48 protein-coding genes, 2 tRNA genes and 1 pseudogene (2 of these 51 cut by a window edge) are annotated in these 57671 nt (G+C 68.6%); 22 read left to right on the forward strand and 29 right to left on the reverse strand.

Annotated features, from left to right (window positions below):
• From nuoF to BKA16_RS12310, 8 genes are all read right to left on the reverse strand, one after another.
• A protein-coding gene (gene nuoF / locus BKA16_RS12275) for an NADH-quinone oxidoreductase subunit NuoF (protein ID WP_183370916.1) crosses the window boundary here: on the reverse strand, positions 1-421 show its 5' end (the start). The gene continues 914 nt to the left of window position 1, outside the view; the window shows 421 of its 1335 coding nt (coding positions 1-421); it begins with the start codon at positions 419-421; its stop codon lies off the left edge, out of view.
• On the reverse strand, positions 418-1080 hold the full coding sequence (gene nuoE / locus BKA16_RS12280; RefSeq protein WP_183370917.1) for an NADH-quinone oxidoreductase subunit NuoE: 663 nt from the start codon (positions 1078-1080) through the stop codon (positions 418-420). Before nuoE ends, nuoF begins: the two co-directional genes overlap by 4 nt.
• Positions 1077-2396: an NADH-quinone oxidoreductase subunit D gene (locus BKA16_RS12285; RefSeq protein WP_183370918.1), complete on the reverse strand. Its 1320-nt coding sequence runs from the start codon at positions 2394-2396 to the stop codon at positions 1077-1079. The genes nuoE and BKA16_RS12285 overlap by 4 nt, the downstream gene beginning before the upstream one ends.
• Complete coding sequence (locus BKA16_RS12290; protein ID WP_183370919.1) at positions 2396-3088, reverse strand: NADH-quinone oxidoreductase subunit C; 693 nt, start codon at positions 3086-3088, stop codon at positions 2396-2398. Before BKA16_RS12290 ends, BKA16_RS12285 begins: the two co-directional genes overlap by 1 nt.
• Complete coding sequence (locus tag BKA16_RS12295) at positions 3085-3639, reverse strand: NADH-quinone oxidoreductase subunit NuoB (RefSeq protein WP_183370920.1); 555 nt, start codon at positions 3637-3639, stop codon at positions 3085-3087. Before BKA16_RS12295 ends, BKA16_RS12290 begins: the two co-directional genes overlap by 4 nt.
• 2 nt (positions 3640-3641) lie before the next feature.
• Positions 3642-4004: an NADH-quinone oxidoreductase subunit A gene (locus BKA16_RS12300; protein ID WP_183370921.1), complete on the reverse strand. Its 363-nt coding sequence runs from the start codon at positions 4002-4004 to the stop codon at positions 3642-3644.
• Between the two features lie 260 nt (positions 4005-4264).
• Positions 4265-4669, reverse strand: coding sequence for a hypothetical protein (locus tag BKA16_RS12305; protein ID WP_183370922.1), 405 nt, complete (start codon positions 4667-4669; stop codon positions 4265-4267).
• Between the two features lie 27 nt (positions 4670-4696).
• Positions 4697-5311 carry a histone deacetylase gene (locus BKA16_RS12310; RefSeq protein WP_183370923.1) on the reverse strand — a complete coding sequence of 205 codons (615 nt, stop codon included), beginning with the start codon at positions 5309-5311 and terminating at the stop codon, positions 4697-4699.
• Between the two features lie 130 nt (positions 5312-5441).
• Here BKA16_RS12310 and BKA16_RS12315 point away from each other — a divergent pair, with 130 nt between their 5' ends.
• Positions 5442-6503: a 2,3-butanediol dehydrogenase gene (locus BKA16_RS12315; protein WP_183370924.1), complete on the forward strand. Its 1062-nt coding sequence runs from the start codon at positions 5442-5444 to the stop codon at positions 6501-6503.
• Between the two features lie 73 nt (positions 6504-6576).
• Here the strand turns inward: BKA16_RS12315 and BKA16_RS12320 are convergent, their stop codons facing one another.
• Positions 6577-7827 (reverse strand): DUF6596 domain-containing protein, encoded by a 1251-nt coding sequence (locus BKA16_RS12320; protein WP_183370925.1) that lies wholly within the window; start codon positions 7825-7827, stop codon positions 6577-6579.
• A gap of 4 nt (positions 7828-7831) precedes the next feature.
• Positions 7832-8176, reverse strand: coding sequence for a YciI family protein (locus BKA16_RS12325; RefSeq protein WP_183370926.1), 345 nt, complete (start codon positions 8174-8176; stop codon positions 7832-7834).
• A 231-nt stretch (positions 8177-8407) separates the two neighbouring features.
• On the opposite strand from BKA16_RS12325, the gene BKA16_RS12330 reads away from it, so the two are divergent.
• Entirely contained in the window at positions 8408-11266 is a 2859-nt protein-coding gene (locus BKA16_RS12330) for an FAD-binding and (Fe-S)-binding domain-containing protein (protein ID WP_183370927.1), read from the forward strand.
• A gap of 1 nt (position 11267) precedes the next feature.
• Here BKA16_RS12330 and BKA16_RS12335 read toward each other — a convergent pair whose 3' ends face one another.
• Positions 11268-12185, reverse strand: a complete 918-nt coding sequence (locus BKA16_RS12335; protein ID WP_183370928.1) for a LysR family transcriptional regulator — start codon at positions 12183-12185, stop codon at positions 11268-11270.
• Positions 12186-12257: 72 nt separating this feature from the next.
• On the opposite strand from BKA16_RS12335, the gene BKA16_RS12340 reads away from it, so the two are divergent.
• Positions 12258-13484, forward strand: a complete 1227-nt coding sequence (locus BKA16_RS12340) for an MFS transporter (protein WP_183370929.1) — start codon at positions 12258-12260, stop codon at positions 13482-13484.
• A gap of 4 nt (positions 13485-13488) precedes the next feature.
• On the opposite strand, the gene BKA16_RS12345 is transcribed toward BKA16_RS12340, so the two are convergent.
• Entirely contained in the window at positions 13489-14442 is a 954-nt protein-coding gene (locus BKA16_RS12345; protein WP_183370930.1) for an aldo/keto reductase, read from the reverse strand.
• 211 nt (positions 14443-14653) lie between these two features.
• Here BKA16_RS12345 and BKA16_RS12350 point away from each other — a divergent pair, with 211 nt between their 5' ends.
• On the forward strand, positions 14654-15025 hold the full coding sequence (locus tag BKA16_RS12350) for a VOC family protein (protein WP_183370931.1): 372 nt from the start codon (positions 14654-14656) through the stop codon (positions 15023-15025).
• Positions 15026-15092: 67 nt separating this feature from the next.
• Here BKA16_RS12350 and BKA16_RS12355 read toward each other — a convergent pair whose 3' ends face one another.
• Positions 15093-15725, reverse strand: a complete 633-nt coding sequence (locus tag BKA16_RS12355; RefSeq protein ID WP_183370932.1) for a TetR/AcrR family transcriptional regulator — start codon at positions 15723-15725, stop codon at positions 15093-15095.
• 90 nt (positions 15726-15815) lie between these two features.
• On the opposite strand from BKA16_RS12355, the gene BKA16_RS12360 reads away from it, so the two are divergent.
• The 4 genes from BKA16_RS12360 (at position 15816) to BKA16_RS12375 (ending at position 20786) form a co-directional block, all read left to right on the forward strand.
• Positions 15816-16289 (forward strand): hypothetical protein, encoded by a 474-nt coding sequence (locus BKA16_RS12360; protein ID WP_183370933.1) that lies wholly within the window; start codon positions 15816-15818, stop codon positions 16287-16289.
• Between the two features lie 90 nt (positions 16290-16379).
• Complete coding sequence (locus BKA16_RS12365) at positions 16380-17378, forward strand: alpha/beta hydrolase (protein WP_183370934.1); 999 nt, start codon at positions 16380-16382, stop codon at positions 17376-17378.
• A 31-nt stretch (positions 17379-17409) separates the two neighbouring features.
• Positions 17410-19080 (forward strand): ABC transporter ATP-binding protein, encoded by a 1671-nt coding sequence (locus BKA16_RS12370; protein ID WP_246371749.1) that lies wholly within the window; start codon positions 17410-17412, stop codon positions 19078-19080.
• On the forward strand, positions 19077-20786 hold the full coding sequence (locus tag BKA16_RS12375) for an ABC transporter ATP-binding protein (RefSeq protein ID WP_183370936.1): 1710 nt from the start codon (positions 19077-19079) through the stop codon (positions 20784-20786). The genes BKA16_RS12370 and BKA16_RS12375 overlap by 4 nt, the downstream gene beginning before the upstream one ends.
• 81 nt (positions 20787-20867) lie before the next feature.
• On the opposite strand, the gene BKA16_RS12380 is transcribed toward BKA16_RS12375, so the two are convergent.
• The 5 genes from BKA16_RS12380 to BKA16_RS12400 all read right to left on the reverse strand — a co-directional run bounded on the left by BKA16_RS12380 (position 20868) and on the right by BKA16_RS12400 (position 25347).
• Positions 20868-20940: transfer RNA gene (locus tag BKA16_RS12380), tRNA-His, on the reverse strand.
• A gap of 213 nt (positions 20941-21153) precedes the next feature.
• Positions 21154-21753 (reverse strand): oligoribonuclease, encoded by a 600-nt coding sequence (orn, locus tag BKA16_RS12385; protein ID WP_183370937.1) that lies wholly within the window; start codon positions 21751-21753, stop codon positions 21154-21156.
• A 35-nt stretch (positions 21754-21788) separates the two neighbouring features.
• Positions 21789-22595 (reverse strand): mycolate reductase, encoded by an 807-nt coding sequence (cmrA, locus tag BKA16_RS12390; RefSeq protein ID WP_183370938.1) that lies wholly within the window; start codon positions 22593-22595, stop codon positions 21789-21791.
• Positions 22596-22687: 92 nt separating this feature from the next.
• The gene (locus BKA16_RS12395) at positions 22688-24751 is read right to left on the reverse strand and encodes an NADPH-dependent 2,4-dienoyl-CoA reductase (RefSeq protein WP_183370939.1); all 2064 of its coding nucleotides are present in this window, start codon (positions 24749-24751) and stop codon (positions 22688-22690) included.
• A 26-nt stretch (positions 24752-24777) separates the two neighbouring features.
• The gene (locus tag BKA16_RS12400; RefSeq protein ID WP_183370940.1) at positions 24778-25347 is read right to left on the reverse strand and encodes a PadR family transcriptional regulator; all 570 of its coding nucleotides are present in this window, start codon (positions 25345-25347) and stop codon (positions 24778-24780) included.
• 110 nt (positions 25348-25457) lie between these two features.
• Between BKA16_RS12400 and BKA16_RS12405 the strand changes: the two genes are divergently transcribed.
• Positions 25458-26375, forward strand: coding sequence for an SMP-30/gluconolactonase/LRE family protein (locus tag BKA16_RS12405; RefSeq protein WP_343067404.1), 918 nt, complete (start codon positions 25458-25460; stop codon positions 26373-26375).
• Here the strand turns inward: BKA16_RS12405 and BKA16_RS12410 are convergent.
• A complete protein-coding gene (locus BKA16_RS12410; RefSeq protein ID WP_183370942.1) occupies positions 26324-28009 on the reverse strand; it encodes an ABC transporter ATP-binding protein in 1686 nt (561 codons plus the stop codon). The genes BKA16_RS12405 and BKA16_RS12410 overlap by 52 nt on opposite strands.
• A 460-nt stretch (positions 28010-28469) precedes the next feature.
• Here BKA16_RS12410 and BKA16_RS12415 point away from each other — a divergent pair, with 460 nt between their 5' ends.
• A complete protein-coding gene (locus BKA16_RS12415) occupies positions 28470-29792 on the forward strand; it encodes an MFS transporter (protein ID WP_183370943.1) in 1323 nt (440 codons plus the stop codon).
• Positions 29789-30925 carry a uroporphyrinogen-III synthase gene (locus BKA16_RS12420; protein ID WP_183370944.1) on the forward strand — a complete coding sequence of 379 codons (1137 nt, stop codon included), beginning with the start codon at positions 29789-29791 and terminating at the stop codon, positions 30923-30925. The genes BKA16_RS12415 and BKA16_RS12420 overlap by 4 nt, the downstream gene beginning before the upstream one ends.
• 2 nt (positions 30926-30927) lie before the next feature.
• On the opposite strand, the gene BKA16_RS12425 is transcribed toward BKA16_RS12420, so the two are convergent.
• From BKA16_RS12425 to BKA16_RS12440, 4 genes are read right to left on the reverse strand one after another with little or no spacing between them, the layout of a single operon-like run.
• On the reverse strand, positions 30928-31665 hold the full coding sequence (locus BKA16_RS12425; protein WP_183370945.1) for a CbiX/SirB N-terminal domain-containing protein: 738 nt from the start codon (positions 31663-31665) through the stop codon (positions 30928-30930).
• Entirely contained in the window at positions 31662-32078 is a 417-nt protein-coding gene (gene nirD / locus BKA16_RS12430) for a nitrite reductase small subunit NirD (RefSeq protein ID WP_183370946.1), read from the reverse strand. The genes BKA16_RS12425 and nirD overlap by 4 nt, the downstream gene beginning before the upstream one ends.
• Positions 32075-34666, reverse strand: coding sequence for a nitrite reductase large subunit NirB (gene nirB, locus BKA16_RS12435; RefSeq protein WP_387996203.1), 2592 nt, complete (start codon positions 34664-34666; stop codon positions 32075-32077). The genes nirD and nirB overlap by 4 nt, the downstream gene beginning before the upstream one ends.
• A gap of 46 nt (positions 34667-34712) precedes the next feature.
• The gene (locus tag BKA16_RS12440) at positions 34713-38600 is read right to left on the reverse strand and encodes a bifunctional nitrate reductase/sulfite reductase flavoprotein subunit alpha (RefSeq protein WP_183370948.1); all 3888 of its coding nucleotides are present in this window, start codon (positions 38598-38600) and stop codon (positions 34713-34715) included.
• A 164-nt stretch (positions 38601-38764) separates the two neighbouring features.
• On the opposite strand from BKA16_RS12440, the gene BKA16_RS12445 reads away from it, so the two are divergent.
• The 3 genes from BKA16_RS12445 (at position 38765) to BKA16_RS12455 (ending at position 40952) form a co-directional block, all read left to right on the forward strand.
• A complete protein-coding gene (locus tag BKA16_RS12445; RefSeq protein ID WP_183370949.1) occupies positions 38765-39895 on the forward strand; it encodes a thiolase family protein in 1131 nt (376 codons plus the stop codon).
• A 65-nt stretch (positions 39896-39960) separates the two neighbouring features.
• Positions 39961-40608: an HAD-IA family hydrolase gene (locus tag BKA16_RS12450; protein ID WP_183370950.1), complete on the forward strand. Its 648-nt coding sequence runs from the start codon at positions 39961-39963 to the stop codon at positions 40606-40608.
• 38 nt (positions 40609-40646) lie between these two features.
• A complete protein-coding gene (locus BKA16_RS12455) occupies positions 40647-40952 on the forward strand; it encodes a GlsB/YeaQ/YmgE family stress response membrane protein (protein ID WP_183370951.1) in 306 nt (101 codons plus the stop codon).
• Positions 40953-40962: 10 nt separating this feature from the next.
• On the opposite strand, the gene BKA16_RS12460 is transcribed toward BKA16_RS12455, so the two are convergent.
• Together BKA16_RS12460 and BKA16_RS12465 are read right to left on the reverse strand one after the other, a co-directional pair.
• Positions 40963-41454 carry a hypothetical protein gene (locus BKA16_RS12460; RefSeq protein WP_183370952.1) on the reverse strand — a complete coding sequence of 164 codons (492 nt, stop codon included), beginning with the start codon at positions 41452-41454 and terminating at the stop codon, positions 40963-40965.
• A gap of 158 nt (positions 41455-41612) precedes the next feature.
• Entirely contained in the window at positions 41613-42521 is a 909-nt protein-coding gene (locus BKA16_RS12465; RefSeq protein ID WP_183370953.1) for an oxygenase MpaB family protein, read from the reverse strand.
• Positions 42522-42792: 271 nt separating this feature from the next.
• Between BKA16_RS12465 and BKA16_RS12470 the strand changes: the two genes are divergently transcribed.
• Both BKA16_RS12470 and BKA16_RS12475 read left to right on the forward strand, forming a co-directional pair.
• Positions 42793-44232 carry a basic amino acid/polyamine antiporter gene (locus tag BKA16_RS12470; protein ID WP_183370954.1) on the forward strand — a complete coding sequence of 480 codons (1440 nt, stop codon included), beginning with the start codon at positions 42793-42795 and terminating at the stop codon, positions 44230-44232.
• A 169-nt stretch (positions 44233-44401) separates the two neighbouring features.
• A pseudogene (locus tag BKA16_RS12475) lies at positions 44402-45516 on the forward strand (arginine deiminase).
• 154 nt (positions 45517-45670) lie between these two features.
• On the opposite strand, the gene BKA16_RS12480 reads toward BKA16_RS12475, so the two are convergent.
• Positions 45671-45747, reverse strand: a tRNA-Arg gene (locus tag BKA16_RS12480).
• A 65-nt stretch (positions 45748-45812) separates the two neighbouring features.
• Between BKA16_RS12480 and BKA16_RS12485 the strand changes: the two genes are divergently transcribed.
• Positions 45813-47927, forward strand: a complete 2115-nt coding sequence (locus BKA16_RS12485) for a bifunctional copper resistance protein CopD/cytochrome c oxidase assembly protein (protein ID WP_183373043.1) — start codon at positions 45813-45815, stop codon at positions 47925-47927.
• 61 nt (positions 47928-47988) lie between these two features.
• On the opposite strand, the gene BKA16_RS12490 is transcribed toward BKA16_RS12485, so the two are convergent.
• Entirely contained in the window at positions 47989-48387 is a 399-nt protein-coding gene (locus tag BKA16_RS12490; RefSeq protein WP_246371753.1) for a PGPGW domain-containing protein, read from the reverse strand.
• Positions 48388-48526: 139 nt separating this feature from the next.
• Positions 48527-48976, reverse strand: a complete 450-nt coding sequence (locus BKA16_RS12495; protein ID WP_183370956.1) for a MarR family winged helix-turn-helix transcriptional regulator — start codon at positions 48974-48976, stop codon at positions 48527-48529.
• Between the two features lie 76 nt (positions 48977-49052).
• On the opposite strand from BKA16_RS12495, the gene BKA16_RS12500 reads away from it, so the two are divergent.
• The 4 genes from BKA16_RS12500 (at position 49053) to BKA16_RS12515 (ending at position 53365) form a co-directional block, all read left to right on the forward strand.
• Positions 49053-50096, forward strand: coding sequence for a hypothetical protein (locus tag BKA16_RS12500; protein WP_183370957.1), 1044 nt, complete (start codon positions 49053-49055; stop codon positions 50094-50096).
• Between the two features lie 167 nt (positions 50097-50263).
• The gene (ettA, locus tag BKA16_RS12505; protein WP_343067405.1) at positions 50264-51940 is read left to right on the forward strand and encodes an energy-dependent translational throttle protein EttA; all 1677 of its coding nucleotides are present in this window, start codon (positions 50264-50266) and stop codon (positions 51938-51940) included.
• 162 nt (positions 51941-52102) lie between these two features.
• The gene (locus BKA16_RS12510; protein WP_183370958.1) at positions 52103-53071 is read left to right on the forward strand and encodes an oxygenase MpaB family protein; all 969 of its coding nucleotides are present in this window, start codon (positions 52103-52105) and stop codon (positions 53069-53071) included.
• 102 nt (positions 53072-53173) lie between these two features.
• A complete protein-coding gene (locus BKA16_RS12515) occupies positions 53174-53365 on the forward strand; it encodes a hypothetical protein (protein WP_221247328.1) in 192 nt (63 codons plus the stop codon).
• Between the two features lie 58 nt (positions 53366-53423).
• On the opposite strand, the gene BKA16_RS12520 is transcribed toward BKA16_RS12515, so the two are convergent.
• Positions 53424-53906, reverse strand: coding sequence for a TIGR02611 family protein (locus tag BKA16_RS12520; protein WP_343067406.1), 483 nt, complete (start codon positions 53904-53906; stop codon positions 53424-53426).
• 226 nt (positions 53907-54132) lie between these two features.
• Between BKA16_RS12520 and BKA16_RS12525 the strand changes: the two genes are divergently transcribed.
• Positions 54133-57671, forward strand: the 5' portion of a protein-coding gene (locus BKA16_RS12525; protein WP_183370960.1) for an NAD-glutamate dehydrogenase. It continues 1006 nt past the right edge of the window; the window shows 3539 of its 4545 coding nt (coding positions 1-3539); the start codon lies at positions 54133-54135; its stop codon lies off the right edge, out of view.

The following is a 57671-nucleotide window of genomic DNA, read 5'->3' on the forward strand; positions in this document are numbered from 1 at the left end:
AGGCGACTTCGCCGCGCACATAGATGAACGCGTGCCGTGCACGGATCGCGTACGCGGCGATGATCACTCCCTCGACCAGCGTGTGCGGCGTCGCCAGCATGAGCGGCATGTCCTTGCAGGTGCCGGGCTCGGACTCGTCGGCGTTCACCACCAGGTAGTGGGGTTTGCCGTCGCCCTGCGGGATGAACGACCATTTCATGCCGACCGGGAAGCCCGCGCCGCCGCGTCCGCGCAGCCCCGACGACTTGATCAGGTCGATCACCGCGTCGGGTTCCATCTGCAGGGCCGCCTTGAGTCCCTGATATCCGGTGCCGTCCACATAGTTGCGCAGGAGCCACGGCTCGTCGTCGGACCAATGACGGGACAGGACCGGAGTCCGCGCGGGTTCGGCGCCGGGGGTCGGGAGATCGATGGCGATCACGGCAGCTCCTCGGTCAGTCCGGCCAGGAGCCGCGCGGTCTGGCGGAAGGTGCACAACGACGGCGTGCCGCGGCTCGGCGCGGGCGGTGCGCCCGCGCGCAGGTCGTCGACCAGTCGCGCCGCCGACTCGGGCGTCTGCGCGTCGTAGAACTCCCAGTTCACCATCACGACCGGGGCGTGATCGCACGCCGCGTTGCACTCGATCCGCTCGTAGGTGATCGCGCCGTCGTCGGTGGTACCGCCGTCGTCGACGCCCAGCTTCTCGGTCAGGCTCGCCGCGATCGCATCGCCGCCCATCACCGCGCACAGCGTGTTGGTGCATACCCCGACCAGGTAGTCGCCGGTCGGTTCGCGGCGATACATCGTGTAGAAGGTGGCGACCGATGCGACCTGCGCGGTGGTCAGCGACAGACGGTCCGCGCAGAACGTGATGCCCGCACGGGTCAGGTACCCGTCGACGCTCTGCACCAGATGCAGCAGGGGGAGCAGCGCCGACCTCGACTGCGGATAGCGGGCGACGATCTCGTCGGCTTCGGTGCGGAGCCGCTCGCGGACGTCGCTCGGGTACGCGTCGGGACCGGCGAACTCGATCGGCGGTGTCGGCGCTGAGGTGGAGAACACGAGCGGGATCGGCTCGTGGGGAATCGGTTCCGCACTCATCGGTCGACGCCTCCCATCACCGGATCGATACTGGCGACGGAGGTGATCACATCGGCGATCAGACCGCCCTCGCACATGGCCGCGACCGCCTGCAGATTGGTGAACGACGGGTCGCGGAAGTGGACCCGGTACGGCCGGGTCCCGCCGTCGGACACCATGTGGACGCCGAGCTCCCCGCGCGGCGATTCGATGCAGACGTAACACTGGCCCGCCGGAACGCGCATCCCCTCGGTGACGAGTTTGAAGTGGTGGATCAGCGATTCCATCGACATGCCCATGATCTCGGCGATGTGCTCGGGGGAGTTGCCGTAGCCATCCGGTCCGACGGCGAGGTCGGCGGGCCAGGCGAGTTTGCGGTCGGCGATCATGACCGGCCCCGGTTCGAGCTTGTCCAACGCCTGCCGCACGATGGCGATGGACTGCTTCATCTCCTCGATGCGGATCGCGTACCGCGCGTAGGAGTCGCAGGCGGTGTCGGTCACGACGTCGAAGTCGTAGTCCTCGTATCCGCAGTAGGGCGCGCTCTTGCGCAGATCGTAGGGCAGGCCCGTCGACCGCAGCACCGGACCGGTGACGCCCAGCGCCATGGCGCCGGTCAAGTCGAGGTAGCCGACGCCTTTGGTGCGGGCCTTCCAGATGTAGTTCTCGCTCAGCAGCGCCTCGACGTCGCCGATGTCCTCGGGCAGCTCGTCGAGCAGTGTCGCGATTCTGGGGACGATGCCCTCGGGCAGATCGGCGGCCACTCCGCCGGGGCGGACGAACGCGTGATTCATGCGCAGGCCGCTGATCTCCTCGAAGACGTCGAGGATCTTCTCGCGGGCCCCGAAGCCGAGGAACATCGGGGTCACCGCACCGAGCTCCATGCCGCCGGTCGCCAGCGCGACCAGATGCGAGGCGATGCGGTTGAGCTCCATGAGGATCACGCGGATGACGCTCGCGCGGGGCGGTATGTCGTCGGTGACGCCCAGCAGCTTCTCGACCGCCAGACAGTAGGCGACCTCGTTGAACATCGGCGACAGGTAGTCCATCCGAGTCACGAACGCGACTCCCTGCGTCCACGTTCGGAACTCGAGGTTCTTCTCGATTCCGGTGTGCAGGAAGCCGATTCCGCAGCGGGCTTCGGTGACGGTCTCGCCTTCGATCTCCAGGATGAGACGCAGGACGCCGTGCGTCGACGGATGCTGCGGCCCCATGTTGACCACGATCCGCTCGTCGGCGGAGGTCTCGGCGGCGCGGTCGGCGACGGCGGAGACGATGTCCGCCCAATCGGTACCGGACACGGTGAAGGTGGATTCGGTGCTGGTGGATTCGGACATCAGTGGTACGACCTCCGTTGATCCGGCGGCGGCACGGTGGCGCCCTTGTATTCGACCGGGATGCCGCCGAGCGGGTAGTCCTTGCGCTGCGGGTGTCCCTCCCAGTCGTCGGGCATCTCGATGCGCGTCAGCGACGGGTGGCCGTCGAAGATCAGACCGAAGAAGTCGTAGGTCTCGCGTTCGTGCCAGTCGGTGGTCGGATAGATCGCGAACAGGCTCGGAAGGTGCCTGTCGTCGTCGGGGGCGCAGGTCTCGAGCATCACCGCGCGGCCGTGGGTGATCGACCGCAGCGGGTACACCGCGTGCAGTTCGCGGCCGACGTCGTCGGGATAGTGCACGCCCGAGACGCCGAGACACAGTTCGAAGCGCAGCGACGGTTCGTCCCGCAGCGTCGCGGCCACCGGCTGCAGATGTGTTCGGGCCACGTGGATCGTCATCTCGTCGCGGTAGATCACGACCTTCTCGACGGCGTCGTCGTAGGAGACACCGCGGGCCTCGAGCGCCCGTGCGAGCAGATCGGCTACCTCGTCGAAGTAGCCCCCGAACGGTCGGGTGGTGCTGCCGGGCATGGTGACCGGGGCGACGAGGCCGCCGTATCCGGAGGTGTCGCCGCTGCCCGAGGCGCCGAACAGGCCGTGGCGGACACCGATGGTCTCCGGGCGCTCGCGCCCGGTCGAGATCTCCCCGCTCACCGGAGGAGTCCTGTGAACTCGATGGTCGGCTTGGTCTCGAGGGCGGCCTGCTCGGCGGCACGGACGGCGTCCTCCCGGTGCACGCCGAGCGGCATCCGGCCGATCTGCTCGTGCAGCGTGAGGATCGCGTTGAGGAGCATCTCCGGGCGCGGCGGGCAGCCCGGCAGGTAGATGTCGACGGGCACCACGTGGTCGACGCCCTGCACTATCGCGTAGTTGTTGAACATGCCGCCCGACGATGCGCAGACACCCATCGCCAGCACCCATTTCGGTTCGGCCATCTGGTCGTAGATCTGCCGCAGCACCGGCGCCATCTTCTGGCTCACCCGACCGGCGACGATCATCAGATCCGCTTGGCGCGGCGACGCGCGGAAGGCTTCCATGCCGAAACGGGCGATGTCGTAGCGGCCGGAGGTCGAGGCCATCATCTCGATGGCACAGCACGCCAAGCCGAACGTCGCGGGCCACAGGGAGCCCTTGCGAATGAATCCGGCGAGCTTCTCGACCGTCGTCAGCAGCACCCCGCCGGGGAGTTTCTCTTCGATTCCCACAATCAATCCCACCTGAGTCCGCCGCGACGCCACTCGTAGGCGTAGGCGACGGACACGTTGACGATGAACAGGGCCACCGCGACGAGTCCGAACCAGCCGAGACTCTCCGAGGCGACGGCCCACGGGTAGAGGAAGACGATCTCGATGTCGAAGATGATGAACAGCATCGCGGTCAGGTAGTACTTCACCGGGAAACGCTGGACGAGATCGGCGGCTGGCGGCAACGGTTCGATGCCGCACTCGTAGGCGGCGAGTTTGGCGGCGTTGCGGCGGCGCGGTCCGACGATCGAGGCGATGACCACGGAGACGATCGCGAAGACTGCAGCGATGGCCGCCAGCACCAGTATCGGTCCGTATGCGTTCATGCCTCGAAGCCCTCCACTACCATTCGGCGTTGTGTGACTCTGACCACACCCTACTCACGGAAAGGTGTGCGGGGTGGGAGGTTTCGGCTAACCGCAGGGGAACATCGTCCTGCGCTGGGACTATGCGATCCGGCGGCGACGCGGCACCGGAGCCGTGTGCGCTTCCGGCGACCGGGACCGGGGTCTGTTCGCACTCGGGCACTCGAAACGACCGTCGAGGTCGTTTCGAGTGCCCGAGTGGATGCGGGCCGAGGCGAGTGTCAGCGCAGAAGGTCGACGAGGGTGCGCGAGAGCTCCAGAGGATCGACCGGAACCCGAGCTGTCGCGTCGGCGCGCGACCAGTCGGCGAGCCACCGGTCGTCCCGGCGGGCGATCAGCACCACCATCGGCGGGCACGGATCGTATTCGTCGCGGATCTGCTTGGCCATGCCCATACCGCCCGCGGGAGCGGCCTCCCCGTCGAGGATCGCGACGTCGACGGTCCCCGAGTCGAGGTGCGAGAGCAGCATCGGGGCCGTCGCGACCTCGACGAAGGCCAGCTCCGGAAGGTCGGGGTGCAGGGTGGTGCCCAGCGCACCGATGACTTCGCGGCGCGTCCCCGCATTGTCGGAGTACACCAGGACTCGGAGGGTGACGCGGTCGGCGGAATCGGTGGAGGAGGTCACGGACCCGACCCTAACGCCCCGTGTCGGTCAGCGGGCTGAGTTCGCAAGCGTTCGAGCGGCGAAGTACGCGGCGATCCGGTCGTCGGTCCACCCGTGCGTCTCGCGCAGGCCGCGGCCGATCATCGCGAGATACGCCGTGCTCGGCGCGGTGTGGTCGACGGAGTCGGTGCCGTGGACCGAGGTGAACGTCAGCGCCGGGACGCCGTCGACGGTCGCGACGCGCAGGAGGCGTCCGTAGAGGCCGTCGTCGACGACGTGCGTGTCGCCGTCGTCGCGCAGCAGCCGGGGATCGCGTACGGCCGCCTCGACGGGACCGTCGGCGACGGGCTCGCGGTCGGACTCCTGCGCGGCCACGTCCGCGAACTGTTCGACGGTGATCAGATACGCGGCGGCGGGAGCGGGGCCCGCGACGGTGTGATCGTAGAAGGCCATGCCGCCGCGCCAGGTCCGAGACTCGCCGGCGAAGAAGATCCCGCCTGGAAGCGTCACGGCGCGGGAGTCGACCGGCGGCGCCGGGTCGCGGGCGCCCGGATAGTCGCGCAGTCCGCCGTCGGGGCGGCCGCCGCGCAGATAGCAGGCGAGCCGATCGGCGCACAGGTTGGAGCCGTAGCTGACATACCAGAGGCGGTCGGGGGCGGACATGATCCTCTAATCACTGCTCGATGCGGACGGTCGACGGGACTCGGTGGTCGATTCAAGCACCGTGTCGGCCCGGGGGTTGCAAGGGGTTGCAGTCTGGTGTGACGCCTCTCACGGGTCCTACCGTGGCCTCATGAGAGCAGCACGCTACTACGCCCGCAACGACATCCGTATCGAAGACGTCGCCGAACCGCAGCTCATGCCGGGCAGCGTGGCCATCGACGTCGCCTGGTGCGGCATCTGCGGCACCGATCTGCACGAGTTCCTCGAAGGCCCCATCTTCATTCCGCCGACCGGCTGTCCGCACCCGATCTCCGGGGAGGACGCCCCCGTGGTGATCGGCCACGAGTTCTCCGGCACCGTCACCGCTCTCGGCGAGGGTGTCGCCGACCTCGAGGTCGGCCAGAGCGTCGTGGTGGAGCCGTACATCATCGCCGACGACGTCGACACCGGTCCGGGCCAGGACTACCAGCTGTCCAAGGACATGAACTTCATCGGATTGGGCGGCCGCGGCGGCGGGCTCGCGGAGAAGATCGTCGTGCAGCGACGGTGGGTGCATCCGGTCGGCGACATCCCACTCGACCAGGCAGCCCTCATCGAGCCGTTGTCGGTGGGCCATCACGCCTACGTCCGATCCGGTGCGCGCGCCGGACAGACGGCCGTCGTCGGCGGCGCGGGTCCGATCGGTCTGCTGACCGCGGCGGTGCTCAAGGCCGAGGGGCTCACCGTGTTCGTCTCCGAGCTGTCCGAGGCGCGTAAGGAGATGGCGCGTACGACGGGCGTCGCCGACGAGGTGCTCGATCCGCGCGACGGCGACGTCGCCGAGCGGGTCCGCGAACTGACCGGCGGCGCGGGCGCCGACGTGGGGTTCGAGTGCTCGTCCGTCCCCGTGGTGCTCGACATGCTGCTCGATGCGGTACGTCCCGGCGCGGTGATCGTCAACGTCTCCATCTGGGGCCACAAGCCGGAGGTCGACATGCCGACACTGGTGCTCAAGGAGATCGACCTGCGCGGCACCATCGGCTACTCCAACGATCATCCCGCGACCATCGCTCTGGTCCAGAGCGGGAAGATCGACCTCGCTCCGTTCATCACCGGTCGCATCTCGCTGGACACCCTGGTGTCCGAGGGGTACGACCAGCTGATCCACCACAACGAGGAGCACGTCAAGATCATCGTCGATCCGCGGGCCTGAGCGGGCGCCCGAACCGCCCTCGCCTGCGAGCGCGCCGCCGAGGAGCCCACCGATCCGTTTCCGATCCGACTCGTCAACTGTCCGGAGACCGGTCGCCGAACTCGTCGAGCGCGTCGGCGAGGAAGTCGTCCTCGGCCGTGTTCCCGGGGAGCTCCAGCGCACGGCGATAGGCCGCCGCGGCGCCGTCGGAGTCGCCGACCTCGGCCAGAGTGATGGCCCGCGCGATGTGGAACGGGCGATAGCGGGCGAGTGCGGGCTCCTCGCGCAGCGCGTCGAGCAGATCGAGTCCTCGGTGCGGGCCGAACGCGCGACCCACCGCGACGGCGCGGCCGACGCGGACCACCGGGCCGGGATCGTGGTCCTGCAGCAGTCTGTAGAGGACGGCGATCTGCGACCAGTCGGTGTCGTCGGCGGTCCGGGCCTCGGCGTGAACCGCGGCGATCGACGCCTGAATCGCGTACGGCCCCGCGCCGCGGGATCCGGCCGCCGACTCGGCGAGGGCGAGCCCCTCGACGATCAGGTCGCCGATCCACCGACTGCGGTCCTGGTCGGCGAGGGGAACCGGGATGCCGTCCGCGGTGGTGCGAGCGGGTCGTCGCGCCTGCGTCAGCAACAGCAGAGCGAGGAGCCCGGTGGTCTCCGCGGTCGGCAGGAGTCGATGCAGCAGCCGTGCGAGCCGGACGGCCTCGGCCGTCAGATCGTCGTCGACGTGCGCCCGGCCGGTCGAGCGCGCGAAACCCTCCGAGAACAGCAGGTAGACCACTCGGAGGACGCCGTCGATCCGGTCGGGCAGATCGTCGGTCCGCGGCGGTGTGAAGGGGACGCCCAGTGCGCGGATCCGCTTCTTGGCGCGCACGATCCGCTGCTGGACCGTCGCGGTCGGGGTCAGGAGGGCGTGAGCCACCTCGACCGTCGAGAGGCCGCCCACGAATCGCAGCATCAGGGCGATGCGATCCTCCGGTCGCAGCACCGGGTGCGTGCACGCGAAGAACATGCCGAGTCGATCGTCGGGGACCGCCTCCTCGCCACCGGACGGATTCGGCGCCCGCGACGCCTCATCGCGAAGCCGCGCGAGCTTGGTCGCCAGAACCGCGTCGCGGCGGACGACGTCGAGCGCCTTGCGGCGCGCGGTCGTCGTCAGCCACGCGACAGGAGATCGCGGGACTCCGGACTCGGGCCAGGACACCAGCGCCTGGGCCAGGGCGTCCTGGAGCGCGTCCTCGGCGAGATCGAGATCACCGAACTGCCTGGTCAATGTCGCCAGCAAGCGGGAGCGACCGTCGTGGTCGACGGCCGCCAGCGCCCGCTGCGTCGCATCGGACACGGACTCAGTACGGGGCCAGCGGACGGATCTCCACGTGTCCGCCGGCCGCGGAGCCCGGACTGCGTCTGGCCCACGCGATCGCCTCGTCGACGTCGTCGACGTCGATGATGTAGCCGCCGCCGACGAACTCCTGGACCTCCGCGAACGGACCCGACGACGCCACGACCCGCTCGCCCGCGTCGTCGGTGTGCACGACGACTCGCTCGTCTTCGAGCGCGAATGAGCTGACGACCACGCCGGCCGCGGTGATCTCCTGGTCGAAGGCGAAGAAGTCCTCCGGCTTCGCGCAGCCGTCCTCGCCGCACGCGGGATCGTCGACGTGTCCCATGAGAAGCAGTGCGTACTTCATGATTCCTCCAGTGTGTCTCGCCGAACCCGAGCGGCCCGACACCATGGTGACGGACGGACGGCGGCGATATCGACAGATGCGGGTACGGCGGCTCCGTCGACGACGACCCGATCTCGGTCCGACAGCGCCGAGGGGCGACCCCCGGGGCCGCTGCGCGGCGCGCTGAGATCCCGCGCACACTGGTACTCCAGTGACCACACCGACCCATGTCGAGAACCAGGACTTCACCGCATGACCGCGACCTCCGCTCATCCACAGCGCGGCCAGGCGACCGAGGCGCTCGTCGCCGACCTCGTCGCCGCGCTGCCGGGCGCCGTCGACGATTCGCGGCTGAGCCGATCGATCTACTCGACCGACGCGTCCAACTACCGGGTGACACCGGAGGTGATCGTCACCCCGCGCACTCGCGATCAGGTGGTCACAGCGGTGCGGATCGCGATCGGCCACGGCGTCGCGGTGACCGCGCGCGGCGGCGGAACGTCGTGCGCGGGCAACGCGGTCGGTCCCGGTGTGGTGATCGACTTCTCACGGCACCTGGACCGGGTGATCTCGATCGATCCGAAGACGGCCACCGCCGTCGTCGAACCGGGGGTGATCCTGAGCAGGCTGCAGGGAACCGCGCGGCCGCACGGTCTGCGGTTCGGCCCCGATCCGTCGACGGCCACCCGCTGCACGATCGGCGGGATGATCGGCAACAACGCGTGCGGTCCGCACGGTCTCTCGTACGGGCGCACCGCCGACAACGTGGTCTCGCTGACCTGGCTCACCGGGCGCGGCGAGATCCTCACCGTCGGCTCCGGCGCCGACGCCTTCGACGCGGTACCCGGACTCGACGAGCTCGTCACGGGCGACCTCGCGGTGCTGCGTCGCGAGTTCGGTCGCTTCGGTCGCCAGATATCCGGGTACTCGCTCGAGCATCTCCTGCCGGAGAACGGCCGGAACCTGGCCGCCGCGCTCACCGGCACGGAGGGCACCTGCGGCATCCTCCTCGAGGCGACGGTCCGCCTGGTGCCACGGGCGCCCGCTCCCGCACTGGCCGTCCTCGGATATCCGGACATGCCGACGGCGGCCGACGACGTGCCGAATCTGCTGCCCGCGGAGCCGCTGGCGTTGGAGGGCCTCGACGCCCAACTGGTCGACGTGGTGCGACGGGCCGCCGGCGGGGGTGTGCCGACCCTGCCCGCGGGCGGCGGCTGGCTGATGGTGGAGGTCGGCGGCGCGACATCGGAGGAGGCGATTGCCGCCGCCGAGACGTTGGTCGCGGCCTCGGCGGCCGTCGACGCCGTCGTTCTTCCGGCGGGCCCGGACGCGACGCGACTGTGGCAGATCCGTGCCGACGGTGCGGGTCTGGCCGGGCGGACGGCCACGGGGGAGCAGGCGTGGCCGGGGTGGGAGGATTCGGCGGTGCCGCCCGAGCGGCTGGGCGACTACCTGCGCGGCCTCGAAGCGCTGATGGCCGCCGAGGGCGTGTCCGGTCTGGCGTACGGTCACTTCGGCGACGGCTGCGTCCACGTCCGCATCGACTTCCCGCTCGATCACGACGGTCGGGGCATGCGCCGGTTCCTGGAACGGGCCGCGGCCCTGGCCGCCGACCACGGCGGGTCGCTGTCGGGCGAACACGGTGACGGCCGCGCACGGTCGGAGCTGTTGCCGGTCATGTACAGCCCGGACGCGCTCGCGCTGATGGCGGCGTTCAAGAACCTGTTCGATCCCGACGACGTGTTGAACCCGGGTGTCGTCGTGCGTCCCGCGTCGCTCGACGCCGATCTCCGTCGACCGCAGGCGCTGCCGCTGATCGCGGGCGACGGCTTCTCGTTCTCTCGCGACGGCGGCGACATCACCACGGCCGTGCACCGGTGCGTCGGCGTCGGCAAATGCCGTGCCGACATGCGCGAGCAGGGCGGATTCATGTGCCCCTCCTACACGGCGACGCGTGATGAGAAGGACTCGACGCGTGGTCGCGCGCGGGCGCTGCAGGAGATGGCCAACGGGTCGACGATCACCCGGGGGTGGGCCTCACCTGACGTGCACCGGGCGCTGGACCTGTGCCTGAGTTGCAAAGCGTGCGCCACCGACTGCCCGACCGGCATCGACATGGCCATGTTCAAGTCTGAGACCCTGCACCGCACCTACCAGGGGCGACGTCGCCCGCGAAGTCATTACACGTTGGGCAGGCTCCCGCAGTGGCTGCGCCTGGTCGGCCCGATGGGGCCGGCCCTGAACCGTATCGGCCGGGTGCCGTTCATGCGGCGGGCGATGATGACGACGATCGGTGCGGACACCAGGCGCTCACTGCCGGAGCTGCCCGCCGTGCCGTTCCGCCGGACGCGGGCGGCTCGGCGGCCGGTGCCGCCGACGGCGGGACCGAAAGCGGTGCTGTGGGTCGACTCGTTCTCCGACGCGTTGGCGCCGGACATCCCGCGGGCGGCGCTGCGGGTGCTGACCGCCGCGGGATGCGACGTCGAGATCGCCGCCCCCGGCGCGTGCTGCGGCCTCACCCTGATCTCCACCGGCCAGCTGACGGCGGCCAAGGCGAGACTGCGGAAGACGGTCGACCTGCTCCTGCCGCATGTGCGGGCCGGTCGCACGGTGATCGGTCTGGAACCGAGCTGCACGGCCACGCTGCGGTCGGACCTCGTCGAACTCCTCGGCGACGATCCGCGCGCCGCCGAACTGGCACAGGCGGTGCGAACGGTCGCCGAGTTCCTGGTCGACATCGGCTGGACGCCGCCCCGCGCCGACGAGAAGCTGCTGGCGCAGCCGCACTGCCACCACTACGCGATCATGGGCTACGAGGCCGACCGGACGATCCTCGCCGCGATGGGCTGCGACGTCGAGGTCTCCGCGGGCTGCTGTGGTCTGGCGGGCAACTTCGGCATGGAGAAGGGCCACTACGAGATCTCCGAGAAGATCGCACGGGAGGGGATCCTCGCGAAGGCCGCTGCGAGTCCGGACCGGCAGATCCTCGCCGACGGCTTCTCGTGCCGCACGCAGGTCGCCGACCTCGCCGATCTGCCCGCGCAGCATCTCGTCCAGGTGATCGCCGCCGCGCTGGACCGCGGGACGGGGACTCGACCGGCGGGCCGGTGAGTCACGGAAGCCAGCTCGACGTCCGTGCGGCGACGTCGATGGTGGTCTGAGCGGCGGGGGAGAACACCGCATCGCGCGGCCACGAGACACCGATCTCGCGGTGCGCCGCGGTGTCGGCGATCGCGACCTCGACGATGCCCGCGGGCGTCGGCGCGGCCGGCGGAAGGATCGCCACGCCCAGACCCACCGCGACGAGTCCGCGGAGAGTGTGCAGATCCTCGCCTTCGAAACCGCGGACCGGTGTCGCACCGGCCGCGGCGAGCAGCCGGTCGACATGGCCGCGCAGACCGAACTCCGGCCGCAACTGCAGCATGTGCTCGTCGGTCAGCTCGTCGAGTCGGATGCGGGTTCGATGGGCGAAACGATGCCCGGCGGGCACCGCGAGCACCAGCGGCTCGGCGAACAACCGCGCGGTCTCGACGTCGAGGTCGCCGTCGTACGGCGGCGACACGATCGCCGCGTCGATCCCGCCGGACTCCAGCGCGTCGGTGCACAGCGTGCGTGATCCCTGTCGCAGATCGAAGTCCGTGCCCGGACGCCGGGCGAGGACCGCCCGCAGCAGTGCCGGGATCACCACCCGGCCCATGTCGTTCTGGAACGCCAACGACACCGTGTTCGCGCGCTGGTCGGCTCGCGCGCCGGTGGCCTCGATACCGGACCGGACGGTGTCGACCGCACGCTGGGCGTACGGCAGGAACTCGACCGCCTCCGGCGAGAGTTCGACGCCGCGGCCGCTGCGCACGATCATCGGCGCGTCCAGACGATCGGCGAGCCGTTGAAGTCCGCGGCTGACGGTCGGCTGCGGCACACCCAGTTCGTCGGCGGCCGCCGTGACCCCGCCGGTCTCGGCGACCGCCACGAGGTACGGAAGGTCCGCGAGCACCTCCCGCAGCGCGGATGTCACCACCTCGCTATTCATGTCGATATCGTATTTCATTACGTCAATCGATGCATTGGTGCTATACGGTCGCTGCTCGTAGCGTTGCGGTACGTGACACAGACGTTCAGTGGAGTGGAGAGTCGGGACTGGGGCGGCCACGCGAAGGGGTCGCCGGAGTATCGCCGTGTCCTGCTGGCGCTGGCCTGTGCGGGTGTCGCGACGTTCGCGCAGCTGTACTCGCCGCAGGGGATCCTCCCGGAGATCTCCGATTCCCTGCGGGTCGGTGCCGATCAGTCCGCTCTGCTCATCTCGGTGGCGACGCTCGGGCTGGCCGCGGCGGTCCTGCCGTGGTCGGTGGTGGCCGATCGGATCGGGCGTCTGCCCGCCATGCGGTACTCGCTGATCGCCGCGACGGTCTTCGGTCTCGCGGTCACCCTCTGCCCGAACTTCACCGGCCTTCTCGTGCTGCGTGCGCTGGAGGGCGCCGCGCTCGGCGGGCTGCCCGCGATCGCGATGACCTATCTGCAGGAGGAGATCGCACCGTCGCACACGGCGGTCGCGGCAGGCACCTACATCTCCGGCACGACGGTCGGCGGGCTGCTCGGTCGGCTCGTCGCCGCGCCCGTCACGGGGTGGATCGACTGGCGCTGGGGTGTCGGTGTGGTGGTCGCGTTGTCGGCGTCGGCCGCCGCCGCGTTCATGGTCCTGACACCGCGACCGCGTGGGTTCGTGCGCACGGCACGCGCCGATCGTCGACCCCTGTCGCGTGTGCTGTGGCTGAACCTGCGCTCTCCGGCGATGCTCGCGCTCTATCTGCAGGGCTTCCTGCTCATGGGAGGTTTCGTCACCGTCTACAACTACCTGTCGTTCCGGCTGAAGGCTCCGCCGTTCCTGCTGCCCAGCTCGCTGATCGCCTTCCTCTTCCTGGCCTATCTCGCCGGAACGTGGTCGTCGCGCCGAGCGGGAGCGATCGCGGGCACGCGCGGACGGCTGCCGGTGCTGCTGACGGCCATCGTGATCATGATCGTCGGTGTGCTCATCACCCTCGTCGACTCGCTGCCGGTCATCATCGTCGGTCTCGTGATACTGACCGTCGGCTTCTTCGGAGCGCACTCGATCGCATCCGGATGGTCGGCCGCCCGCGCGACGGTGGGGCGCGCCCAGGCGGCGTCGATGTACAACCTCTTCTACTACGGGGGATCGAGCGTCGTCGGGTGGGCCGCCGGTCTGGTGTTCACCCGATACGGCTGGGACGCGACCGCGCTGGTCGTCGTCGCGCTGGCCGTGGTCGCGGGTGCGTGCGCGGCGACCGCGCTGAGGTCGCCGCGCCGGAGCTGAGACCTCACACGGGCTGCTCCCAGCCTCCCCGGGTGTCGACGCCGGTGGCGGCGGCGAGCCGTTCGATCTCGGTGATCTCGTCGTCGGCCAGTTCGACGGCGACGGCGCGCACCAGCGAATCGATGTAGCGCGGTCTGGTGACGCCGACGATCGGGGTGGTGCCCTTGGCGATCGCCCATGCGGTCGCGACGTCGGCGGCGCTCGCGTCGTGGCGGGCCCCGATCGCGGCGAGGGTGTCGGTCAGCTCGGTGAGCTCGGCCAGCGCCGGATTGTAGGCGTCCGCGCGGGCACTGCCGGCGGGCATCGGGTTCTCGACGGTGAAACGCCCGGTCAGCGCACCCTGTTCGAGGACCATGTACGAGTAGAACTGGATGTCGTTGGCGGCACAGTAGTCGAGGATGCCCGCGTTCTCGGAGGCGCGGTACAGCAGGCTGTAGTGGTTCTGCACGGCGTCGACGCGGAAACCGGCGTCGCCGAGGATCCGCTGTGCCAGCTTCAGGTCCTCGAGATCGTGATTCGAGACGCCGACCCTGCGCACGCGGCCGCTCTCGAGCAGCGGGATCAGATGCGGGGTCCAGCGAGCGACGTCGTCGCGGTTGTGGATCCAGTACAGATCGATGTAGTCGGTGTTCAGACGCTCCATGCTCTGCGCGAGCATGTCGGCCACCGGGTCGTCGCCGTCGCCGGCGATCCGCGGAGTGAACTTGGTGGACAGCTGATAGTCGGCGCGATCGTACTTCGCGAGCGTGCGTGCCAGGACCGACTCCGATCGGCCCATCCCGTAGACCGCGGCGGTGTCCCACAGGGTGAACCCGTTGCGGTGCGCGCTGTCGACGACGTCCTGCAATTCGCTCTCGTCGAGTGCGGTGCCGAAGTAGCCGTCGCCGACCGCTCCGCTGTCGCCCCACGCCCAGGTCCCCAGTGCGACGGTGTGTGCGGTCGGATCGGTCTGTGCCATCGGGCGCCTCCATGCGTTGAACGGTCGTCCTCCAGACTGCCGAATCGCACCGTTCGACGCCACTCGAACAGTCCCACCGATACGAGGTCCGCCGGGCCGATGACCGGAATGGACCGCCGTTCGACCCCCGGGCATGCGGACCCGTTCTGACCGGAACACCTTCTATCGTCGGCGAGGTGGCAGAGAGCCACCACACACCGACAGGAGCATCATGGACTTCGCTGCGACCCGCATCATCACCGACGACGTCGACCGGCTCGTCGCCTTCTACGAGCGCGTCACCGGCGTCACCGCGAACCGGCTGCACGAGATGTTCGCCGAACTGCGCACCCCGTCGGGCACCCTGGCCGTCTCGAGTTCGGCTACGGTGCCGCTCCTGGGTGACGACGCCGCGCAGGCGTCGGCGAACCGGTCGGCGATCCTCGACTTCCGGGTGGACGACGTCGACGCGCTCTACCCGACGCTGCGCGGCGTGGTCGACGAATTCGTGAACGAGCCGACGACCATGCCCTGGGGCAACCGGTCGCTGCTGTTCCGTGATCCCGACGGCAACCTGGTCAACTTCTTCACGCCGGTCGGATAGAGATCCGGCGGAACCGCGTGCGCCGGGGAAGTGCACCCGGCGCACGCGTCCCGTCGTACGACCGCGGTCAGGTCTGTGGTGCGGCCGTGAGGTCCGGGTCGGTTCTCCGCTCTCCCCAGATCTCACGCAACGGGCGCAGGCCCTCTTCTACGTACCATGCGATAGGTCGGGTGCGGTCGTCGAGATACCACTGCTCGAGGCAGGCGAAATAGCCGAAGGCCAACGAGTTCGCCGCCACGCGAGCCTGGGTCGGACTGAGTGCGCCCGAGGAGACGAGCAGCGGCGCGATGAGTAGGCTCGCCCGATCGAGAGAGGCCTGTGCGGCCAATCGCACCGACGGTTCAGCGAAGAAGTAGCGCACGCGCCGCCACGGTATGTCCGCTGACGGGACGACACCGTCTCCCCCTGAGGTCCGAGGCGCTTCATAGGCGACCACCGCTTCGATCAAGCTGCCGACCGGATCCCGGGGGTCGAGAACCGCTTCGATGGTCTCCTTTCCCCAGGTGTCGAACTCATCGGCCACGATGAGACCTTCTTTGGTGCCGAAGTACCGATAGATCGACGACGGCGACACTCCCGCGGCTTCGGCGACATCTTCAATCTTCACCGCTGCGAATCCACGTTCGTCGAACAGATCCAACGCACACTCTTGAATCGTCTGCATCGCGGCTACGCGCCAGCTCTCTCGAAGTCCCGCCATATCGGCACGCTAACACCGAGGCCGACGTTCGGCAAGTGACTTTCAGTTAGGTGTTGACTCCCTCGGATGCCGTACCTAGAGTCACTCTCTATGAGACAGTCACTTTCTGAAATGTCGAGTGAGCCCACTCTCCGAACAGGTCGTGGTCACCGCTTCGCCGCGATCATGATCTGGGCTGCGGTGTTCGTGTCAGTGATCGTGGCGGCCGCCACGGTGATCGATCAGACGGGTGCACAGTCGCTCTACGGGTTCACAGACGCTGCGTACGCTTCGCACGGAGCGACCCCGGATCCAGGCCTGGTCTACGGGATTCTGTACGCCGTCGCGTTCACGGTCGCGCTGATCTGGGCGCTGATGCTCGTGGTCGTGAAGGCGCGAGGGTGGTGGCCTCCGGTGCTGTCGGCAGCGGCGACGCTGGTGACCGGTGCGGTCGCGATTCTGCTGTCGGCGACGACTGAGTACGGCGAGCGGATCTTCGCTCCGGTATGCGGGCTGGTGATGCTCGTTCCGACGATCTTCGGCATCGCCTCGACTGTCCAGTTGGTGCGCGATGCTCGGCACTGAGCATCGCGCTCCGGTCGACCGACAGGTGCACGCGCGCGCCGCATTCGAGGTCGAGGGAACCGATCGCACTACTACTGCAAGGAAGATGCCATGACCGACGTCGACGCCGATCGACCTCCACTGCGACTTCGGCTCTACGCCGCCCTCGGAAAAGAGCCCGAGTGGTCGCAGATGACAGCTGACGAACTACGCGCCCTGCAACTGGCGGTGAATCGCAAGCGCGCGTCACCTCTGGCTCGCGTCATCACCGGTCGCATGGACTCCGGTGCGGACGCGGAGTGGCAGGACCTCGCCTTGCCGGGGCGTCTGCTTCCGGTGCGGGTGTACCGCCCGATTCGGCGTCGCCTCGAACAAACCGACCGTGTGTTTCCGCTCGTGCTGCACGTGCACGGCGGGGGGTTCGTGGGAACGGCGGCACAGAGCGACTGGGTCAACAGTCACCTCGCCGCTCGCCTGCCCGCAGTGGTGATCTCTGTCGAGCATCGCTTGCTCGCCCCGGACACACCGCTCTCGGAGGCGGTCGACGACGGCTGGGAAGCCCTCGAACACGTGCTCGGGGCGGCCGAGCAGTGGGGAATCGATGCCGACCGTGTCGCCGTGTTCGGCGAGAGCACGGGAGGGCTGATCGCGGCACTCAGCGCGATTCGCGCCCGGGACGCCGGCCACGCCGTTCGCGCGCAGGTGCTGGCGAATCCCTGTCTGGACGTCGCTTCTGCGATGAGCGAGTGGCCGTCGTACTCCCGGTACGCCGACAACCCCACACTGACCACCGGGCAGATGGAGATGTTCCTGCGGCTCGCCGTCCCTCCCGGAGCCGACGCTGCGGCACTGTCTCCTCTCCGCCTGGAGGATCTCAGCGGGCTCGCCGCCGCACTGATCATTGTTCCGACGTACGATCCGATCTCCGACCAGGGGAGACGCTATGCCGAGCGCCTTCAGGCGGCCGGGACCGCCGTGCAGCTCGGGGAGTATCCGGGGGCGACGCACGCATTTCTCAGCATGCCCACGCTCGTGCCCCAGGCGATGAGGGCGCGGACGGATGTCACCGAGTTCCTGCGGCGACGCCTGAACGAACGACCGACGCCATGACACGCGCGAACGCGGCGACGGGGAGATGATCATGCGAACCAAGGAACTGGTGCGGCCCTATCGAGGTCGATTCGCGCTCATCGTCCTCCTCTATGCGCTGGGCTCGGTCATGGGGCTCGCCCCGCTTATGGCAGCGATGGAGATCGGCCGGGCGTTCCTCTCCGACGGGCCGACGGACGGCCACCATGTCTGGCGGGCCGTGATGTTCGGAGCCGGCGGGCTTGTCCTCGGCGTCGTACTCATCGCCGCGGCGGCCACCTCGGGGCATGTGCTCGACGGGACTGTACAGCTAGACCTCCGCAGGCGTCTCGCGATGAAACTGAGCCGGGTGCAACTCGGACGGCTCGTTGAGCGCCGGACCGGAGACCTCACGAAAGCGATCGGCGACGACGTGAGCACCGTCCACCCGTTCATCGCCCACGCGCCCGGCGAACTCGTCTCCGCATTCGTCGTCCCCATCGGCGTGGCCGTGTATCTCTTCACCGTCGACTGGCGGATGACGCTGATCACGCTGATTCCCGTCGCCCTGGCGATCGTGTTCGTGCCTGCGATGATGACGCCGCCTCGATTGCGCGAACAGGAAGAGTTCGACGAAGCCATGGGGCACGTCACCAGCGCCGTCATCGAGTTCGTCGAGGGAATCGCCGTCGTCAAGACCTTCGGTGCTCCCGGACGGGCACACCAGCGTTTCCGGACCGCGACGGACGCATTCGTCACGGTCTTCACTCGATGGGTGCGGGGGATCTCCCGCCCGGCCGCGGCGATGCAGTTCGTCCTCTCCCCGGCATTCGTACTCCTCGTCGTGTTCATCGGTGGGGCGACGCTGATCGTGACGGAGAGCATCGACGCCGTCGACCTTCTCCCGTTCCTCTTCCTCGGGATGGGGCTCACCGCCCCCGTCGCCGCACTCGGCCACGGATTCGACGACCTGGTCGCAGCGCGGCGTGCGCTCGGGCGCATCGAAGAGGTGCTCGCCATCCCGTCGATGGACGTACGACGAGCACCCGAGACTCCCGTGGGGCATCGGGTGGAGTTCCGTGGTGTTCATGCGGGATACGGAGACCACGAGGTGCTCACCGGAATCGACCTGGTTCTCGAACCCGGTACGACGACAGCACTGACCGGGCCCTCGGGCAGTGGCAAATCCACGCTGATCGAGTTGCTTCCCAGGTTCGCGGATCCGACCGCGGGCGCCATCCTGCTCGGCGGAGTCGACATACGCGAACTCAGTAGCGGTGACCTCTACCGCACCATCTCCTTCGTCTTCCAAGACGTCCGAGTGCTTCGCGCGACGATCGCCGAGAACATCTCGCTCGCTGTGCCACACGCCGCCCACGGTGACATCGTCCGAGCGGCCGTACGGGCGAACATCCACGATCGGATTCTCCAGATGCCGCGTGGGTACGAATCGGTGATCGGCGAGGATGTGGAGCTCTCCGGTGGCGAACGACAGCGAATCTCCCTCGCGCGCGCACTGCTCGCTGATACGCCCGTGCTCGTTCTCGACGAGGCCACGTCGTTCGCCGACCCGCAGACCGAACGCGCCATCCGTCAGATGCTCGCGTCTCAAGACAAGACCGTTCTGATGATCGCTCATCGGTCGGAGTCCACGTCGAACGCCGACACCGTGCTCGCACTCGATCAGGGACGCATCGAAGAAGTGCGCCATCAGTCGCCGCGAAAGGACAATCGATCCCGATGATCCGCCTGCTCCTGCGTGTGCTGGGACAGCAGTACGCTTCACCGCTCAGACGCGCCGTCGCGCTCATGGTCGCCGCAGCAGTTCTCGAAGGCATCTCTTATGCGCTCGTCCTTCCTGTTCTGCGCGGCCTGCTCGGGCCGACCCCCGACTCCGCCTGGCCCTGGATCGCGGTCTTCGCCGGCACCGTCGTCGCGTACGCCGTCCTCCGCTACGTGGCAGATCTCACGGGCTTCCGAGTCGGTGCGGCACTGTTGCGCGGCACGTACCGTCGTCTCGGAGACCATCTCACCGCGCTTCCCATCGGCTGGTTCACGCCTTCGCGAGTCGGCGAGGTCTCGGTCCTCGCCGGACGGGGTGTCCTCCAAGCGATGAGCGCAGTCGCGCATCTGCTCGGCCCGCTCATCTCGGCGACGTTAACTCCTGCGACCGTCGCCGTGGTCATCACCTTCGTCGACTGGCGCATCGGTGTCGCCGCGATCGTGGCCGCACCTCTGATCGGCGCGGTCCACGTGTGGACGGAGAGGAGCACTGCTGCGGGTGACACGGAACGGATCGCACGAGAACAGGAGGCCACGGCACGAGTCGTGGAGTTCCTGCACGCACAGCCCGTACTTCGCGCCGGTGACCGGAACGCGGAACGCTTTGAGATCCTGGATCGATCGTTACGAGACCTGGAGACCGCGTCTCGGCGCACAACGCTCAGGACGATCCCCGGTGCGATAGCACTGACGACCATCGTGCAGACAGCGTTCGTCTGCACGATGGTCCTCGCCGTCCACGTCGCCCTGAGCGGAGACCTCCGCGTTCCCGACGTGCTGGCCGTTCTGCTCCTCGCCACGCTCGGCGCCGATCCGCTTCTGTCGCTGAACGAGATCGGCGGGAGGATCCGCGGCGCGCGGACGGTGCTCATCGGCATCGACGACGTTCTCGAGACGAGGCCGTTGCCGGTAGCACCATGTCCCAGGACTCCGGTGCGCCACGACCTGGAACTCAACGCCGTGACTCTGCGAGCGGGCGGGCGCACCATCATCGACGACCTCTCGCTGACCGTGCCGGACGGACACCGACTCGCACTGGTCGGGCCGTCGGGTGCGGGCAAGAGCACGATACTGAAACTCCTCGCTCGCTTCTCCGACGTCGACGGCGGTGCGGTTCACATCGGGGGAACAGACCTCAGAGACATCGACCCCGTCACTCTGATGGCCCAGTTCTCGATCGTCTTCCAAGACGTCTATCTCTTCGACGGAACGATCGAACAGAACATCCACCTCGCCAGACCTGACGCCACACACGCCGAAGTACGCGCCGCCGCTACCGCCGCACAACTCGACGACGTGATCGAACGTCTCCCCGACGGCTGGTCGACCGTGGTCGGAGAAGGCGGAGCGTTCCTCTCCGGCGGAGAACGACAACGCGTGTCCATCGCGCGCGCACTGCTCAAGAACGCGCCGGTCGTTCTCCTCGACGAAGTGACGTCCGCGCTCGACCCGCTGAGCGATGCCGCCGTGCATCACGGGATCGACCGGCTGTGCAACGGACGAACTGTCGTGATGGCGGCGCACCGAGTGCACTCGGTGCGGGACGCGGATCAGATCGCCTTCATCGATCACGGCCACGTCGTTGAGCAGGGCACGCACGCAGAACTCATGCTGCTGAACGGTCGCTACGCCGAGTACTGGGCGATGTCGGATCCGATCGACGTGTGACGAGGAGGGGCACGTCGTACGAGGGTTGACTGCCGAATGCAGAAGGTGGGAGACCCGTGAAAAGGGTCTCCCACCTGCGGGGGTGGCTGACGGGACTCGAACCCGCGACAGCCAGGATCACAACCTGGTGCTCTACCAACTGAACTACAGCCACCATCGGCGCCGGATTCCCACTGTTCACACAGTGTTGTCCGAGCCAGGGTCATACTCTAGCCGGTTTCCGACCGAAAACTCCAATCGGATTCTGACCAGCGACTTTCCATACGATCCCGCGGCAGTAGATCCTGCCACGGCATCCGTCGGCTCCCACGGTCGGCGTGGAGCGGATGGGGACCGACCACCGTGGGAGGTGTTGGGGCGCAGGCGGTCACACCGGCGGGAGATCGGCGACGATCTGCTGCAGAGCCTTCGAGTCGGGACCCGGCGCGGGCACGAAGGCGGCGGCCCGGTAGTAGCGAAGCTCTTGAATCGACTCGCGGATGTCCGCGAGGGCGCGGTGCGCGAGCCCCTTCGGCGGCTGACCGAAGTAGACCGACGGGAACCACCGGCGGCACAGCTCCTTGATCGAGCTGACGTCCACCATCCGGTAGTGGAGGAACGAGTCGAGGGCGGGCATGTCCCGCGCGATGAAGCCGCGATCGGTCGCGATCGAGTTGCCGGCCAGGGGAGTCGAGCCGGTGCCCTTGATGTGCTGCCGCAGATAGTCGAGCACCATCTTCTCGGCTTCGGCGAGAGTCACCGTCGACGCACGCACCTCCTCGGTCAGTCCCGAGTCGGCGTGCATCTTCACGACCACGTCGGGCATGTTCGCGAGCGCGTCGTCGTCGGCGTGGATCACCACGTCGACACCCTCGCCCAGAATGTTCAAGTCGCTGTCGGTGACGAGCGCCGCGATCTCGATCAGTTTGTCGGAGCCCACGTCGAGGCCGGTCATCTCACAGTCGATCCACACGAGTTTGTCCTGCACTCGATCGACTCTATGCCCGACGGAGCCGCCGTGTGTCAGTCGCCCTCGCCGAGCTTGCCGTAGAAGCGTCCGACGATCGGCGCGACCACCGCACGCGGAGAGTAGCCGCCCGCCACCGACATCGCCTTCGAGAGGGCGCCGGGCACCACGCGCATCTTGTTGCGCCCCAATGCGTCCAGGCTCATCGCGGCGACCTTGTCGGACGAATGCCACAGGAAGTCGGGAACCATCCGATCGACCACCGACTGGTCCTCCGGTGCGGGTGTCTCGGTGCGGACCGGGCCCGGTGCGAGGAGGGTCACGTGAACACCGGTGCCCTTGAGCTCGCCCCGCAGCGACTCGCTGAAGGTGTTCACGAACGCCTTCGTCGCCGCGTACGTGGCGTTGTTCGGGATCGCCATGTTGCCCGCGGCCGAGCCGACCATGAGGATTCCGCCGTCGCCTCGCTCGATCATCTGCGGCAGCACCGCCAATGTCAGATCGTGGACGGCGTTCGCGTTCAACCGCACCTGGGCGCGCTCGTACTCCCGATCGAGATCGGCGACGGCGCCGAAGGTGGCGATGCCCGCGTTGTTGCACAGCACCGAGATCTCGCGCGCGCTCAACTCGTCGCACAGTCGTGCGGTCGCCTCGGAATCGGACAGGTCGACGGCGCGGACCTCGGCCGCCACGTGGTGTCGGCTGCGCAACTCGGTGGCCAACTCGTCGAGGATCTCGCCGCGTCGTGCGACGAGGATCACCGAGTGGCCGCGTCGGGCCAACTCACGCGCCAACGCCATGCCGATGCCGGACGAGGCCCCGGTGACGACGGCGCGGGCGGTGGTACGGGCGGTGACAGGCATGGGGCGATGGTACCGGCCCGGCAACCGACTGTTCCGCCGGCTCGAACCGAGTATCGGCTCGAGTCGGCGGAACAGGGACGGTCGTGAGCCCGTCAGTCGATGCCCGCGGCGGCCTCGGTGCCCTGGCGAATGGCGCGTTTGGCGTCGAGTTCGCCCGCGAAGTCGGCGCCGCCGATCACATGGGTGATCACGCCGGCCTCGGTGAGCGGATCGACGAGCTCGCGGACCGACTCCTGGCCCGCGCAGACGACGACGTTGTCGACTTCGAGGACTCGGGAACCGGTGACATTGCCCTCACGGTCGTGCAGGGTGATGTGCAGACCCCGATCGTCGATCTTGTCGTACGTCGCGGCCGAGATCTGCTCGACGCCCTTCATCTTGACGGTCGCGCGGTGCACCCAGCCGGAGGTCTTGCCGAGGGTCTTGCCCTGGCTGCCGGGCTTGCGCTGCACCATGTACACCTGGCGGGCGGCGGGCAGCGGACGCATCTTGGTGACGAAGCCCGGGGTGTCGAGATCCTCGGTGACGCCCCACTCCTGCTCCCACTCCTTCAGGTTCAGAGTGGGCGACTCGTCGGTGGTGAGGAACTCGGTGACGTCGAAGCCGATGCCGCCGGCGCCCATCACGGCCACCCGCTTGCCGATCTCGCGGCGGCCCAGCACGGCGTCGGCGTACGACATGACCATCGGGTGATCGATGCCCTCGATGTCGGGTATACGCGGGGTGACGCCGGTCGCGACGATCACCTCGTCGAACCCGCCGTCGAGGATCTCCTGCGCCGAGACGCGGGTGTTCAGGTGGACGCCCACGTGGTTCACTTCGAGCTGGCGCGTGTAGTAGCGGATCGTCTCGTTGAACTCCTCCTTGCCGGGGATCTTCGCGGCGATGGAGAACTGCCCGCCGATGGCGTCGCCGCCCTCGAAGAGTTCGACGCGATGCCCCTTCTGCGCGGCCGACACAGCGGCCGACAGTCCGGCGGGACCGGCGCCGACGACGGCGACGCGCTTGGCGCGGCGAGTCTGTCCCAGCGTCAGTGTGGTCTCGCGACCGGCACGCGGGTTCAGCAGGCAGGAGACCTTCTTGCCGACGAACGCGTGGTCCAGGCAGGCCTGATTGCAGCCGATGCACGTGTTGATCTCGTCGGCACGGCCGGAGGCGGCCTTGTTCGCGAAGTCGGGGTCGGCCAGGAGCGGTCGCGCCATCGAGATCGCGTCGACCTTGCCGCCCTCCAGGATCTCCTCGGCGAACTCGGGTGTGTTGATGCGGTTCGAGGCGATCAGCGGGATCGACACCACGTCGCGCAGACGCTCGGTGAATTTGACGAACGCGCCGCGTGGGACCGAGGTGACGATCGTCGGGACCTGCGCCTCGTGCCAACCGATGTCGGTGTTGATCGCGTCGACGCCGAGCTCTTCGGCGCGGCGGGCGAGCTGGGCGATCTCGTCGAAGGTCTGACCGCCCTTGACGAAGTCGGCGACGGACTGACGGAGGATGATCGGGAAGTCGCGCGGGACCTGCTTGCGGATCTCGGTGATGATCTCGATCAGGAACCGCTGCCGGTTCTCCGTCGACCCGCCCCAGCGATCGGTGCGGTCGTTGGTGTGCGGGCACAGGAACTGGTTGATCAGGTAGCCCTCGCCGCCCATGATCTCGATCGCGTCGTAGCCCGCGCGACGAGCGAGCTTGGCGCTCTGCCCGAACGAGCGGATCACGTGCCGGATGATCGCCTCGGTCATCTGGACGTGCTTGAACGGGTGGATCGGCGACGGCGCGCTGCCCGCGGCCACCTTGAACGGCGTGTACCCGTAGCGGCCCGCGTGGATGATCTGCAGGGCGATCTTGCCGCCCTCGCCGTGCACCGCCTTGGTGAACTCGCGGTGGCGAAGCACGTCGGCCTGGTTGGTCATCTTTCCGGCGAACGGCAGCAGCAGACCGGTGCGCGACGGCGAGAAGCCGCCGGTGATGATCAGGCCGACGCCGCCGCGGGCGCGCTCGGCGTAGTACGCGGCGAGCTTCGGGGTGTCCCACAGGCGGTCTTCGAGACCGGTGTGCATCGAGCCCATGACCAGTCGGTTCTTCAGCGTCGTGCCGCCGATCCGCAGAGGCTCGAACAGGCGCGGGTAATGAGTGTTGGGTTCGGCCGTCGGGGCTGACATGGCTGGACCTTTCTAATCGGGGCTGTTCACTTCTCCGGTGACAGCGAGATCTGATAGTCGAGTTCGCGGCGGAGGCCGTCGATCACCTCGTCGCACCATTCGACGGTTCCCTCGGTGACGCGCACTCCGCCGCGCAGAACCAGGTACTGGTTCAGCTTGCGGCCGTGCAGAGCGGTCGGGTCCGGGTAGTAGTCGCGTTCGAAACCGCGGTAGAGCTCCAGTGACACCGCGGCCTCGGCCCGGTGCTCCTCGAGCTGTTTGATGACCTCGGAGAGGTCGCCGAACTCGGCGGCTCGTAGTTTGACGCCGAGATCGCTGCGCAACGGAGGCAGCGGGGTGGGGCTGACCACCCATGTCGCCAGGACCTCGCGCCCGGCGTCGGAGATCGAGTACACCTTCTTGTCCGGCCGACCGTCCTGGGTGACGGCCTCGAAGCTGACGAGTCCGTCGTCGTGCAGCTTCTTGAGCGTTCGATAGATCTGCTGGTGGGTGGCCGACCAGAAGTATCCGATGGACCGCACGAACTGCTGCCCGATCTCGTAGCCGGTTCCCGGCCGTTCGGACAGCGACACCAGGATGGCGTGTTCCAAAGCCATGCCGTCACGGTAGCAGTGCAACAAAGTGCTATGCAACAACGTTCATATAGATGTTGCATATGCGACGTGGTCGACAGCACACGCGCGTCAATCCTGCTATGAAGAGTTCCGTGAGCACTCTGCGCCTGATCCCGGTTCCCGGTTCCGCTCCCGAAGACGTCGTCGTGCTGCCCGACGGCCGGATCGCCACCGGACTGGCCGACGGGCGACTCGTGGCGATCGACGTCGGTTCCGGCGAGGCAGAGGTCCTCGCCGACACCGCGGGCCATCTGCTCGGACTCGATGCGCGCGCCGACGGCTCCATCGTCATCTGCGACCACGACCGCGGGCTCCTGCTCCTGGAAGCGGGCCGACGGCGTGCGACGGTTCTCGCCGACACCGTCGACGGCCGTCCGCTGCACTTCGCGAGCAACGCCGCGACCGCATCGGACGGCTCGGTGTACTTCACCACCTCGTCGCAACGCTTCACCATCGACCGGTGGCGCGCCGACCTGATCGAGCACTCGGGCACCGGTCGGCTGTGCCGCAGGCTCCCGGACGGCGGAGTCGAGGTGCTGCTCGGCGGCCTCCAGTTCGCGAACGGTGTGGTCCTGGCGCCGGACGAGACGTACGCCCTCGTCGCCGAGACCGGCGGCGCGCGGATCACGCGGTACTGGCTGACGGGGGAGCGTGCGGGCTCGTCGGAGGTGTTCGTCTACGACCTGCCCGGCTATCCGGACAACATGGCCGTCGGGTCGGACGGACTGGTGTGGGTCGCGCTGGCCTCACCGCGCAACAGCGTGCTGGAGTCGATGTTCAAGCTCCCGCTTCGTGCTCGCAAGATCCTGGCGCGTGCGCCGGAGCGGATCGGTCCCGCACCGGAGGAGACCGTGCGGGTACTCGGGATCGGCTTCGACGGGACGATCGTCCACGACGTCCGCCGGGACCACCCGGAGTTCTCCTTCGTCACCGGCGTCGCCGAACGCGACGGCGTGCTCTACCTCGGGACGATCCTGCATGACGCGATCGGCGTGCTGCCGGTCGACTGACCCAGCGTGACGACCGAGTCGGCGAGTGCCAGTACGCGGGCGTCGTGGGTGATCAGCAGCGTGGTGCGATCGGCGCAGAGCGTGCGCAGCGGTGTCAGCAGATCGCCGACGGAGCCGTCGTCGAGGGCCGCGGTCGGCTCGTCGAGGATCAGGATCGGAGTGTCGCGCAGCAGCGCTCGCGCGATGGACAGTCGCTGTCGTTGGCCGCCGGAGAGTTCGAGCCCGTCGGCGGCCAGAGCGGTGTCGTAGCCGTCGGGGAGCGCCATGATGAACTCGTCGGCGCCCGCCGCGACGGCGGCGGCGACGATGTCGACGCGCGTCGTGGCGTCGCATCCGTAGGCGATGTTGTCGGCGACGGTTCCGGCCTTGACGACCGGCGTCTGCGGCAGCAACGTGACCGTCGCCCGCACCGATCGAGCGGTCACCGTCGCCACGTCGGCGCCGTCGACCAGCACCCGCCCGGAGGTGGGCGTCTCCATGCGCGTCGCGATGGCCGCGAGAGTCGACTTGCCGATGCCGCTGGGGCCGATGAGTGCGGTCACCCGGCCGGGGTGGAGGGTGAGGTCGACGCCGTCGAAGACGGTGCGCTCGCCGCGCCGCATGCCGACGCCGCGGAACTCGACCAGCCCGTCGCCGACGACCAGATCCGTCGCGTCGTGGACGTCGGGTGCGTGCGGCGGCTCGTCGAGCAGCTCGCAGATCCGTTCGGCACTGACCGCGGTGGCCGCCACCGAGAGCCGCACGTCGGCGATCTCCTGCAGTTTCGGGTAGAGCATCGACAGATACCCGGTCAGCGCCATCAACTCGCCGACCGACAGCGCGCCGCGTCGGACCTGCCAGACGCCGGCCACGGCGACGACGAGGGCGACCAGGATCTGCGCGAATCCCAGTACCGCGCCGAAACCCGCTTCGACGCGGGCCAGCGCGATGCGCGAGGCCATCGCCTCCCGGCCGTACGCGTGGACGGCGGCCTGCTCGGCGTGCTCCCGGTTGTACGCGAGCGTCGTCTCGTGACCGGTGAATCCGGACTGGAGGCCTTCGGCCAAGTCGCTCGTCGCGTCGCGCTCCCGACGCGTGTGCTCGGTCTGCCGTCGTCCGTACCAGGCGGACAACGCCCAGATCGGCGGCACCGCGCACAGTGCGACGAGGGTGACGATCGGACTCATCCAGCACGCGGCGGCCAACAGGGCGACCGTGTTGACCACGGCGACCACGGCCGACAGCAGACCCGAGGAGACGAGGTGTTCGACGGCCTCGAGATCCTCGGAGTGACGGACCACGAGGTCGCCGATGCCGCGGCGCCGATGGGCGGTGGGTGAGAGTCGTTGGACGTGCGCGAACACGCGGTCACGCAGTGCGAGCACGATCGTCTCCGATTCGCGTGCGGCGAGCACCTGACCGCCGTAGTCGGTGAGCGACGACACCGCTGTGACGCCGATCCACACGAGTGCCAGCGGCGCGAGCGCCCAGAGCGTCGGCGCGTCGAGCGCGGCGTCGACGACGTCGGCGAGGACGAACACGCCTGCCGCGTCGAATCCGGCCGCGACGACGAAGGCGACGGCGGCCACGGACAGTGCGCGTCGATGCCCGCGCAGCATCGGCGCGAACCGGGCGACGGCCTGGCGAAGAGTCATGGGAGTCCTGTGCGACGGCCGTGCGCCGGGCTCGTCGACGAGCCCGGCGCACGCGGGGGTTGGATGCGGGATGCGGGTCAGCGCCAGGTCCAGGTCCACCGACGGTTACGGCGGTCCCACTGGCGGACGCGGCGACGTCGCGGGGCCGCGTGCTGCTGCTGCGGGGCGGGCTGACGGTTCGGGGTGGGGTGTGCCATGGGGCGCTCCTTCTTCTGATTCGGTTTCAATTCGGATGTGGCACCGGGCTTCTCGGCGCCACACGAATCAAGGTATGGACGATTCCTGGACGCACACGGGGTGATCTCCTGTCGGTTTCCTGGTGGCCCTCACACGCGTGGTCGACGCGGTGCGAGGTCTTTGTGACGTCTCCGTGACGGCCGTGGCCGCCGTCGGCAACATCGGCTCCTTAGCGTCGTGTCCAGTCGGCGAGATCCGCCGACGACGCACGAGAGGGGCGCGCATGCGGCGACGTCGGACGATCGAACACTGGGATCCAGAGGACACGGCGGCGTGGGAGAACGGCGGCGCGGCCGTCGCCCGCCGCAACCTGATCTGGTCCGTCGTGGCCGAGCACGTCGGATTCTCCGTCTGGTCGTTGTGGTCGGTGATGGTGCTCTTCATGCCGTCGGACGTGTACGGGATCTCGACCGGCGACAAGTTCCTGATCGGCGCGGTGGCCACGCTGACCGGCGCACTGCTGCGGTTCCCGTACACGATGGCGACCACGCGGTTCGGCGGCCGCACCTGGACGGTGTTCTCCGCGGCGGTCCTGCTGATTCCGGTGTCGGCGACCATCGTGCTGCTCGCGAATCCGGGACAGCCGCTGTGGGCGTACCTGGTGTGCGCGGCGCTGACGGGGCTCGGCGGCGGCAACTTCGCGTCGTCGATGACGAACATCAACGCGTTCTACCCCCAACGACTCAAGGGATGGGCCCTCGGACTCAACGCGGGCGGCGGGAATCTCGGCGTCCCGGCCGTCCAACTGCTCGGCCTGCTGGTACTGGCCTGGGCCGGTGCGGGCGAGCCGTACTGGGTGTGTGCGTTCTATCTGGTGGCACTGGTCGTCGCCGGTATCGGTGCGGCGGTCTTCATGGACGATCTCGACGGTCCGGGAGTCGATGTGAGTGCCATGCGCGGCGCGTTGCGCGATCGGAACACGTGGTGCGTCTCGCTGCTGTACATCGGCACCTTCGGCTCGTTCATCGGCTTCTCGTTCGCGTTCGCCCAGGTGCTGGCCATCGACTTCCGGGAGGGCGGACAGTCGGCGTCCGACGCGGCGTTGCACGCGGCGTCGATCGCCTTCGTCGGCCCGCTGCTCGGCTCGATCAGCCGGGTGTACGGCGGTCGTCTCGCCGACCGGTTCGGCGGTGCGCCGGTGACGCTCGCGGTGTTCGTCGGCATGATCGCCGCCGCCGGGCTGCTGGTCGCGGGCGAAGGATCGCTGACCGTCATGACCGTCGCGTTCATCGTGCTGTTCGTGTTGTCCGGGATGGGCAACGGCTCGGTGTACAAGATCATCCCGACCGTGTTCCCCGATCGTGCGGCGTCCGGGGCGGTCATCGGCATCGCGGGAGCACTCGGCGGGCTGGGCGGCGTCGGCATCAACCTCGTGCTGCGGCAGGCGTACCAGTCCGGCGACGGCGGGTCGCCGGTGTGGGCGTTCGCGGTGTTCGCCGCGTTCTACGCCGTCGCCGCCGTCATCACCTGGCGGGCGTACGTCGGTGCGGCGCGCGGAGTTCCGGCCGAGGACGTCGTCGCGGCGTCTGGAACGATGAGGTCATGACGTCGAACGCGGATACGAGAACCCCGCCCACACTGGCGGGGTTCTCCGTCGCGATCACGGCGGCGCGTCGGGCCGAGGAGTTCGAGGCGCTGTTGACCCGGCGCGGTGCGCGCGTGGTGTCGGCGGCCGCCATCTCGATGGTGCCGTTGTCCGACGACGCCGGACTGTCGGAGGCCACGCGCGCGCTGATCGCCGAGCCGCCGGACCTGCTGATCGCGACCACCGGCATCGGCTTCCGAGGCTGGATCGAGGCCGCCGACGAGTGGGGGCTGGCCGACGATCTGCTCGGCGCGCTCGGTTCGGCGCGGATCATCTCCCGCGGCCCCAAGGCGACGGGTGCGCTCCGTGCGGCGGGTCTGCGCGAGGAGTGGTCGCCGGCGTCGGAGTCGTCCGCGGAGGTGCTCGACCATCTGACGGCCGACGATCTCGACGGACGTCGTGTCGCGGTCCAACTGCACGGGGCCACCGACGCGTGGGACCCGAATCCTGGCTTCCTCTCCGGACTCGAGGACCGGGGCGCGCGCATCGTCGGTGTGCCCGTCTATCGATGGGAGGGGCCGAGCGACGTCGACGCGTTCGACGCGTTGATCGACGACGTCGCGCACGCCCGGGTCGACGCGGTGGCGTTCACGTCGGCGCCGGCCGCCGCATCGATGCTGCTGCGCGCGGGCGAGCTCGGCGTGCGCGACCGGCTCGTGCGGGTCCTCGAAACCGATGTGACGGCCTACAGCGTCGGGCCGGTGACCTCGGTTCCCCTCGACCAGGCCGCGATCCCCAGCGTGGCGCCTGATCGGATGCGGCTCGGTGCGCTGGCCAGGCTGATCGGTGAGGACCTGCCGGTCCGGTCGCCGGACCTGGACGTCGCCGGTCACCGGCTCGGTGTGCATGCGGCGTCGGCCGTCGTCGACGGTGAGGTCCGCGAGGTGTCGGCGACCGGTCTGGCCGTGCTCAGAGTGCTGGCGTCGACACCCGGCGAGGTCGTCTCCCGACAGGACCTGCTCGAGGTGCTGCCGGTCGCGGGCGACGATCCGCACGCCGTCGAGGTCGCCGTCGCACGTCTGCGGACCGCGCTCGGCGTCCGCGAGATGATCGGGACCGTGGTCAAGCGCGGGTATCGACTGGCGGTGGACTGAGATCAGCCGGTCGCGGCACCGCCCGCCGACACCTCCGCGTCGTCGAACGCCCCGGGCGCGTGGCCGAGCGAGGCGAGCCGACACACCCGGTCGAGGACCGACGGATGCAGACCGAGCGGCCGCGCGACGACATCGGCGCCCGCGGCGTCGAGCCGCGACTGGAACAGTCCGGGCGCCAGCAGGTGCGACGCGACGGCGACGCGATCGTGGCGGCGCCGCATCGCCGTGACGACGGCCTCGACCGAACGATAGTGCGGCGCGGCGGCGGTCGGCGCCGCGAACGCCACCTCGACCGGTGCGTCCACCCGCGCCGCGAGGTCGCGTGCGACGGTCTCGACATCGGCGTGCGAGGAGGGGTCCGACGAGCCCGCGGCGGCCAGGACCACCGCGTCGCCCGGACGGCGCCCGGCCTGCGCCAACCGGTCGGCGAGCGCACGCACGATCTCCGCGGAAGGTCCGAGCGAGTCGGTGACACGAGTCGGCGGCAGTCCCGGACGCGTGAGGTGCCGCGGCAGATCCCGTCGCACGTGATGCCCGCGGCCGAGGAATGCGGGTACGACGGTCACCTCGTCGTCGAGTGGAGACGAGGCGAGGGCCTCGGCGGGGTTCGGCCCGAGAACGTCGACGAACGCGACCCGGACGCGGACACGGAGCCGCTCGCGCATCGCCGCCGCGAGATCGCCGATCACGGCAACGCCGTGCGGACTCCTGGTCCCGTGCGCGACGAGCAGCACGCTCACCGCGCGACCTCGGAGACGACGGGCTCGGGTCGCGAACCGAACCGGATCTGCGGTGAGTTCGCCACGAACACCGTGCCGTCTATTCCGATCCGAGTGGCGTAGACCGGGACTCGGACTCCGTCGACGTCGAGGCAGCGGCCGTCGATCAGGCTGAACACCTGCTTCTTCAGGGGCGACGCGACGACGGGGAAGCCGCCGCGGTCGCCGACGATCCCGCGGGAGAGCACCGCGGCGCGTCCGATCGGATCGATGTTGCCGATCGCGCGCAGCGAGTCGTCGGCGAGCCGGAACAGGGCCACCTGGCCGCCGTCGGGCAGCAGCACGGCGACGCCGCGCAGCGGCTGCAGTCGGTGATACGCGCACGCGGGAGTCCAGTCGCGGGTCCAGCGGTGCAGGTCGAAGTTCACGCTCACGCGTTGCTCCTCACAGTCGGTTCCCCGAGCAGTACGGGGACGCGTCGGCCGTGGCTCTCGCCGAACGACACGGTCGGGTCCGGCACGTCGGGGGCGTTGACGAACGAGACGAATCGGGCCAGCTTGTCCGGGTCGTCGAGTACGCCCTTCCATTCGCAGCGGTAGCCGTCGACGTGGCGTGCCATCGCCGCCTCGAAGTCGGCGGCGAGGCCGAGGTCGTCGTTGACCACCACCGAGCGCAGGTGATCGAGGCCGCCGTCGAGGTTCTCCAGCCAGGGCGCGGTCCGTTGCAGACGGTCGGCGGTCCGGATGTAGTACATGAGGAACCGGTCGATGTAGGCGACGAGGGTGTCGGTGTCGAGGTCGCCCGCCAGGAGTTGCGCATGACGGGGTGTCATGCCGCCGTTGCCGCCGACGTAGAGGTTCCAGCCGTTCTCGGTCGCGATGACGCCGACGTCCTTGCCGCGGGCCTCCGCGCATTCGCGGGCGCAGCCGGACACGCCCATCTTGATCTTGTGCGGCGATCGCAGACCCCGGTAGCGCAGTTCGAGGTCGATGGCGAGTTGCACGGAGTCCTGCTGGCCGTAGCGGCACCAGTCCGAGCCCGCGCAGCTCTTCACCGTGCGCAGACTCTTGCCGTACGCCTGACCGGACTCCATTCCTCCGTCGACCAGCCGCCGCCAGATGTCGGGGAGCTGGTCGACGGTCGCACCGAACATGTCGATGCGCTGGCCGCCGGTGATCTTGGTGTACAGGCCGTGATCACGTGCGATCTCGCCGATCAGGATGAGGTGTTCGGGGGTGATGTCGCCGCCGGGGACGCGCGGCACCACCGAGTAGGTGCCGTTGCGCTGGATGTTGGCCAGGAAGTGATCGTTGGAGTCCTGCAGCGACGCCTGCTCGCCGTCGAGGATGTGCTCGCTCGACGTCGACGCGAGGATCGAGGCGACGGTCGGTTTGCAGATGTCGCAGCCGGTACCGGTGCCGAAGCGCTCGACCAGACCCGAGAAGGTGCGGATCCCGCTCGCCTGTACGAGTTCGAACAGCTCCGCCCGCGAGTGCTCGAAGTGCTCGCACAACGCGGTCGACTGCTCGACGCCGGAGTCGGCGAGGAGCTGAGACAGCAACGGCACGCACGATCCGCACGAGGTGCCGGCGCCGGTGCACCTCTTGAGGGCGGCGACGTCACATGCGCCGTCGGCGATCGCGCCGCACACGGCGCCCTTGGACACGTCGTTGCACGAGCAGATCTGGGCGTCGTCGCCGAGCGCGCCGACGCCGAGGGCCGGGGCGTCGCCGGTCACCGGGCTGATCAGCGCGACGGGATCTCCGGGTATCGAGGAGCCGACGAGCGGACGGAGCACCCCGTAGGCGCTCGCGTCTCCGACGAGCACGCCGCCGAGAAGGGTCGCCGCGTCGTCGGAGAGCACGAGCTTGGCGTACGTCCCGTTGATCGGATCGCTGACCACGACGTTCAGCGCGCCCGCGGTGGCGCCGTGGGCGTCGCCGAAGCTCGCGACGTCGACGCCGAGGAGTTTGAGCTTGGTGGAGAGGTCGGCGCCGGGGAAGTCCGCGTCGCCGCCGAGCAGGCGGTCGGCGACCACTTCGGCGGACGCGTAACCCGGTCCGACGAGGCCGTAGCAGCGTCCCTCGATCGCGGCGACCTCGCCGACGGCGAAGACGGCCGGGTCGCTCGTGGTCCCGCTGAGATCGGTGAGGACGCCGCCGCGTTCGGCGGTCGCCAGGTCGGCCGCACGCGCCAGCTCGTCCCGCGGTCGGACCCCGGCGGCGAACACGACGAGCGCCGCGTCGACGACGGTGCCGTCGGCGAGTGTGACGGCGAGTCCGTCGCCGGCCCGAGCGATCTCCCGGGTGCCGGAACTGAGCGTGATGTCGATGCCGAGCGCACCGATCATCCGGGCCAGATGCTCACCGCCGGCCTCGTCGATCTGCTGCGGCATGAGCCGCGGATTCACCTCGACGACGTGCGGTCGCAGGCCGAGAAGGCGCAGTGCGTTCGCGGCTTCGAGACCCAGGAGACCCCCGCCGACGACGACGCCGATCGGTCGGTCCGCGCCGCCGCGGGCGATCGCCGCCTCGGCGTCGGCGCGGATCGCGTCGAGATCGTCGAGGGTGCGATAGACGTGACAGTGCGGGGAGTCGTTGCCGGGAACGGGCGGCACGAATGCGTACGAGCCGGTCGCCAGGACGAGAGCGTCGTAGTCGACAGCGGTGCCGTCGTCGAGGCGGACGGTGGTGCTGTCCCGGTCGATCGCGACGACCCGCCGTCCCGATACGACGCGGACCGCCGGATCGTCGACGTACTCGTTGCCGGGCAGCGCGAGGGCCGTTCGATCCCAGGCGCCGACGTACGACGAGAGTCCGACACGGTCGTACGCACGATCGGCCTCCTCACCGATCACGACGACATTCCACGCCGACGCCTCATCGCGCGTGCGGAGCGCTTCGACGAACCGGTGACCGACCATTCCGTGCCCGATGACGGCGACTGTTCTGCTCATGGGGCCACGGTATGGAGGCGGTGTTGCGGGAGACCGCGGCGCGCGTTGCCCGCCCGTCACGGGGATCTCACTGTGTTACGTGGCAGGGTGTGAGGGTTGCGCGTCGACGGAATCAATACACGTCCCGCACATATCGGTGTTCGGCGGTGAGCGCGGCCACGTACGCGTCGGCGCTGCGCGGCGACAGGCGCCCCTGCTCGGCGACGATCCGGTGCAGGGCGTCGTCGACGTCGCGCGCCATGCGCGAGGCGTCGCCGCAGACGTAGACGTGCGCTCCTCGGGAGAGCCACTCCCAGACGTCGTCGGCGTACTGGATCATCAGGTCCTGGACATAGATCTTCTCCGATCGGTCGCGGGAGAACGCTACGTCCAGACGGGTGAGGACTCCGGCGGCACTCAGGTCGGCGAACTCCTCCTCGTACAGGAAGTCCGTCGCGCGGTGCTGGTCGCCGAAGAACAGCCAGTTGTCGCCGGATGCACCCGTGGCCTCTCGTTCGTGCAGGAACCCGCGGAACGGGGCGACGCCGGTGCCCGGTCCGATCATGATCATCGGAGCGTCCGGATCCGCCGGGGGACAGAAGTGCCGGTTCGGCTGGACGAAGACCCTGACCTCTGCGGACTCGGGAGCATCGGCCAGATAGGTGGAGCAGACGCCGCCGCGGCGGACGTCGCCGCAGTCGAATCGGACGGCCGACACGGTGACCTCGACGCTGTCTGGGGTGCGGGCCGGACTCGACGAGATCGAGTAGAGACGCGGCTGCAGGGGACGGAGCACCGTCAACCAGTCGGCGACCTCCGCGACCACCGGATACTCGGCGAGGACGTCGACGCTCTGGCGTCCCCATGCCCACTCGTCGAACGCCTCGCGGTGCTCCAACAACGCGTCGAGAGCCGGATCGTCATGGTGAGCGGCGACGAAGCCGACCAGATCGCGGGTGACCCGGGCGATCTCGAAGTGATCGGTGAGAGCCGCTCGCAACGACATGGTGTCCTCCGCCGCGTCGACCGGGAGGTCCCCGTCGAGACCGGTCACCGCGAGCCATTCGTCGACCAGTGCCGGACTGTTCGTCGGGAGCACGCCGAGCGCGTCTCCCGCGGTGTAGCTCAGTGATCCCGGCGGGAGTTCGAATGCGAAGCGTCGTACCTCCTTGGCCGATTCCGCACCGGTGAGCAGCACGTTCTCTACGAGCCGCACCGCAAGCGGATTCCGCCGCGACCAGTCGACGGCGGGACGGGGGTCGGCGGTGAGCGCGTCGGTCACCGCGGTGAGCCAGTCGGACGCGTCGTCGCCGGGCTCGCACGAGACCCGATCGAGCATCCGGGTGGCACCGAGGTGCGCCAACCGTGCGTCCAGCCGTCGGGCGAAACCGCAGAAGTCGGCGTACGACGAGTCGCCGAACCCGAGCACCGCGAAGTGCAGATCCGGTACGTCCGACGAGGTCGCCGCCGACAGCCTCGACCAGAGGTTCGCCGCATCGTCGGGCGGGTCGCCGTCGCCCGTCGTCGCCACCGCGAACAGGACCGTCCCGGTCAACTCGTCGACGCCCACCTGCGCGGCGCGGCGCGCCGAGACGACGAAACCGGCGTCGGTCAGCACGGCGACGGCGCGCTCGGCGAACTCCTCCGCGGTGCCGGTCTGCGACGCCCACACGAGGGTCACGCGGGGACCGGAGACCGGAGCCGGTGCGGCGGCGGCCGCGGTGCGTGAGAAGTAGCCCGCGAGAACCCCGTCGGCCCACGCCCGGACGGGCGGCGAGAGGGGAGCGGCGGCCGGGATCACCGGCACCGCATCGTCGACGGGCGGATTCGCCGCGATACCCGCGGCGAGCCCGGACAGATACGCCGACTCCTCCGGGGCGGGTGACGGGGCGGGCGCGCCGCCCAGGACGGAGGCGAGGGCGTGCACGATCGGTTCCTCCTCGACGGGGACGGGGGTCAGCGACACCGCGCACGCTTTGAACTCCGGTTGCAGCGAGTCGGCGTCGACGGCGTCGTTGGTCACGGTGTTGATCGCCGCGTCGGCGAAGTGCATCGGCACGAAACAGCAACCGGGAGTGATCTTCTCGTCGATCTGGGCGGACACCGTGACCGAGCCTCGGCGCGAGACGACCTCCACCCGGCCGCCGTCCTCGACGCCGAACTCGGCGGCGGTGTCCGGATGCATCTGCACGAAACTCGACGGATTCAGCTTGTTCAGCTTCGCGACCCGCCCGGTCTTGGTCATCGTGTGCCACTGGTGCGCCAGGCGTCCGGTGGTCAGCAGCACTGGATAGTCGGCGTCGGGGATCTCGGCCGGCGGCAGATACGGTCGCGGCAGGAAACGGGCGCGACCGTCGGCGGTCGGGAACCTGACACCGTCGGGGTTGCGGTAGCGGATCGGATTCCGTGACTCGCATCCCGGTGGCGCGGGCCACTGCACCGGGCCCTCGCGCAGCCTCTCGTGTGTGGCGCCGCGGACGTCCCAGCCGGTCACGGGATTGTGGAAAGCGGCCAGCTCGTCGAAGACGGCGGCCGCGTCTGGGTAGTCGAACGAGGCGCCGAATCCCATCGCGCGAGCGATGTCGGCGATCAGCCGCCAGTCCGGTCGCGCGTCGCCCGGCGGTGGCACGGCGGGGGAGCACAACGTGAGGTTCCGCTCGGAGTTCACCATCACGCCGTCGGTCTCCGACCACAGTGCGGCGGGCAGCACGACATCGGCGTAGGCGGTCGTCTCGGCGCCGTCGAAGGCCTCCTGCACGATCACCAGATCGGCGCGTTCGAGTGCGTCGACCACGGTCTGTCGGTTGGCCATCGACGCCACCGGATTGGTGCAGATGATCCACGCGGCCCGGATCTCGCCCGCGGCCATGCGCTCGAACATGTCGACGGTGCCGCCGCCCGGATCGGAGTCGATCGTGCCGGCCGGCACACCCCATACTCGCTCGGCGAACACTCGGTCGGCCTCGACCAGAGCCGAGCGCTGACCGGGCAGCCCCGGACCCATGTACCCCATCTCCCGCCCGCCCATCGCATTCGGCTGCCCGGTCAACGAGAACGGTCCCGACCCGGTCCGGCAGATCGCGCCGGTCGCCAGATGCAGGTCGATCAGCGCGTTCGTGTGCCAGGTGCCGTGCGTCGACTGATTGAGGCCCATCGTCCACAACGACGTCCACTCGTCGGCGTCGACGATCCACCGCGCGAGCGTTCGCAGATCGTCCGCGTCGAGACCGGTGAGTTCGGCGACGACGTCGGCGGGATACTCGGCGAGCAACGGCGCCATCGTCTCCCAGCCGGTGGTGTGTTCGGCGACGAACTGATCGTCGACCCCGCCGAGATCGACGATCAGACGCAGCAGACCGTTGAGCAGCGCCAGATCGGTGCCGGGTCGGATCGCCAGGTGCAGATCGGCCTTCTCCGCGGTGGCCGTGCGTCGAGGATCGACGACCACCAGCCGCGCACCCCGCTTGACCCGCTCCATCATCCGCAGGAACAGGATGGGGTGGCAGTCGGCCGCATTCGACCCGATCACCAGGAACAGGTCGGCGTGGTCGAGGTCGTCGTAGCTGCCCGGCGGACCGTCCGCGCCGAGCGACTGCTTGTAGCCGGTGCCCGCCGACGCCATGCACAGCCGCGAGTTCGACTCGATCCGATTGGTGCCGAGAAAGCCCTTGGTCAGCTTGTTCGCCAGATACTGAGCTTCCAGCGTCATCTGACCGGACACGTAGACGGCGATCGCGTCGGCGCCGTGCTCGTCCCGGATCGCCGACAGACGGCGCGCGGCCTCCGCGACGGCGTCGTCGGTGCCGGTGATACGGCCGTCGACGGTCGCGGCCGTGAGACGTCCCGGGGCGGTGAGCATCTCCGCGGTGGTTGCACCCTTCGTGCAGAGCCGACCGCGATTGGCCGGGTGATCGGGGGTGCCGGTGGACGATGCGACCCGGCCGTCGTCGACGGTCATCGTCATCCCGCAGCCGACGCCGCAGTAGCCGCAGACGGTCGAGACGGTGTGGGAGTCAGCCATGCCCCGATCGTCGGCGAGCCGTGTTTCGGGAAGGAACGGATCGCGTTACGAAGGTGTTCACGATCGAGCGGGCCGACCCCTCCACCGAGGCGTTCCACTGTGACATATCTCGACTTATCCGATCCGGTGTGAGATGTCGCGATGATCTGATGCATAGTGACCTCATGCGTGATGCAGTGATCGTCGATGCGGTTCGCACCCCCATCGGCAGACGAAACGGTTCCCTGTCCGAGATCCACCCGGCCGACATCTCCGGCCACGTGCTGACGGCGCTCGCCGACCGGGTCGGGTTCGACCCCGCCACCGTCGACGACGTCGTGTGGGGCTGCGTGCAGCAGGTCGGCGACCAGTCCGGACACGTCGGTCGTCTCGGCGTGCTCGCGGCCGGATGGCCCGAGTCGGTTCCGTCGGTCGTCGTCCAGCGCCAGTGCGGTTCCAGCCAGCAGGCCGTCGCCCAGGCCGCTGCGGGCGTCATCGCCGGTCAGTACGACATCGCCGTCGCGGGCGGCATCGAGTCCATGTCGCGGGTGCCGATGGGCATGCCGACATGCGGCGGCGAGCCGAACCCGAAGTCGGTCCTGGACCGCTACGGCGTCGACGGTTTCAACCAGGGCATCGGCGCCGAGATGGTCGCCAAGCGCTGGGGGTTCTCCCGCACCGACATCGACGCGTACTCGGCCCGCTCGCACGAGCGCACCGCCGCCGCGATCGACGCCGGGGCGTTCGACGGGCAACTCGCCCCGCTCGGCGGCCTCACCCAGGACGAGGGTCTGCGCCGCGGCACCACCGTCGAGAAGCTCGCCGGACTCAAGCCGGCCTTCGACCCCGAGGGCGTCATCACCGCGGGCAACGCCTCGCAGATCTCCGACGGTGCGGGTGCGCTCCTGATCACCACCGGCGAGATCGCGGCCGCCAACGGCTGGACGCCGCTGGCACGCGTGCACACCACCGTCGTCGCCGCCGACGATCCGGTCATCATGCTGACCGCGCCGATCGCCGCCACGAGGAAGGCGTTCGAGCGGTCCGGACTCAAGGTCGACGACATCGGCGCCTACGAGGTCAACGAGGCGTTCGCGCCTGTCCCGATGGCCTGGCAGGCCGAGATCGGGGCGTCCGACGACGTGCTCAATCCGGTCGGCGGCGCCATCTCGGTGGGCCATCCGCTCGGCGGCTCCGGTGCCATTCTCATGACGCGACTGGTGCATCACATGCGCGACAACGGAATCCGCTACGGACTCCAGACCATGTGCGAGGCGGGCGGCATGGCCAACGCCACCGTTCTCGAACTGCTCTGACACCTCTCCTGTCCGGTGGCCGTCGAGCCGCGCCTCGACGGCCACCGGACAGGTAGCGTGAGGCCATGACGACCCTGTCTGCACGCGCGGTCCTGCTCGACATGGACGGCACCCTCGTCGATTCGGACGCCGTCGTCGAGCGGTTGATCGGGGAGTGGGCGCGTCGGCACGGCCTCGACGTCGACCGAGTGGTTCGACTGTCCCACGGACGACAGGGACACGAGGTGATGGCCGAACTGCTGCCGGACCGTCCGATGGAGCAGAACCACATCGAGAACCGGGAGCTGCTCGCCCGCGAGACGGTCGAGACCGACGGCATCGTCGCGATACCCGGTGCGGCCGCGCTTCTCACCGCGCTCGCCGACGTACCGCACGCTCTCGTCACCTCGGCGACCCTCGCGTTGGCGCGGGCCAGGATGCGCGCCGCCGGACTCGGTGTCCCCGCGGTCGCGGTGACCGCCGACGACGTCACCGAGTCGAAGCCGAGCCCCGAGGGGTTCCTGCGCGCGGCGCGGCTGCTCGGGGTGCCCGGTTCGGAGTGCGTCGTCTTCGAGGACTCGCGGGCGGGCGTCGCCGCGGGCAGGGCCGCGGGTGCGACGGTCGTCGGAGTCGGCGCCGCCTCCGCGGACTACGGCGCCGACCACGTCGTCAACGATTTGACGGACGTCACCGTCGGTGACGATTCTCTGTCAATTCATCTCCTCGACCGATAGTGTGATCGGAGTAGACCCCGTCAACGGAAGGTTCGACCATGGACGCCATTGCGGCGACTGAAATCCTCGCCCGTTCCTCCACGCTCACCAACGTCGGCTGGATCGGTTATCTCATCATCGGCGCGATCGCAGGCCTCATCGCGGGAAAGATAGTCAACGGCGGCGGCGCCGGATTCTTGATGAACATCGTGATCGGCGTCGTCGGTGCGTTGATCGGCGGATTCCTGTTGAGCTTCTTCCTCGACACCGCGGGCGGTGGATGGTGGTTCACCTTGTTCACCGCGATTCTGGGATCGGTCATCCTGTTGTGGATCGTCGGAAAGTTCCAGAAGAGCGGGAGCTGAATGCTCGTCCCTACGTGATCGCTATGTCGCCGTCGAAGCGGAACGGCGTCGCTGCGGGGGCGCAGCCGCGGAACGACCCGGTCGGGGCCGGACCCATCACGCCGACACGGTCGACGGCACCCTTGCGGACCGTGATCTGAACCGCTGCCATGTTCTTCGCGGCGGCGGGTACGAGGTTCGGCACGGTGCCCGAGATCGGATACACCAGCGACGCGGTGTCGCCGTGCGTCCAGATACAGGTGATCGGCCCCTTGACCTGGAACGGCAGCTTGGACCGACCGTTCATGAGCGTGGCGGTGTAGGTGCCGGTGGTGGTTCCGTGAGCGTCCCGGGCGCCGGTGGCCTCGATGTCGAGCACGTGGACGCCGGGTGCGATCTGCAAGTCGCCTGCGATGTGCAGGCTCGCCGGTGGGGCGGCGTCGGCGGTCGGCGTCGCGACCGCGCCGACGACTGCTGCGCCGACGACGGCGACCGGAAGAAATCGATAGATCGTACGATTCATGATGGATCCTGTCGTTGATCGGTGGAGTCTGTCGGCTCCACCGATCAAATTACGCCGGTGAACACCGCCGATCCACGGGTCGAACCGTGTTCTCATCGTCTCTTGTCCATACCATTCCCAATCGAATGGAGACCGATGGTTTCCGATAGGGGAGCTCGTTACCGAATGCGTGACGTCGACGGACTGCAGCCTCCGGCGAGGCGTCGGCGTCCGCCGCCGTCGGCGATCCGAACATCGGACACCCGCATGCGGCCGAGGACTCGTTCGGTGTACCGGGCACGGAGACGGAAATCGGCGAGCATGAGGTGACCTCCCAGGCGCAGCAGGCGGGCGACACCGAGCCGATCGGCGATCCGACAGAGCCTGACGGTCCTCTCGAACGCGCGCTGGTCGTCGTCGCTCCACGTCCAGCCCATCATGGTGCGGAACTCCGGTGGCAGTGCGGCGCGCGTCATGAAGTGGTAAGGACGGCCAGCGACGGCGGGGAGGACTCGGCCGATCGGGCCCCACGCCTCGACGACGAACCGCATGCTCGCCAGCGATTCGAAGTCCTCACGGATCGGTTCGTCGATCGACAACGTCGGCAGCATCGAGTCCCAGTAGTCGAGATAGGCCGACCACGACTGCGGCCACGCGGATTCGTGGACGTTGAGCGTCGTCGCCAGCACCGATGCCGACCGGACCAGTCGATCGAGGACATCGGCGGGAAGCTCGCCGTACAGGTGCGTGTACTGGTCCAGATAGAAGCGGAGCAGGCACGCTGCGACCCACTTCTGCAGTTCGGGGCTGTTGCCGCTGTAGCGGACCGGACTGTCGGCGGTCGAGACGACGGCCTTGTGCACACCGGCGACCTCGACGCGCATCCGCGCACGATCCTCGTCGTCGCCGAGCAGGGCCACCGCAAGATACTGCGTCGTGGTCCGCGCGCGCTTGATCGGATGTCGGCGCGGACTCCCCGACACCACACGCGATTCGTGGACCCCGTAGCCGACGCCCGGCAGGGACAACTGCATCATGATGTTGGCGACGCCGCTGGTGAGGCCGAGCGCAGTGATCAGGTCACTCATCGTCTCTGGATTACGAGTGGACATAGGCTCCTCGAATTCTGATAACGGTCATGTTCAGATGTACGGTACGACTGTGCGCCGTGCTCGTCAACGGTTCGGTCCACCGGGCGATGCCGCGCTGGCGCACGTCCTCGAGCCGCGCGGACACTGTCCGGCGTCCGTTCTCGACTCGCCGCGGTCGGATGTCGTGGTTCTGCCCGCGGGCCGATGCCGGTCGCAGTAACGTCCCGCTAGTCGGGGGATCTTCCTCCAACGGTGAGGTGGCGGTGTGATGACCGATACGACCTCGGCTCGGGCCACGGGCTCGTCGTCGCCTGCCAGACTCTCGGTTCTCGCGATGACGGCGATGGTCGTCGGTTCGATGGTCGGCGCCGGGGTGTTCTCTCTCCCAGGACGATTCGCCAGGGAGACGGGTGTCGCGGGCGCGCTGATCGCCTGGGTCGTCGCCGGTGCGGGCATGCTGATGCTGGCATTCGTGTTTCAGATGCTCGCGGTGCGCCGACCGAGTCTGGACTCGGGCGTGTTCGCGTACGCGAAGGCGGGCTTCGGCGAGTACCTCGGCTTCTTCTCCGGATTCGGATACTGGGCGAGCGCGTGCGCGGGCAACACGTTCTACTGGGTCTTCATCATGTCGACGCTGACCGGGCTCGGTGTGGGAGGGCTGGGCGAGGGCGACACCGTGCTCGCCGTCGCGATCTCGTCGGTCGCCCTCTGGTGCTTCTTCATGCTGATCCGCAGAGGCGTGCAGAACGCGACGTTCATCAACACCGTCGTGACGATCGCCAAGGTGGTGCCGATCGTCGTCTTCGTCCTGCTCTGCCTGTTCGTGTTCGACCCCCACGCCTTCGCCGAGAACTGGGGAGGCGCCGACTATGCGGGGTCGCTCTTCACCCAGGTGCGCGGCACCATGCTGGTCACAGTGTTCGTGTTCCTGGGCGTCGAAGGCGCGAGCGTGTACTCCCGGCACGCCCGTCGACGATCGGACGTCGGACGTGCGACGATCCTCGGCTTCGTGTCTGTGTTCTCGATCTTCGCCTCCGTGACCATCGTGTCGTACGGCGTGATGCCGATGGCCGACATCGCGGAGCTGGCCCAACCGTCGATGGCCGGCGTGCTCGACGAGGCCGTCGGCTCGTGGGGGAGATGGTTCGTCAGCATCGGGCTCATCGTCTCGGTCCTCGGCGCGTATCTCGCGTGGTCGCTCATGGCCGCCGAAGTGCTGAGCGTGATGGCCGAGGCGCGGGACATGCCGCGTTTTCTGGCGCGGAACAACAGGCACGGTGTCCCGCAGAACGCGGTGCTGCTGTCGGCGCTCATGGTGCAGACGCTGCTGGTCGTGCTGATCTTCGCGAGCGACGCGCTCGATCTCGCCCTCGACCTCACCGCGTCGCTCACCTTGATCCCGTTCCTCCTCGCGGCGTTGTACGCGCTGAAGGTCGTGTTCGCGGACGACGCCCCGCCTGGTGTGAAGGATCGGGTCGTCGCGATTCTGGCGACCGTGTACACGGTGTTTCTCATCTTCGCCGCCGGACTGGAGTTCCTGCTCCTTTCCTTCATCATCTACGCGCCGGCCTCGATCCTGTTCGCCATGTCACGGCGCGAGCAGGGGCGTCGCATGTTCACCGGCGTCGAGCCCGTCGTTCTCGCGATCTCGCTCATCGGCGCCGTGCTCGGCATCATCGCACTGGCCGTCGGATGGATCGACATCTGACACGCTGTTCACCGACGAAAGCAAGGGACCTCATCACATGACCGCGACTTCGAACTTCGGCGTCCACTCCGAGGTCGGCAGGCTTCGCCGCGTGCTGGTCTGCGAGCCGCGCCTCGCGCATCGCAGACTGACCCCGTCGAACTGCGACGAACTGCTCTTCGACGATGTGATGTGGGTGGAGAACGGGCAGCGGGACCATCGGGCGTTCACCGCCGACCTGCGTGAGCGCGGCGTCGAGGTCCTCGAACTCCACGATCTCCTGGGGCAGACGATGCGGATTCCGGACGCCAGAGGATGGCTGCTCGATCGCAAGGTGGTGGCCGACGACGTCGGTCTCGGGCTGGTCGAGGGCACCCGCGCGTACCTGGAGTCGCTCGACGAGGACCGGCTCGCCGAATTCCTGGTCGGCGGACTGTCGACCACGGACCTGCCGGAGGACTACCGCACCGACTACGTCTCGCTAGCACGGGAGTCCGCGGGCGTCAACGAGTACCTGATGCCGCCGTTGCCCAACACGCTGTACACCCGGGACACGACGTGCTGGATCTACGGAGGCGTCACCCTCAATCCGCTGTACTGGCCGGCACGACACGACGAGACGTTGCTGATGAAGGCGATCTACCGCTTCCACCCGGACTTCGTGGACGCGCCGGTGTGGTGGGGCGACCCGGAACGGGGCTGGGTCGGGCGACGCTCGAGGGCGGCGACGTGATGCCGATCGGCAACCGCACGGTCCTGGTCGGCATGAGCGAGCGGTCGTCGCGTCAGGCCATCACGCAACTGGCGGTGGAACTGTTCGCCGGCGACGGCGTCGATCAAGTCATCGTCGCCGGTATGCCGCGACTGCGGTCGGCGATGCATCTGGACACCGTCTTCACCTTCGTCGATCGGGACGTCGTGACGCTCTACCCGAAGATCCTGGACCAGGTGCACACCTTCTCGCTCCGTCCGTCGGACACCGCGCCGGGCATCGACGTGATCGACCACGGCTCGCGGGCCTTCGTCGACGTGGTCGCCGAGGGGCTCGGCCTCGACGCGTTGCGCGTGGTCGAGACGGCGGGCGACAACTACGAGTCCGAACGCCAGCAGTGGGACAGCGGGAACAATGCGGTCGCGCTGGAGCCGGGTGTCGTCTGCGCGTACGACCGCAACACGCTGACCAATGACCAGTTGCGCAAGGCGGGTATCGAGGTGATTCCGATCGTCGGCGCAGAACTCGGACGCGGACGTGGCGGAGGACACTGCATGACGTGCCCGATCCACCGGGAACCGGTCGACTTCTGAGCCCGCCGTGATCTACGACAGAACGTAGTTCTCATCACAGTGCTCGCCGCGCTGCGGTCACCGCGGCAGTCGCGCGGCCGGGTCGCCCCGGGCGCCGATTCCGAGCACCCGAACCGGACTATGTCGCGCGGAAATGCGCTCACCAGCGTCGACGTGGTGCCCCCGGCAGGACTCGAACCTGCGACCTAGAGATTAGAAGGCTCTTGCTCTATCCACCTGAGCTACGGAGGCGTCGGCCGACGGCGTACGACGTCGACGATCGATGAGTATATCGGTCTTACGATGGTCTCATGCCAATGACGTCCCCGACGATTGATGCCGAACCCGATCCCGAGCACGCTCTCGACCGTGATCGGCTGTCGGATCCCTCGGGGCCGCGCCGTCTGCTCGTGGCGGCGATGGTGGTCGTCGGCGCCGTCGCGGGCGCCCTGGTGACCGCCGCGTCGGCGGCGACGGCACTGCGCCTGGCCGGTGTTCCGGACGCGGGCGGACTGACCACGTACGGTGTCCCGGTGGTGACCGCCGTCGGGCAGATCAGCGCCGCGATCGGTCTGGGCTCGGCGATGTTCGCCGCGTTCTTCGTGCCGCCGCAGAAGGGCGGTGCGCTCGACGTCGGCGGCTTCCGGGCCATCCGGTGGGCGTACACCGCGATGCTGACCTGGGCGGTCTGCGCGTTGTTGATGATCCCGCTGACGATCTCGAACGTCAGCGGCTACTCGCTCAGCGAGACGCTCAAGCCCGACAACCTCGCCACCGCGTACGGCCAGGTCGCAGACGGCCGATACTGGCTGTGGACGGCGATCTTCGCGCTCCTGGCCGCGATCGTCGCCCGCGCGGCACTTCGCTGGGGATGGACGTTCGCGGTCCTGGGGCTGGCGTTCCTGTCGCTGATGCCGTCCGCGCTGGCGGGGCACTCCTCGGCAGGCGGCGGCCACGACATCGCGACCAACAGCCTGATCCTGCACATCGTCGCGGCGGCCGTGTGGACGGGCGGGCTGCTCGTGGTCCTGGCGTACGCGTTCGGCGGCGGCCGGTGGCGGACCCTGGCGTTGCACCGGTACTCGCGGGTCGCGTTCTGGTGCCTGATCGTGGTCGGTGTCAGCGGCGTGATCAACGCCCTGGTGCGCATGCCGATCGGTCAGCTGTTCACCACCACCTACGGACTGATCGTCCTCGGGAAGCTGTTGGCGTTCGTCCTCGCCGGTGCGATCGGCGGTCTGCACCGCTGGGTCACGATCAGAGAACTCGACGCCACCGACGAGCCGAAGAAGTCGCTGTTCGTGCGGTTCGCGGCCGTCGAGTTGATCGTGCTGGCGGTCGCGTTCGGATTCGCCGCCGGCCTGTCTCGCACTCCGCCGCCCGACCTCGCGACCGCCGACGTCTCGCCGATGGAACTCAAGATCGGTTACGACCTCAACGGCCCGCCGACTGTCGCGCGTCTGCTCTTCGACTGGCGGTTCGACATCGTCTTCGGTACGGCCGCGGTCATCATGGCCGTGGTCTACCTGCGGGGCGTGTGGCGCCTGCACAAGCGGGGCGACGCCTGGCCGGTGGGCCGAACGGTCGCCTGGCTCCTGGGATGTCTCAGCCTGCTCATCGCGACCTCGTCGGGTATGGGGCGGTACTCGCCCGCGCTGTTCAGCAGCCACATGATGGGCCACATGATGCTGTCCATGCTGGCACCGGTGCTCCTCGTGCTGGGAGGCCCCGTGCTCCTGGCGCTGCGCGCGCTCCCGCCCGCCGGTCGCGGCAACCCGGACGGGCCCCGCGAATGGATTCTCACGGCGCTGCACAGCAAGTTCTCGCGCTTCATCACCCACCCGGCGATCGTCGTCGTGGTGTTCGTGGGCAGCTTCTACGTTCTGTACCTGGGCGGGCTCTTCGACATCGTGGTCGAGCATCACTCGGCCCACCTGCTGATGAATCTGCACTTCATCGTGAGCGGCTACCTGTTCTACTGGATCACCATCGGCATCGACCCGGCGCCACGGCAGCTGAGTCCGGTGGCGAAACTGGGCATCGTCATCGGCGCACTGCCTTTCCACGCGTTCTTCGGCGTCGCGCTGATGATGACGCAGCGGATCATCGCCGGCGACTACTACAGTCAGCTGCTGCCGTCGTTCCCGCTGGATCTGGCCGCCGACCAACGGGTCGGCGGTGGAATCGCCTGGGCCACCGGTGAATTCCCCCTCGTGATCGTGATGCTCGCGCTGCTCGTGCAGTGGCGGCGTCAGGACGACCGGGCCGCGAGACGATTCGACCGCAAGGAGGACCGCGACTCCGATGCCGAACTCGAGGCCTACAACGCGATGCTGCGGGGGATGTCGCCCGGTCACGAGCCCGAACCGCCGACCGGAGAGACGCTCGACGACGGCGCCGCGGACTCCGTGGACACCGATTCGCGAACCTGACGTCGCCCCGCGAGACGACATCGGCCCCCGCTCGAAAGCGGGGGCCGATGTCGTCGTCGGATCAGGCGAAGGCGTACGGGGCCGGGAACCACCACTGATGGTCGAGCCAGGTCTGCACGAGGCGCGCCCCGGTGAGCCGCTCGACGCGGCGATGCGCGGCGGCGTCGAACCGCTCCCAGTAGACGCGGGCCGTCGACGCCGCACGCCGGATGAAGGCGAAGACGAACGACGTCACCCGATGCGCCCAGGCGAACTCGGTGGACAGCACCCCCAGGCCGAGGAAGAACGAGCCCCACCCGGGGCCGGGGATCGGCAGCGGGATCATCACGAGCCCCGCGAGGATGAGGACGGTGCCGACGACGGCGACTCCGAATCGGTACAGGCGGTCGAGCGACCGGTGGCGACGGATCGCGTACCGCTGCTTTCGATGCCAGATCTTGATCCGCAGTCGAGTGCTCAAATCGCCGGCCTCTCTCATGTACGTACGTCGGTCCGAAGCGTGGTTCCGGATGCAGGGTCAACGGCCCGGAGTCGCACAGCGGTTCCCAGTGTGACATACGACACCGTCTCAGTGTGAGACGGATCGCCGGAATGTCGCCTCAGTCGACGGCCGACGCGGGAGGGGTCGAGTTGTAGCGGTGCAGCAGGCGGGCGAAGGTCGCGATGTCCTCCGGCGGCCAGTCGGACAGCAGCGCGGAGATCGCTGTCGCGCTCGCGTCGGAGATCTCGTCGAGCGTGGCCACGGCCCGGTCGGTGGGTTCGAGGCCGTGTCCGCGGGTGCTCCGGCCGTCGGCCGTGCCTGCGAGGAATCCTCGGCGGCGCAGCGCGCCGAGCTGTCTGCTGGCCGTCGACTTGTCGATCGCCGCGGTGACGGCGAGCTCGGCGGCGGTGATCCCCGGCGTGTCGTCGATGATCCGCAGCAGCGAGTACTCGGTGAACGTGAGCCCGTTGGCCGCATAGATTCCGCGCGCGCCGTTGCGCAGTCGGCGGGAGAGTGCGATCAGTTCGCGCTCGACGGTGATCAGGTCGTCTTGCTCGTATTCGGCCATAGTTGTATATTACAACTCAGTTGCTAGTTGCACTATGCAACTACTGATTCTCCTCATCGAAAGGTCCTCTGCGCCGATGTCCGCCAGCCCCAGTCCGGCATTGCCGGTCAAGACGATCGCCTCCCATGTCGTGGTCCCCGCACTGATCGGTGTGGTGATGGCTCTGTGCTACCTGGGCGGGTTCGGCAGACCCGATCCGCACGAGCTGCCCGTCGACATCGTCGGACCGGTGTCGTCGTCGCAGCAGGTGGGGCAGGAGCTGTCCGCGACGCTCGGCGACAAGGTCGAGTTCGGGTACGTCGAGACCGTCGACGAGGCCCGTCGCGCCGTCGAGAGCCGTGAGGTCTCGGCCGCCTTCGTTCCGCGCGTCGATCATGCCGAACTGCTGGTGTCGTCGGCCGCCGGTGATCCGACGGCCATGGTCGCCGAACGGATCTTCGGCGCCGTCGCGGGGGAGTCGCAGACGAGACTGGTGATCACCGATGTGGTTCCCGCCGACGCGGACCGCGATCCGTCGGGGCAGAGCCTGTTCTTCCTTCTCGTCGCGCTAACCGTCGGTGCGTACGGAACCGGTATCGCGATCGCGGTGGCCGGCGGCGGGCGTGCGTTGCGCGTGCGGCTCGCGTTCGCCGCGGTCGGCGCCGTGGTGGTCTCGGCCGCAGTGGTCGCGATCGCCGCCGGGTTCGACGTCCTGCCCGGTTCGGGGTGGGAGGTGTACGGACTGGCCGTCCCGTACGCGCTCACGACGATGCTCTTCGCGATCGGCCTGCACCCGCTGATCGGCCGGTTCACGACATTCGCGATGGTGACGATCTTCGTGGGACTGAACTTCACCTCGAGCGGCGGTGTGTTCGCCCCCGCACTGCAACCGGCGTTCTTCGGCGCGCTGCACGAGTTCTGGATCGGTGCCGGATTCAACGAGGCGGCGCGGAATCTGGCCTACTTCCCGAGCCTGAGCATCGCGGGCGAGCTCGGCAAACTGATCGGCTGGCTCGTCGTCGCGGCAGTGCTCGTCGGTGTCGCCGAGGTGGTCGACCGGCGTCGCCGCGCGACCCTCCGGCCGGCGCCGGAGCCGTCGGTGGAGCAGCTGGAGGAGTTGGCGGAGGAGGTCGTCGCGTGAGCGGTACGGCGCGGTCCTGATTCGGGCGGCGCACCCGGCGGCGACCGTTGACGTCGGCGTGGGCGTCTGCCGATAGGATGGGCGTCGAACCATGCCGACCCGCGACGAGCACGGTCGGCGAGCATGTCCGAAACCGCAGCGATGGCTGCAGGCAGGAGCGATTACCGGTGGCCGGTGAGTTCATATACACGATGAAGAAGGTCCGAAAGGCGCATGGCGACAAGGTCATCCTCGACGACGTCACCATGAGCTTCTACCCGGGCGCCAAGATCGGTGTCGTCGGGCCGAACGGTGCCGGTAAGTCGTCGATCCTGAAGATCATGGCCGGCCTGGACCAGCCGTCGAACGGTGAGGCGTTCCTCGATCCCGAGGCGACGGTCGGCATCCTCATGCAGGAGCCGGAGCTCAACGAGGAGAAGACGGTCAAGGAGAACGTCGAGGAGGGGATGGGCGAGATCGGCGTCAAGCTCGCCCGCTTCAACGAGATCGCCGAACTGATGGCGACCGACTACTCCGATGAGCTCATGGAGGAGATGGGCAAGCTCCAGGAGGATCTGGACAACGCCGACGCATGGGATCTGGACAGCCAGATCGACCAGGCCATGGACGCACTGCGCTGCCCGCCCGGCGATTCGCCGGTCACCCACCTCTCCGGCGGTGAGCGACGCCGCGTCGCACTGTGCCGACTCCTGCTGAGCAAGCCCGATCTGCTGCTCCTCGACGAGCCGACCAACCACCTCGACGCCGAGTCGGTGCTGTGGCTCGAGCAGTTCCTCGCGAATTACGAGGGCGCCGTCCTGGCCGTCACGCACGACCGCTACTTCCTCGACCACGTCGCGGGCTGGATCTGCGAGGTCGACCGCGGCAAGCTCCACCCGTACGAGGGCAACTACTCGACCTACCTGGAGAAGAAGGCCGAGCGACTCGAGGTCCAGGGCAAGAAGGATCAGAAGCTGCAGAAGCGCCTCAAGGAGGAGCTCGAGTGGGTCCGGTCGGGTTCCAAGGCCCGTCAGACCAAGAACAAGGCTCGTCTGGCCCGCTACGACGAGATGGTCACCGAAGCCGAGAAGCACCGCAAACTCGACTTCGAGGAGATCCAGATCCCGACGCCGCCGCGTCTGGGCAACGTCGTCGTCGAGGTGAACAACCTCGACAAGGGCTTCGACGGCCGCGTCTTGATCAAGGATCTGTCGTTCACGCTGCCGCGCAACGGCATCGTCGGCGTGATCGGTCCGAACGGTGTCGGTAAGACCACGCTGTTCAAGACCATCGTCGGACTCGAGGAGCCCGACTCGGGGTCGGTCAAGGTCGGCGAGACGGTCAAGCTGAGCTACGTCGATCAGAACCGCGCCAACATCGACCCGAAGAAGACCGTGTGGGAGGTCGTCTCCGACGGTCTGGACTACATCGAGGTCGGGCAGAACGAGATGCCGTCGCGGGCATACGTGAGCGCGTTCGGTTTCAAGGGACCCGATCAGCAGAAGCCGTCGGAGGTCCTCTCCGGTGGTGAGCGCAACCGGCTGAACCTCGCGCTGACCCTGAAGGAGGGCGGCAACCTGATCCTGCTGGACGAGCCGACCAACGACCTGGACGTCGAGACCCTGAGTTCGCTGGAGAACGCCCTCGAACAGTTCCCGGGCTGCGCCGTCGTGATCTCCCACGACCGCTGGTTCCTGGACCGGACCTGTACGCACATCCTCGCGTGGGAGGGCAACGTCTCCGAGGGCCAGTGGTTCTGGTTCGAGGGCAACTTCGAGGCCTACGAGGCCAACAAGGTGGATCGTCTCGGTGCCGAGGCCGCTCGCCCGCACCGCGTGACGCACCGCAAGCTCACCCGCGACTGACCCGTTCGCGCGAGAAGTCCCCGTCCGGCCACCCGCCGGGCGGGGACTTCTCGCATTCCGCGAGGGTTCGGACGATCGATTCTGGCGTGATGATACAAACTATCGTAGTCTGTATCATGTACGAGGGGTGGGAACGCCTCTAGTCGGACGGAGGGGGCATTCATGACCAGCGCGGAGCAGATCGACGCCGGCGACGAGCGGCAGCACAGCCCAAGCGTACGACGCGGCTATGTGCCGGACTGGCGTGATCGGACGCCGACTCTGACCACCGAGCAGACTCGCATCACCATCGTCACCCCGCCCCGCAAGCCGAACGACAAGTACCACCGAGCCGATCTGCGGGATGCCTTCGACTTCTGGGCGGCCGCCGGCTCGGCGTCGAACGTCGCCATGCAGCTCGGCTGGCCCGAGGTGGCCTACGGAGTCATGGAGTCCAAGGTCGAGTCCGGCGCTCTCATGCATCACCCGTGGAAGCGGCTGCGCACCACGGCGACGTATCTGGCCGTCGCCGTGCTCGGCACCCAGGCCGAGCGCGACGCCTACCGCGACGCGATCAACACGGCGCATCGCCACGTGCGCAACGATGAGAACTCGCCGGTCAAGTACAACGCGTTCAACCGCGAACTCCAGATGTGGGTGGCCGCCTGCCTGTACATCGGTTTCGAGGACGCACACGAACTGCTGCACGGGAAGATGGACGCCGAACAGGCCGAGCAGTTCTACTCCCGTGCGAGTCAGCTCGGTACCACCCTGCAGGTGACCGAGGAGATGTGGCCGGCCACTCGCGGAGAATTCGACCACTACTGGAATGTCGCGTGCGAGCGCATCACCTACGACGACACGCAGAAGCAGTTCATCAACGACCTGATCGACCTGCGGATGATCACGCCGGTGCTGGGACTTCCGCTGCGGAGTCTGCTGCGATTCCTGTCGATCGGGACCCTGCCACCGTACTTCCGGGACGCACTCGACCTCCGGTGGCGACCCGTCGACCAGCGAAGATTCGACAACCTGTTCCTCTTCGTCGGGTTCGTCAACCGCTTCCTGCCGCGCCCGCTGCGCTTCGGGAGCTTCTACGCCAACATGTTCGATCTGCGCCGCAAGATCGCCAAGGACCGCCCCCTCATCTGAGCGCGCTCGTCCCGCCGCGCGTTCCCCACCTCGCGCGTTCCCCACCTATCGAAAAGGTTCACTTCTGTGTGGAAGTACATCTCCAAGGCGCTCGATCACGAGATGAAGGTGTCCGAGTTCCTCGGCGCCCTGATCCTGATCGGCATCCCGTACGGCATCGTCGGCATCGTCTGGACGTTGACGCACACGTCCCACCTGGCCGACGTCGACGATCCGATCGACAAGGTGGTCTCGTTCCTCGGCGCCATCGTCTGCTGGCCGGTGTTGACGTTCTCGAACGTCACGATGACGTAGGGGAGGCCTCATGATGCTCGTGGTGCAACTCATCGACGCCGTCGTCGAATTCGTGAAGCTACTCGTCGGCGCGCCGGGCCGCCGGAACGTCGTCGCGCGGATCGTCGCCTGGCTGCTCGTACTGACTCTCGTCGCGGCCGCGATCGGACTCATCGCGTGGGGGATCTCGCTGATCCCGACGCTCATCGACGCCCTCAACGGCGACTGAGTCGCGGGGACGGCCGAATCTCGCACGCCAGGCCCGCACGACGCGTTCGGTGGTCCGCGCCCGCCACGCGTTGGCGCGGCGCAGCTGTCGTCGCAGAAACGAGGTGACCCGGTGCGCCCACGCGAACTCGGTCGACAGGACCGCCAACCCCAGGAACAGCATGACCCAGCCGGGCCCCGGGATCGGCAGCGGGATCATCGCCAGTCCGCCCAACATCATCAGCCCGCCGACGACGCCGACGGCCGCGCGATAGGTGCGGTCCAGATGCGGGTTCTGCCGGATCGCGTACCGCCGGCGTCGATGCCAGATCTTGATACGCAGACGCAGCGGCACGGCCGACCTCTCTCAGCGCTGCCGGACGACAGCGACACGACCGAGTATAAGGAGGCCGCTGATCACGCCGCTGGAGTTCGACGACGGCGCGCTGATCGATCTGCTCGCGGGGCCGCGGGGTCGAGCGGTCTCCCGGTTGCGGGTGGGGCCTGCGTGATCGATCGACCGGCGGACACCGCCGAGCCCCCGTACCCTGTCGGGTAGTCGATCGAGAGGTGTGGCACCGATGGGATCCGAACTCACGGCACAGTATCTGGCGGGCATCGGAGAACAACCGGACGAACGACGACAACAGCAACTGGCCCGGCATCTGGCGGTGGGTGCCGTCCGGACGCCGGGCCGGACTCGTCTGGCGGCGACTCGCCTCGACGACGGCGCGATCGAGGTGCAAGCGGTGCTCGAGGACGTGCCGCTGCTGGTGGAGTCGATTCTCACGGTGGTCGACGCCGCGGGCTATACCGTGATCCGGACCGATCATCCGCAGCTGACCGTCGTACGCGACGGCGACGGTCGCCGCGTCGACGATCCGGCGGCGGGCGACGCCGTCGCGGAGTCGTGGATCACCCTGGTGATCGCTCCCGACCCGGACGCCGACCTCGACGCACTCGCCGACGCGGTGACCGTCGCCGCGAACCGCGCGACGACGGTCCGCGACGACACCCCGGCCATGCGCGAACGCCTCGCCGAGGTCGTCCTCGCGCTCGCCGACACCGACGCCGACCTCGAAAACGTTCGACTGCTGGAGTGGCTCGCGGAGCGGACCAACTTCGTCGGAGTCGGCTACCGCGCGGCCACCGCCGATCCGGAATCCGGTGCGACGCTCGGCGTCTGGCGGGACCGCACCACTCACCGGCCGAGACCGGTGACCGCCGACACCGGTGTCGCGATCGACCGTGTCTGGCTGCCGACCGGGCTGCTCCGTCGCCAGTTCCCGATTCTGGTCCGCACCACCCACGACGGCGTCGAGCACCAGTTCCTCGGCATCATCACCTCGGCGGGACTGCACCAGTCGGTGCACGAGATCCCCGTCGTACGGGGTAAGGCGCAGTATGTGCTCGACGAACTCGGCTACGTCGCCGACTCCTACGGCGGCATGGCCACGGTCGAACTGCTGCAGTCGTTCCCGCTGATCGAACTGTTCGCGGTGCCTGCCGACGAACTCGTCGCGCTGATCCGCGACCTGCTCGGCGCGCAGGCGGCCCGCACCCCGCGCTTCCATGTCCGCCCGGGAGTGGACGGGCACACCGTCTCCGCACTGGTCTTCATGCCGCGCGAGGCGTACTCGACGGCCGTGCGCATCAAGGTCAGCGAGATCATCAGGACCTCTCACGGCGGTCACGAGAGCGAGTTCATGACGCGCTTGTCGCAGTCGCCGCTCGCCCAACTGCAGTTGCTGATGCACGTGCCGCATCCGGTGGTCCTCGACGACGCCGAGGGCCGCTCGTGCGTGGCGCGGCTCGCCGACGCCGTCCGGACCTGGGACGATCGGGTCCGCGAACGACTCGCCGTCGACGCACCCTCGCTGCGGCTGCTCGGCGCCGTATCCGAGCGGTACCGCGACGGCCGCGAGCCGGCCGACGCCGCGGTGGATCTGCCGATCGCCGCGACCCTGCCCGCGGACGGGATGCACGTGCGCGTCGACGCTCGCTCGGATGCGGAGTGGACGTTCACGCTGTACCTGTGCGATCGCCGTGCCGCCCTCACCGACGTCCTGCCCATGCTGCAGAGCCTCGGCCTGACGGTGGTCGACGAGCATCCGTTCACCGTCGACCGCCCCGACGGCCTCGAAGTGGGCGTCTACGAGTTCACCGTGGCGCCGCGGCCGGGACTCGTCGTCGACGACTCCCCGGATCTGCCCGCGCGCGTCGCGGACGCCTTCGAGCAGATGTGGCGCGGCGAGGCCGACGTCGACGGACTCGGCGAGCTCGTACTGCGCGCGGGACTCTCCGCCCGCTGGGTCGCGATGCTGCGCACGTACGCGCGCTACCTCGCGCAATGCGGGTTCGGGTACAGCCTCGCGCACATCGCGGGCGTCCTCGGCGATCACCGGGAGGCCACCGCGGCCGTCGTCGCCGAGTTCGAGGCGAGTCTGCATCCCGAGTTCGCCGACGCCGACCGTCGGTCCGTCGCGGCGGCGCATCTCGACGAGCAGATCGCCGCCATCCTCAGCCTGGACGCCGACCGGGTGTTCTCGGCGTTCGCGGCCCTGGTCCGGGCGACGCTGCGCACCAGTTTCTACGCCGAGGCCGACACCTGGACCCGGCCCACGATCGCGGTGAAGCTCGCGACCGAGCGGATCCCGCAGGCCCCGCAGCCGCGCCCGGCGTACGAGATCTTCGTGCACTCGCCGCTGGTGGAGGGCGTGCACCTGCGGTTCGGCGACGTCGCGCGCGGCGGTCTGCGCTGGTCCGACCGCCGTGAGGACTTCCGCACCGAGATCCTCGGGCTGGTGAAGGCCCAGGCGGTGAAGAACGCGGTGATCGTGCCGGTCGGAGCCAAGGGCGGGTTCGTCGTGCGTCGCGGTCCCGCGACCCGCGACGAGGCGATCGAATGCTATCGAGCGTTCATCGCCTCGCTCCTGGGGCTTACCGACGATCTCGACCCGGTGACCGGTGAGGTGATCGCGCCCGCGCGCGTCGTACGACGCGACGGCGACGACCCGTACCTGGTGGTGGCCGCGGACAAGGGCACCGCGTCGTTCTCCGACATCGCCAACGAGGTGTCCGCGCGCCGCGGATTCTGGCTCGGCGACGCCTTCGCCTCCGGCGGATCGGTCGGCTACGACCACAAGGCCATGGGAATCACCGCGCGCGGCGCCTGGGAGTCGGTGAAGCGTCACTTCCGCGAGATGGGTGTGGACGTGCAGACCCAGGACTTCACCGCGGTCGGCGTCGGCGACATGAGCGGCGACGTCTTCGGCAACGGCATGCTCGCCTCCCGACACACCCGACTGATCGCCGCCTTCGACCACCGGCACGTATTCGTCGACCCCGACCCGGATCCGGCGGCGTCGTACGCCGAACGCGAGCGCCTGTTCGGACTTCCGCGGTCCTCCTGGGCGGACTACGACCCGACACTCGTCTCGGCCGGCGGGGGCGTGTGGTCGCGGGAGGTCAAGGCGATTCCGATCAGCCCGCAGATGCGGCGCGCCCTGGGCCTCGACGACGATGTGGTCGAACTGGCACCGCCCGAACTGCTGCGAGCAGTGCTGCTCGCTCCCGTCGATCTGCTGTTCAACGGCGGGATCGGCACCTATGTGAAGGCCTCCGACGAAACCGACAGCGACGTCGGCGACAAGGCCAACGACCCGATCCGGGTCACCGGGGCTCAGCTGCGCGTCAAGGTGGTCGGGGAGGGCGGCAACCTGGGCGTCACCGAGCACGGACGCATCGAGGCCGACCTGGCCGGTGTTCGGATCAACAGCGACGCCATGGACAACTCCGCGGGTGTCGACTGCTCCGACCACGAGGTCAACATCAAGGTGCTGCTCGACGCGCAGATCGCCGCGGGCACGCTGGCCGCCGACGACCGGGTGACTCTGCTCGAATCGATGACCGACGACGTCGCAGACCTCGTGCTGGCCGACAACGTCGCGCAGAACGCCGAACTCGGGCTCGCTCGGGCCACCGCCGACGACGACGCCGAACTCCATGCGCGACTGCTCGCCGATCTGGCCCTCGACGGTGTCGACCTGGCCCTCGAAGCGCTGCCGAGCCCGAGCCGACTGCTCGCCCGGCGTGCGAGCGAATCGGCCCGCGGCCTGAC

The organism is Gordonia humi, from assembly GCF_014197435.1.
Taxonomy (GTDB): domain Bacteria; phylum Actinomycetota; class Actinomycetes; order Mycobacteriales; family Mycobacteriaceae; genus Gordonia; species Gordonia humi.

Excerpts from the sequence above, each read along its gene's own strand:
- BKA16_RS12460 (WP_183370952.1), bottom strand. The coding sequence starts at position 41,454 with ATGAATCGTACGATCTATCGATTTCTTCCGGTCGCCGTCGTCGGCGCA.
- BKA16_RS12510 (WP_183370958.1), top strand. The coding sequence starts at position 52,103 with ATGACCAGCGCGGAGCAGATCGACGCCGGCGACGAGCGGCAGCACAGC.
- BKA16_RS12465 (WP_183370953.1), bottom strand. The coding sequence starts at position 42,521 with ATGAGTGACCTGATCACTGCGCTCGGCCTCACCAGCGGCGTCGCCAAC.
- BKA16_RS12350 (WP_183370931.1), top strand. The coding sequence starts at position 14,654 with ATGGACTTCGCTGCGACCCGCATCATCACCGACGACGTCGACCGGCTC.
- BKA16_RS12420 (WP_183370944.1), top strand. The coding sequence starts at position 29,789 with ATGACGTCGAACGCGGATACGAGAACCCCGCCCACACTGGCGGGGTTC.
- BKA16_RS12355 (WP_183370932.1), bottom strand. The coding sequence starts at position 15,725 with ATGGCGGGACTTCGAGAGAGCTGGCGCGTAGCCGCGATGCAGACGATT.
- BKA16_RS12455 (WP_183370951.1), top strand. The coding sequence starts at position 40,647 with ATGGACGCCATTGCGGCGACTGAAATCCTCGCCCGTTCCTCCACGCTC.
- cmrA (WP_183370938.1), bottom strand. The coding sequence starts at position 22,595 with ATGCCTGTCACCGCCCGTACCACCGCCCGCGCCGTCGTCACCGGGGCC.
- BKA16_RS12415 (WP_183370943.1), top strand. The coding sequence starts at position 28,470 with ATGCGGCGACGTCGGACGATCGAACACTGGGATCCAGAGGACACGGCG.
- BKA16_RS12395 (WP_183370939.1), bottom strand. The coding sequence starts at position 24,751 with ATGTCAGCCCCGACGGCCGAACCCAACACTCATTACCCGCGCCTGTTC.
- BKA16_RS12500 (WP_183370957.1), top strand. The coding sequence starts at position 49,053 with ATGTCCGCCAGCCCCAGTCCGGCATTGCCGGTCAAGACGATCGCCTCC.
- nuoE (WP_183370917.1), bottom strand. The coding sequence starts at position 1,080 with ATGAGTGCGGAACCGATTCCCCACGAGCCGATCCCGCTCGTGTTCTCC.
- BKA16_RS12335 (WP_183370928.1), bottom strand. The coding sequence starts at position 12,185 with ATGAATAGCGAGGTGGTGACATCCGCGCTGCGGGAGGTGCTCGCGGAC.
- BKA16_RS12445 (WP_183370949.1), top strand. The coding sequence starts at position 38,765 with ATGCGTGATGCAGTGATCGTCGATGCGGTTCGCACCCCCATCGGCAGA.
- BKA16_RS12485 (WP_183373043.1), top strand. The coding sequence starts at position 45,813 with ATGACGTCCCCGACGATTGATGCCGAACCCGATCCCGAGCACGCTCTC.
- BKA16_RS12470 (WP_183370954.1), top strand. The coding sequence starts at position 42,793 with ATGACCGATACGACCTCGGCTCGGGCCACGGGCTCGTCGTCGCCTGCC.
- BKA16_RS12360 (WP_183370933.1), top strand. The coding sequence starts at position 15,816 with ATGAGACAGTCACTTTCTGAAATGTCGAGTGAGCCCACTCTCCGAACA.
- BKA16_RS12345 (WP_183370930.1), bottom strand. The coding sequence starts at position 14,442 with ATGGCACAGACCGATCCGACCGCACACACCGTCGCACTGGGGACCTGG.
- BKA16_RS12315 (WP_183370924.1), top strand. The coding sequence starts at position 5,442 with ATGAGAGCAGCACGCTACTACGCCCGCAACGACATCCGTATCGAAGAC.
- BKA16_RS12325 (WP_183370926.1), bottom strand. The coding sequence starts at position 8,176 with ATGAAGTACGCACTGCTTCTCATGGGACACGTCGACGATCCCGCGTGC.
- BKA16_RS12440 (WP_183370948.1), bottom strand. The coding sequence starts at position 38,600 with ATGGCTGACTCCCACACCGTCTCGACCGTCTGCGGCTACTGCGGCGTC.
- BKA16_RS12375 (WP_183370936.1), top strand. The coding sequence starts at position 19,077 with ATGATCCGCCTGCTCCTGCGTGTGCTGGGACAGCAGTACGCTTCACCG.
- BKA16_RS12515 (WP_221247328.1), top strand. The coding sequence starts at position 53,174 with ATGAAGGTGTCCGAGTTCCTCGGCGCCCTGATCCTGATCGGCATCCCG.
- BKA16_RS12400 (WP_183370940.1), bottom strand. The coding sequence starts at position 25,347 with ATGGCTTTGGAACACGCCATCCTGGTGTCGCTGTCCGAACGGCCGGGA.
- BKA16_RS12300 (WP_183370921.1), bottom strand. The coding sequence starts at position 4,004 with ATGAACGCATACGGACCGATACTGGTGCTGGCGGCCATCGCTGCAGTC.
- BKA16_RS12365 (WP_183370934.1), top strand. The coding sequence starts at position 16,380 with ATGACCGACGTCGACGCCGATCGACCTCCACTGCGACTTCGGCTCTAC.
- BKA16_RS12330 (WP_183370927.1), top strand. The coding sequence starts at position 8,408 with ATGACCGCGACCTCCGCTCATCCACAGCGCGGCCAGGCGACCGAGGCG.
- BKA16_RS12285 (WP_183370918.1), bottom strand. The coding sequence starts at position 2,396 with ATGTCCGAATCCACCAGCACCGAATCCACCTTCACCGTGTCCGGTACC.
- BKA16_RS12370 (WP_246371749.1), top strand. The coding sequence starts at position 17,410 with ATGCGAACCAAGGAACTGGTGCGGCCCTATCGAGGTCGATTCGCGCTC.
- BKA16_RS12310 (WP_183370923.1), bottom strand. The coding sequence starts at position 5,311 with ATGTCCGCCCCCGACCGCCTCTGGTATGTCAGCTACGGCTCCAACCTG.
- BKA16_RS12495 (WP_183370956.1), bottom strand. The coding sequence starts at position 48,976 with ATGGCCGAATACGAGCAAGACGACCTGATCACCGTCGAGCGCGAACTG.
- BKA16_RS12450 (WP_183370950.1), top strand. The coding sequence starts at position 39,961 with ATGACGACCCTGTCTGCACGCGCGGTCCTGCTCGACATGGACGGCACC.
- BKA16_RS12410 (WP_183370942.1), bottom strand. The coding sequence starts at position 28,009 with ATGACTCTTCGCCAGGCCGTCGCCCGGTTCGCGCCGATGCTGCGCGGG.